48 protein-coding genes, 2 tRNA genes and 1 riboswitch (1 of these 51 running past the window's edge) are annotated in these 57,671 nt (G+C 62.3%); of the genes, 16 read left to right on the forward strand and 34 right to left on the reverse strand.

Annotated elements, in window-relative coordinates:
• Positions 1–224 precede the first annotated feature (224 nt).
• The 10 genes from RQ865_RS03190 to msrA form a co-directional block, all read right to left on the reverse strand.
• Entirely contained in the window at positions 225–902 is a 678-nt protein-coding gene (locus tag RQ865_RS03190) for an ABC transporter ATP-binding protein (protein ID WP_311477477.1), read from the reverse strand.
• Positions 899–2,551 (reverse strand): iron ABC transporter permease, encoded by a 1,653-nt coding sequence (locus tag RQ865_RS03195; protein ID WP_311477478.1) that lies wholly within the window; start codon positions 2,549–2,551, stop codon positions 899–901. The genes RQ865_RS03190 and RQ865_RS03195 overlap by 4 nt, the downstream gene beginning before the upstream one ends.
• Before the next feature lie 4 nt (positions 2,552–2,555).
• Positions 2,556–3,593, reverse strand: coding sequence for a thiamine ABC transporter substrate-binding protein (locus RQ865_RS03200; RefSeq protein WP_311477480.1), 1,038 nt, complete (start codon positions 3,591–3,593; stop codon positions 2,556–2,558).
• A gap of 43 nt (positions 3,594–3,636) precedes the next feature.
• Positions 3,637–3,744, reverse strand: a riboswitch (TPP riboswitch).
• Between the two features lie 56 nt (positions 3,745–3,800).
• Positions 3,801–5,147, reverse strand: a complete 1,347-nt coding sequence (gene gdhA / locus RQ865_RS03205; protein WP_399521797.1) for an NADP-specific glutamate dehydrogenase — start codon at positions 5,145–5,147, stop codon at positions 3,801–3,803.
• A 243-nt stretch (positions 5,148–5,390) separates the two neighbouring features.
• Positions 5,391–6,062, reverse strand: coding sequence for a hypothetical protein (locus tag RQ865_RS03210; protein ID WP_311477483.1), 672 nt, complete (start codon positions 6,060–6,062; stop codon positions 5,391–5,393).
• Entirely contained in the window at positions 6,059–6,604 is a 546-nt protein-coding gene (locus RQ865_RS03215; protein ID WP_311477485.1) for a thioesterase family protein, read from the reverse strand. The genes RQ865_RS03210 and RQ865_RS03215 overlap by 4 nt, the downstream gene beginning before the upstream one ends.
• Positions 6,604–8,286, reverse strand: a complete 1,683-nt coding sequence (gene ettA, locus RQ865_RS03220; protein WP_311477487.1) for an energy-dependent translational throttle protein EttA — start codon at positions 8,284–8,286, stop codon at positions 6,604–6,606. Before ettA ends, RQ865_RS03215 begins: the two co-directional genes overlap by 1 nt.
• 58 nt (positions 8,287–8,344) lie before the next feature.
• Positions 8,345–8,827, reverse strand: a complete 483-nt coding sequence (locus RQ865_RS03225; RefSeq protein WP_311477488.1) for a DUF6993 domain-containing protein — start codon at positions 8,825–8,827, stop codon at positions 8,345–8,347.
• A gap of 127 nt (positions 8,828–8,954) precedes the next feature.
• Positions 8,955–9,428 (reverse strand): single-stranded DNA-binding protein, encoded by a 474-nt coding sequence (locus RQ865_RS03230; protein ID WP_311477489.1) that lies wholly within the window; start codon positions 9,426–9,428, stop codon positions 8,955–8,957.
• Between the two features lie 185 nt (positions 9,429–9,613).
• A complete protein-coding gene (msrA, locus tag RQ865_RS03235) occupies positions 9,614–10,138 on the reverse strand; it encodes a peptide-methionine (S)-S-oxide reductase MsrA (RefSeq protein WP_311477490.1) in 525 nt (174 codons plus the stop codon).
• 24 nt (positions 10,139–10,162) lie between these two features.
• Here msrA and RQ865_RS03240 point away from each other — a divergent pair, with 24 nt between their 5' ends.
• Complete coding sequence (locus RQ865_RS03240) at positions 10,163–11,026, forward strand: aminotransferase class IV (RefSeq protein ID WP_311477491.1); 864 nt, start codon at positions 10,163–10,165, stop codon at positions 11,024–11,026.
• A 37-nt stretch (positions 11,027–11,063) separates the two neighbouring features.
• Here the strand turns inward: RQ865_RS03240 and nadE are convergent, their stop codons facing one another.
• The 3 genes from nadE to RQ865_RS03255 all read right to left on the reverse strand — a co-directional run bounded on the left by nadE (position 11,064) and on the right by RQ865_RS03255 (position 13,490).
• Positions 11,064–11,876: an ammonia-dependent NAD(+) synthetase gene (nadE, locus tag RQ865_RS03245; protein ID WP_311477493.1), complete on the reverse strand. Its 813-nt coding sequence runs from the start codon at positions 11,874–11,876 to the stop codon at positions 11,064–11,066.
• A gap of 44 nt (positions 11,877–11,920) precedes the next feature.
• Complete coding sequence (nhaA, locus tag RQ865_RS03250; RefSeq protein ID WP_311477495.1) at positions 11,921–13,258, reverse strand: Na+/H+ antiporter NhaA; 1,338 nt, start codon at positions 13,256–13,258, stop codon at positions 11,921–11,923.
• A 159-nt stretch (positions 13,259–13,417) separates the two neighbouring features.
• Positions 13,418–13,490, reverse strand: a tRNA-Arg gene (locus RQ865_RS03255).
• A 70-nt stretch (positions 13,491–13,560) separates the two neighbouring features.
• Between RQ865_RS03255 and orn the strand changes: the two genes are divergently transcribed.
• The 4 genes from orn to RQ865_RS03275 all read left to right on the forward strand — a co-directional run bounded on the left by orn (position 13,561) and on the right by RQ865_RS03275 (position 15,212).
• Positions 13,561–14,193 (forward strand): oligoribonuclease, encoded by a 633-nt coding sequence (gene orn, locus RQ865_RS03260; protein WP_311477497.1) that lies wholly within the window; start codon positions 13,561–13,563, stop codon positions 14,191–14,193.
• An 88-nt stretch (positions 14,194–14,281) separates the two neighbouring features.
• Positions 14,282–14,357, forward strand: a tRNA-His gene (locus RQ865_RS03265).
• A 42-nt stretch (positions 14,358–14,399) separates the two neighbouring features.
• Complete coding sequence (locus RQ865_RS03270) at positions 14,400–14,750, forward strand: metallopeptidase family protein (RefSeq protein ID WP_311477498.1); 351 nt, start codon at positions 14,400–14,402, stop codon at positions 14,748–14,750.
• A 141-nt stretch (positions 14,751–14,891) separates the two neighbouring features.
• Positions 14,892–15,212, forward strand: a complete 321-nt coding sequence (locus tag RQ865_RS03275; protein WP_311477500.1) for a hypothetical protein — start codon at positions 14,892–14,894, stop codon at positions 15,210–15,212.
• On the opposite strand, the gene RQ865_RS03280 is transcribed toward RQ865_RS03275, so the two are convergent.
• Positions 15,209–15,805, reverse strand: a complete 597-nt coding sequence (locus RQ865_RS03280; protein WP_311477502.1) for a hypothetical protein — start codon at positions 15,803–15,805, stop codon at positions 15,209–15,211. The two genes, RQ865_RS03275 and RQ865_RS03280, sit on opposite strands and share 4 nt — an antisense overlap.
• 115 nt (positions 15,806–15,920) lie before the next feature.
• Here RQ865_RS03280 and glgX (RQ865_RS03285) point away from each other — a divergent pair, with 115 nt between their 5' ends.
• The 3 genes from glgX (RQ865_RS03285) to treZ are packed head-to-tail and all read left to right on the forward strand — an operon-like array spanning position 15,921 to position 22,489.
• Positions 15,921–18,158, forward strand: a complete 2,238-nt coding sequence (glgX, locus tag RQ865_RS03285; RefSeq protein ID WP_311477504.1) for a glycogen debranching protein GlgX — start codon at positions 15,921–15,923, stop codon at positions 18,156–18,158.
• Positions 18,159–18,200: 42 nt separating this feature from the next.
• A complete protein-coding gene (treY, locus tag RQ865_RS03290; protein ID WP_311477506.1) occupies positions 18,201–20,534 on the forward strand; it encodes a malto-oligosyltrehalose synthase in 2,334 nt (777 codons plus the stop codon).
• 47 nt (positions 20,535–20,581) lie between these two features.
• On the forward strand, positions 20,582–22,489 hold the full coding sequence (gene treZ / locus RQ865_RS03295) for a malto-oligosyltrehalose trehalohydrolase (RefSeq protein WP_311477508.1): 1,908 nt from the start codon (positions 20,582–20,584) through the stop codon (positions 22,487–22,489).
• A 15-nt stretch (positions 22,490–22,504) separates the two neighbouring features.
• Here treZ and RQ865_RS03300 read toward each other — a convergent pair whose 3' ends face one another.
• Both RQ865_RS03300 and dinB read right to left on the reverse strand, forming a co-directional pair.
• The gene (locus RQ865_RS03300) at positions 22,505–23,017 is read right to left on the reverse strand and encodes a hypothetical protein (RefSeq protein ID WP_311477510.1); all 513 of its coding nucleotides are present in this window, start codon (positions 23,015–23,017) and stop codon (positions 22,505–22,507) included.
• A 190-nt stretch (positions 23,018–23,207) separates the two neighbouring features.
• Positions 23,208–24,482 (reverse strand): DNA polymerase IV, encoded by a 1,275-nt coding sequence (gene dinB / locus RQ865_RS03305; RefSeq protein WP_311477512.1) that lies wholly within the window; start codon positions 24,480–24,482, stop codon positions 23,208–23,210.
• A 118-nt stretch (positions 24,483–24,600) separates the two neighbouring features.
• Between dinB and RQ865_RS03310 the strand changes: the two genes are divergently transcribed.
• Both RQ865_RS03310 and RQ865_RS03315 read left to right on the forward strand, forming a co-directional pair.
• A complete protein-coding gene (locus RQ865_RS03310) occupies positions 24,601–26,334 on the forward strand; it encodes an AMP-binding protein (protein ID WP_311477514.1) in 1,734 nt (577 codons plus the stop codon).
• Positions 26,335–26,449: 115 nt separating this feature from the next.
• Positions 26,450–27,385, forward strand: coding sequence for an acyl-CoA thioesterase (locus RQ865_RS03315; RefSeq protein ID WP_399521798.1), 936 nt, complete (start codon positions 26,450–26,452; stop codon positions 27,383–27,385).
• Between the two features lie 191 nt (positions 27,386–27,576).
• Here the strand turns inward: RQ865_RS03315 and gatB are convergent, their stop codons facing one another.
• From gatB to RQ865_RS03335, 4 genes are all read right to left on the reverse strand, one after another.
• The gene (gatB, locus tag RQ865_RS03320; RefSeq protein WP_311477517.1) at positions 27,577–29,091 is read right to left on the reverse strand and encodes an Asp-tRNA(Asn)/Glu-tRNA(Gln) amidotransferase subunit GatB; all 1,515 of its coding nucleotides are present in this window, start codon (positions 29,089–29,091) and stop codon (positions 27,577–27,579) included.
• Complete coding sequence (gatA, locus tag RQ865_RS03325) at positions 29,091–30,611, reverse strand: Asp-tRNA(Asn)/Glu-tRNA(Gln) amidotransferase subunit GatA (RefSeq protein WP_311477519.1); 1,521 nt, start codon at positions 30,609–30,611, stop codon at positions 29,091–29,093. The genes gatB and gatA overlap by 1 nt, the downstream gene beginning before the upstream one ends.
• A gap of 13 nt (positions 30,612–30,624) precedes the next feature.
• A complete protein-coding gene (gene gatC, locus RQ865_RS03330; RefSeq protein ID WP_311477521.1) occupies positions 30,625–30,924 on the reverse strand; it encodes an Asp-tRNA(Asn)/Glu-tRNA(Gln) amidotransferase subunit GatC in 300 nt (99 codons plus the stop codon).
• Between the two features lie 65 nt (positions 30,925–30,989).
• Positions 30,990–32,711, reverse strand: coding sequence for a DUF6882 domain-containing protein (locus RQ865_RS03335; RefSeq protein WP_311477523.1), 1,722 nt, complete (start codon positions 32,709–32,711; stop codon positions 30,990–30,992).
• A gap of 144 nt (positions 32,712–32,855) precedes the next feature.
• Here RQ865_RS03335 and RQ865_RS03340 point away from each other — a divergent pair, with 144 nt between their 5' ends.
• Positions 32,856–33,800: a hotdog domain-containing protein gene (locus RQ865_RS03340; protein ID WP_311477524.1), complete on the forward strand. Its 945-nt coding sequence runs from the start codon at positions 32,856–32,858 to the stop codon at positions 33,798–33,800.
• Positions 33,801–33,835: 35 nt separating this feature from the next.
• Here RQ865_RS03340 and ligA read toward each other — a convergent pair whose 3' ends face one another.
• The 4 genes from ligA to RQ865_RS03360 form a co-directional block, all read right to left on the reverse strand.
• Positions 33,836–36,211, reverse strand: coding sequence for an NAD-dependent DNA ligase LigA (gene ligA / locus RQ865_RS03345; protein ID WP_311477525.1), 2,376 nt, complete (start codon positions 36,209–36,211; stop codon positions 33,836–33,838).
• Positions 36,208–36,693, reverse strand: a complete 486-nt coding sequence (locus tag RQ865_RS03350; protein WP_311477526.1) for a hypothetical protein — start codon at positions 36,691–36,693, stop codon at positions 36,208–36,210. Before RQ865_RS03350 ends, ligA begins: the two co-directional genes overlap by 4 nt.
• A 128-nt stretch (positions 36,694–36,821) precedes the next feature.
• Positions 36,822–37,976 (reverse strand): tRNA 2-thiouridine(34) synthase MnmA, encoded by a 1,155-nt coding sequence (gene mnmA / locus RQ865_RS03355; RefSeq protein WP_311477528.1) that lies wholly within the window; start codon positions 37,974–37,976, stop codon positions 36,822–36,824.
• A 20-nt stretch (positions 37,977–37,996) separates the two neighbouring features.
• A complete protein-coding gene (locus RQ865_RS03360; protein WP_311477529.1) occupies positions 37,997–39,205 on the reverse strand; it encodes a cysteine desulfurase family protein in 1,209 nt (402 codons plus the stop codon).
• Between the two features lie 89 nt (positions 39,206–39,294).
• Here RQ865_RS03360 and glgX (RQ865_RS03365) point away from each other — a divergent pair, with 89 nt between their 5' ends.
• The 3 genes from glgX (RQ865_RS03365) (at position 39,295) to glgB (ending at position 45,870) form a co-directional block, all read left to right on the forward strand.
• Complete coding sequence (gene glgX, locus RQ865_RS03365; RefSeq protein ID WP_311477531.1) at positions 39,295–41,388, forward strand: glycogen debranching protein GlgX; 2,094 nt, start codon at positions 39,295–39,297, stop codon at positions 41,386–41,388.
• A 180-nt stretch (positions 41,389–41,568) separates the two neighbouring features.
• Complete coding sequence (locus RQ865_RS03370; RefSeq protein ID WP_399521799.1) at positions 41,569–43,551, forward strand: alpha-1,4-glucan--maltose-1-phosphate maltosyltransferase; 1,983 nt, start codon at positions 41,569–41,571, stop codon at positions 43,549–43,551.
• A 99-nt stretch (positions 43,552–43,650) separates the two neighbouring features.
• Positions 43,651–45,870, forward strand: a complete 2,220-nt coding sequence (gene glgB / locus RQ865_RS03375; protein ID WP_311477532.1) for a 1,4-alpha-glucan branching protein GlgB — start codon at positions 43,651–43,653, stop codon at positions 45,868–45,870.
• Positions 45,871–45,961: 91 nt separating this feature from the next.
• Here the strand turns inward: glgB and RQ865_RS03380 are convergent, their stop codons facing one another.
• The gene (locus RQ865_RS03380) at positions 45,962–46,963 is read right to left on the reverse strand and encodes a tetratricopeptide repeat protein (protein ID WP_311477533.1); all 1,002 of its coding nucleotides are present in this window, start codon (positions 46,961–46,963) and stop codon (positions 45,962–45,964) included.
• Positions 46,956–49,322: a hypothetical protein gene (locus tag RQ865_RS03385; RefSeq protein WP_311477535.1), complete on the reverse strand. Its 2,367-nt coding sequence runs from the start codon at positions 49,320–49,322 to the stop codon at positions 46,956–46,958. The genes RQ865_RS03380 and RQ865_RS03385 overlap by 8 nt, the downstream gene beginning before the upstream one ends.
• Positions 49,323–49,539: 217 nt before the next feature.
• Between RQ865_RS03385 and RQ865_RS03390 the strand changes: the two genes are divergently transcribed.
• Positions 49,540–51,141 (forward strand): hypothetical protein, encoded by a 1,602-nt coding sequence (locus tag RQ865_RS03390; protein ID WP_311477536.1) that lies wholly within the window; start codon positions 49,540–49,542, stop codon positions 51,139–51,141.
• Positions 51,141–52,187, forward strand: a complete 1,047-nt coding sequence (locus tag RQ865_RS03395) for an AI-2E family transporter (RefSeq protein WP_311477538.1) — start codon at positions 51,141–51,143, stop codon at positions 52,185–52,187. Before RQ865_RS03390 ends, RQ865_RS03395 begins: the two co-directional genes overlap by 1 nt.
• Before the next feature lie 16 nt (positions 52,188–52,203).
• On the opposite strand, the gene RQ865_RS03400 is transcribed toward RQ865_RS03395, so the two are convergent.
• From RQ865_RS03400 to tsf, 8 genes are all read right to left on the reverse strand, one after another.
• Positions 52,204–52,521, reverse strand: a complete 318-nt coding sequence (locus RQ865_RS03400) for a hypothetical protein (protein WP_311477539.1) — start codon at positions 52,519–52,521, stop codon at positions 52,204–52,206.
• A gap of 101 nt (positions 52,522–52,622) precedes the next feature.
• Entirely contained in the window at positions 52,623–53,309 is a 687-nt protein-coding gene (locus RQ865_RS03405) for a transglycosylase SLT domain-containing protein (RefSeq protein WP_311477541.1), read from the reverse strand.
• Positions 53,310–53,454: 145 nt separating this feature from the next.
• Positions 53,455–54,018 carry a DivIVA domain-containing protein gene (locus RQ865_RS03410; protein ID WP_311477543.1) on the reverse strand — a complete coding sequence of 188 codons (564 nt, stop codon included), beginning with the start codon at positions 54,016–54,018 and terminating at the stop codon, positions 53,455–53,457.
• A gap of 23 nt (positions 54,019–54,041) precedes the next feature.
• Positions 54,042–54,977: a phosphatidate cytidylyltransferase gene (locus tag RQ865_RS03415; RefSeq protein WP_311477545.1), complete on the reverse strand. Its 936-nt coding sequence runs from the start codon at positions 54,975–54,977 to the stop codon at positions 54,042–54,044.
• Between the two features lie 21 nt (positions 54,978–54,998).
• Positions 54,999–55,553, reverse strand: a complete 555-nt coding sequence (gene frr, locus RQ865_RS03420; RefSeq protein WP_311477547.1) for a ribosome recycling factor — start codon at positions 55,551–55,553, stop codon at positions 54,999–55,001.
• Positions 55,554–55,594: 41 nt separating this feature from the next.
• The gene (locus RQ865_RS03425) at positions 55,595–56,095 is read right to left on the reverse strand and encodes a PACE efflux transporter (RefSeq protein WP_311477548.1); all 501 of its coding nucleotides are present in this window, start codon (positions 56,093–56,095) and stop codon (positions 55,595–55,597) included.
• Positions 56,096–56,154: 59 nt separating this feature from the next.
• Positions 56,155–56,895, reverse strand: coding sequence for a UMP kinase (gene pyrH / locus RQ865_RS03430; protein WP_311477549.1), 741 nt, complete (start codon positions 56,893–56,895; stop codon positions 56,155–56,157).
• Positions 56,896–57,081: 186 nt separating this feature from the next.
• A protein-coding gene (tsf, locus tag RQ865_RS03435) for a translation elongation factor Ts (protein WP_311477551.1) crosses the window boundary here: on the reverse strand, positions 57,082–57,671 show its 3' portion. 265 nt of this gene lie beyond the right edge of the window; the window shows 590 of its 855 coding nt (coding positions 266–855); its start codon lies off the right edge, out of view; it ends in the stop codon at positions 57,082–57,084.

Here is a 57,671-nt window from a genome sequence, read left to right on the forward strand (position 1 = left end):
GCACGCTGTTGAGTTCTCAAGGACCAAACACACCCCAACACCACCAACACAACAACTGCATCAGCTTCACCGGGAGTGGTAGTTCTGGTCGCCTACCGGTAGAATCCGGTTTCGTGACCCTCGCGCTCTGTGGCGCTCGGCATCTCGTGGCGACAAAGGATTAATTTACGCACTTCCGACCCGTTATGCAACTTGCAGCCATTTCCCGGGCGTGTCGAGCTTGTTTAGGCGGTTTGCGGGTGCAAAACGCGGTCACGAATCTCAACGATGCGGTCACCCACTGTGCGGGCTTCTTCCCAGTCGTGGGTGACGTGCACCGCGGCAGTGCCCTGGCCGCGCAGAATGTCACGCACCTCTACCGAAAGCCGCTCGCGCAGTGCGCGGTCAAGTGCCGAGAAAGGTTCGTCAAGCAGCATGATCCGCGGGCGCGGCGCCAGCGCCCGAGCCAGCGCCACTCGCTGGGCCTGACCCCCCGACAGCTGTGACACCTGTCGCTCGCCCACTTGCGGCAGCCCCACCAGCTCAAGTAGCTCTGTCACGCGTCTACGTCGTTCACACTCGGGCACCCGCTGCACCTCTAGGCCATACGCGATATTGCGCGCCACCGAACGATTCGCGAACAGTTGCGCATCCTGAAAAACCATGCCGCAACCACGGCGATGAGTGGGCACATCAGTTACGTCTTCGCCCGACATCAGGATGCGTCCCGACTGCACCGGTTCGAGACCGGCAATCGCTCGCAGCAGCGTCGACTTACCGCATCCACTGGCACCGAGCAGCACCACAATTTCACCCGCCTGCAGTTCGAAGTTAGCGTCGGCAACCACCGGCTGCCCCGGCTCGTACCCCACCGTGACCGCTGCAAGCTGGAGCGCTGGCAACGTATTTGATGAACCGGTCATACTGTGCTCGCTTTCCGAATCTGATTTGGCGCGCTCACCGCGCCACGTGCCCCAGGAAGCTGCCGCGGCCGCAATTGATCGCTCAGCAGCAGAATCACTCCGGTCAATAGCGCCAGCACCACCGCACCAGCCATGGCCATCCCGTAATTGAACTCACCTGGACGGCTCAGCAGCCGCACGATCATCACCGGCAGAGTGGGTGATTCTGGGCGCGCCAAAAAAGCGGTGGCACCAAACTCGCCGAGCGAAAGCGCGTAAGCAAACCCGGCCGCCGGCCCCAGCATGCGCGCGAGTACGGCTCCATCAATGGTCATCAATACCCGCAGCGGCGATGCACCGAGCACCGCCGCTGCTTCACGCTGTCGGTGATCGACGGCCCGCAGTGCCGGCACCAGCAGGCGCACCACAATAGGAACCGCAATCACCGCCTGGGCCGCAGGCACAAGCGCACCCGAAACAGCCAATGCCGGCCAGGCAACCTGGATCGACACCACCATGCCGAATCCCACCGTCACCGCCGAAACTCCCAACGGGAGCATGATGGCGGCATCAAGCAACCGGGTGAGTCGGGAGGCGTTGGGGCGCGAGAGCAGCAGTGCCAACGGAACCCCGATGATCAGCGATAGCACCGTCGCATCCGTGGCGATGCGCAGCGAGTTGTTGAGCGCAGCGAGCACTGTCACCCCGCCACCGAAGCCGTCTCCCGAAGTGGCGAGTTTGGTGAAGTTTGCGATGCTCAGTTCGCCGCCGACCGTGAACGCGCCGCGAAACAGGCTGAAAAGCGGCAGCGTGATCAATCCGGTGATCACCACGACCGTGACAATCACCGCGGGTAAGGTGCGGGCGGTGAGTGGCCGCAATCGCGGCTGCTGCTGTCGCAGCGGCTGTTGGTTGCGGCGAGTAAGCGCATTTGAGGCGGTGACCGTTAGCGCCACGATCACCAATTGCAGACACGACAGCACCGCCGCTGTGCGAAGATCCACCGCCATAGCCCGGCGATAGATCTCGGTTTCGAGAGTGCCAACACCGGGTGTACCCAGGGTGCGAACGATGCCAAAGGCAGTCGAACAAAACAGCAGCACAAGACTCGCCGCGGCAGCTATTGCGGGCATCAGTTGCGGCAGCGTTACCGTGACGAACACCCGCGCCGGCCCGGCACCGAGCGTGGCGGCTGCCTCGGCAGCCCGATAGTCGAGCCCTCGCCATAGCGTGCCGACTGTGCGCACCACGAGACCGTAATTGAAGAACATCATGGCCAGCACGACGGCGGTGATGCTGCCCTCAAGCCCCAGCGACCGAAACGCCATACCAACCACGACAGTGGGCAACACGAACGGCATCGTTGCGGCCATGCGCAGGGCGGTTTGACCGCGGAACCGCACCCGATACAGTGCCCAGGCGCCCGGCACTCCCAGCAGCACGCAGCCGATGGTCGCGGCCGCCGCCATTCCCAGCGTTTGCGCGACGATACGCCAGGTGCGCCCGTCGGTGAGCACGGCGCCCGCCACCGACAAATCAATCCCGTCCCCGTCGCTGAGGCCGCGGGCGAACATGGCGGCGACCGGCCACACAAACAGCACCGCAAGCAGTGCTGCCGGAATGAGGCCGGCCGCCAGCCACAGGGGCCACAGCCCGTCGCGGCGCTTCATTTCGCTATTCGCTCAGCTTCGCGAAATCGTTCAGCCAGCTCTCGCGCTCGGCAGCAACCCGGGCGGGGTCTACTTCGATCGGGGTGCTCGACGGCTGGGCGTGCTTTGCCCACTGTTCGGGCAGCGCCACCTGGTCGCTGACCGGGTACATGTACATCTGCTCGGGGATAGTGGCCTGATAGTCGTCACTGAGCAGGTAGTCGATGAATGCTTGCGCACCCTCGGGGTTTTTCGCGTCGGCAACCACACCGGCGTACTCGATCTGGTCGACGCAGCTCGCCTCGAGGTTGCTGGTCTTGCCGTCCTCGGCGGCCGGCGATGAGGCGTAGCTCAGCACCAGCGGGTAATCGCCCTTGCCTTCTGACCCCGAAAAGTCGCTGTAGTACGCATCCGACCAGCCGGCTGCCACGCGGGTGCCACCCTCAAGCAGGTTCGAGATGTAATCCTGCCAGCCATCGCCGTATTTGGTCACAACTCCGGCGAGGAATGCGAGACCGGGTGATGAAGAGCTCGGGTCGGTGATCACCAGCAGCTTCGCGTATTCGGGGTCGGTGAGTTGGTCGAGGCTCGTGGGCTCGTCGACACCGTGTTCGGCGAACCAGTCACGGTCGATGTTGATGCACACCTGACCGTGGTCGATCGGGATGAGGGCATCTCCTACCGCGTAGTCGGCGGCACTTTCGGGCAACCCGGCCGGTTGATAGTCGCTCAACACGTCGGCGTCAGCGATGGTGGTTGCCGAGAAGTTGTCGATGCCAAACACTCCGTCAACAGTCGGTGCATCCTTGCCCAGCAGCAGCTGGTTCACCACGAAGCCGGCGTCTCCGGGGGCGGTGGTTACCAGTTTGTAGCCGGTTTTCGTTTCGAAATCGGCAATCTGTTCTTCGGTGATCTGGAACGAGTCGTGCGTCAGGATGGTGACAGTGCTGCCGGTGCCATCGGTACCGGTTGCTTCGCTGTTTGGCGAAACGTTGATGCTGCAACCGCTGAGCGCGAGCGCGACTGTGGCAGCGGCCGTGATGAATCGGATTTGACGACGCATATGTACCTCCACTGTGCATGGAGGGCTCGCATCGAGATGCGAGGAGAGGTAAAGCTCGACTTCCTCCGCCGGTGCTAACCGGTTCAGGTTCGAGGGTCAGCGGCCCGTACCGCACTCTCAGCGCCCCGGTGGCGCTCCCCTGTCGTGCCTTTGATGTTAATAGATTCTGTCGCGGCGCTGCTTGTTAGCTGCGACGACGGCGGTGGTTCAAACGAGCCCCTGGGCGATCATGGCGTCAACCACCTTGGTGAACCCGGCGATATTCGAGCCGAGCACATAGTCGTTCGGGTCGCCGTAGCGGCTGGCGGTTTCGCGTACTCGCTCGTGCACCGACACCATGATTTCTTCGAGCCGCGACTCGGTGTAGGCAAAGTCCCAGCTATCGCGGGACGCGTTCTGCTGCATCTCGAGCGCAGAGGTGGCAACACCACCCGAGTTCACCGCTTTGGCGGGGCCGAACAGCACCCCGGTTGTTGCCCGCAGCAACTGTGCCGCTTCAGCAGTGCACGGCATATTCGCGCCCTCGGCGACCACCTTCACACCGTTATCGATCAGCGCGCGTGCCGATGACCCATCAAGTTCGTTCTCGGTGGCGCAGGGCAGGGCGATATCCACCGGTACTTTCCATACATCCGCGATGCGCGAGTGAAACTCGTCCCGCGCCCCGCGTCGGTCGGCATAGTCAAGGATGCGGCCACGCTCAATTTCTTTCACCTGTTTGAGCAGGTCGAGATCGATGCCGTCGGGGTCGTGAATGCATCCCGATGAGTCGGATGCGGTCACCACCTTGGCGCCGAGCGCCTGTGCCTTTTCGATGGCGTAGAGGGCGACATTACCCGCGCCAGAAACCGAAACGCGTTTGCCGTCGAGAGTTTCACCCATTGTGGCGAGCTGTTCGCGAGCGAAGTAGATCGTGCCGTAGCCGGTAGCCTCGGTGCGCACGAGTGAACCGCCCCAACTGAGCCCTTTACCGGTGAAGGTTCCCGCTTCAAATCGGTTGGTGATTCGCTTGTACTGGCCAAATAAGTAGCCAATCTCGCGGGTCCCCACACCAATATCACCCGCGGGCACGTCGGTGTAGACCCCGATGTGTCGGTAGAGCTCGGTCATGAATGACTGGCAAAACGCCATGATTTCAGCGTCGCTGCGGCCACGGGGATCGAAGTTTGCGCCGCCTTTACCGCCGCCGTTGGGTAGCCCGGTGAGCGCGTTCTTAAAGATCTGTTCAAAGCCAAGAAATTTGACGATGCCGAGGTTCACCGACGGGTGAAAACGCAGCCCTCCCTTGTAGGGCCCTAGTGCTGAGTTGAACTCAACCCGGTATCCGCGGTTGATGTGCACCTGCCCGCGCTCATCACGCCACGGCACGCGGAAGATGATCTGACGCTCGGGTTCGCACAATCGGTTGATGATGTCTTGGTCGAGATATTCCGGGTGCTGTTCGAGCACCGGCCCGAGCGAGTCGAGCACCTCAGCGACGGCCTGGTGGAACTCGGGCTCATTGAGGTTGCGCTCGAATACCTCTTGTTTGAGCGCCTCGATTGTCGAATCGATCTGCGCCATTCCACTCCTCGCTAAGTCGGTTTGCGTTGCACTGTAACGCGGATAGGTCAATTGCAACGGCATCATTTTTGCCTGAACCAGCAGCAATAAACGAATGCCATTAACCATTCACGTGGCTAATGGCATCCGCATCGGGTACAACCCCTGCGCACTAATGACATTTAAAGAATGAAATTAGTTTATTCCCAACTCGCCATTGAGATTGGTCGCCGAAAGAGTAGCACGACAAATTACTCATCGCTGCGCCAACACCTGACCGGCACGGCTTGCGAGGCGCCACCAGCCATCAGTGCTGTGCACCGCAATGGGCTCGCCCGCGCGCCAAAACCCGAGCGCATGCCCGGCAAAAGCCACACCTGCCGGCGGCCTCGTGTCGCAGGCCAGCACCCCACAGCTTTCGGGAAGCGCGCGCGTCCAAGTATCGGTGCGTCCCGCCTCCTGGTCGTCGCTGGCTGCTACTGCGGCGATTCCGGCTTCGGCTGCGGCAATCACCTGCGCACCATCCAGTTCACCAGCGAGTGTCCAGCCACGCAGTGGCGGGCGGCGCCCCGTCCACGACTCCAACCGTCGCTCGGGCGGAATCGAAAGCTCCAGTGCCGCATCCCCCGACGCCTCGCGAGCGAGCCGATCAAGAAATCCGCGCAGCGGCACCACCGCTTCAAACCGACCCGAACTACAGTCACCGACCGCGGCGTCCAGCACCTCAGCGGCAATAGCACGTACACCGATGATGAGCGGTGAGCGGTCGAGAATGCTTCCGGAGCGCAGCACCGGCACCCAAAACGCCACCGCCGAACCGATCTGCTCAACCAGCACCGCCCCGTCTTCGATGCGCCCTGCCCGCCCAAAATAGGTGGCAAGATCATCCCGCACGCGCGGGTCATGAAAACGAATACGGGCGCTCATTTGACGGCTGCTTCGCCACCGGAGCGGCCGCCCCGATCAACACGCAACTTCGGCGGCTCTCCCCTGAACGGTTGCCAGGCTGAGCGCTCGGCCTCGTTGAGACGGCGCGGGCGCTGGGTTTCGGCATCGATAAACACGATCGATGAGCGGGCCACAGTGTGCAGGATGCGCGGCCCATGCGCAACCGGGCTCCACACCTCATAGGCGATCTCGGCCGATGCCGCACCGAGCTGGCTCACCCAGATCTGCACATCCAATGGTTCGGGATAGTGCGGGATGGGCGCCCGATAATCAATTGCATGCCCGGCAATCAGGGTGAGGGTGTCGCCACCGTTACCAGCATCCACGATGCCCATCGGGCGGTTCGTCTTAGCGCCAGGCTGTGGTTTCCAAAACGCTGCAATACGTGCTTCTTCAAGCAGCGTGAACAGCGTGGCGTTATTGACGTGACCGTATGCATCCAGGTCGCGCCACCGAACTGGCACGGCCACGTGGAATCGGCGTTCGCCGTCCACGTGGCCGCTTTCGAATGTCTCCAGCATTAGTCGCGGGTGAGCTTTCGGTAGGTGACTCGCGACGGCTTCGCTGCTTCGGGGCCGAGGCGCTCAATCTTGTTCGCCTCGTAGCCCTCGAAATTGCCCTCAAACCAGTACCAGTTCGACGGGTTCTCGTCGGTGCCCTCATAGGCGAGGATGTGCGTGGCCACGCGGTCGAGGAACCACCGGTCGTGGGTGATCACCACAGCACAGCCGGGGAACTCGAGCAGCGCGTTCTCAAGACTCGACAGCGTTTCAACGTCGAGGTCGTTTGTGGGCTCGTCAAGCAGCAGCAGGTTACCGCCCTGTTTGAGCGTGAGCGCGAGGTTTAGACGGTTGCGCTCACCACCCGACAGCACACCCGACTTCTTCTGCTGATCGGGGCCCTTGAACCCGAACGACGACACATACGCGCGCGAGGGAATTTCTACCTGGCCCACCTGGATGAAGTCGAGGCCATCGCTCACAACCTCCCAGACCGACTTTTCAGGGTCAATACCGGCGCGGTTCTGGTCGACATACGAGAGCTTGACTGTCTCGCCAATCTTCAACTCACCCGAGTCGAGCGGCTCAATACCAACGATGGTCTTGAACAGCGTTGACTTACCAACACCGTTTGGGCCGATGATGCCGACGATGCCGTTTCGCGGCAGCGAGAAACTGAGGTTGTCGAACAGCACGCGGTCACCGAAGCTCTTTTTGAGGTCGGTGGCTTCGAGCACAATATTTCCCAGGCGCGGCCCCGGCGGAATCTGAATCTCTTCAAAGTCGAGCTTCCGAGTGCGCTCGGCCTCAGCTGCCATCTCTTCGTAGCGAGCCAGACGGGCTTTCGACTTGGCCTGACGGCCCCTGGTGTTCGAGCGCACCCACTCGAGTTCTTCGGCAAGACGTTTTGCGAGCTTCGCGTCTTTCTTGCCCTGGATCTGCAAGCGTTCTTTCTTCTTCTCGAGGTACGTCGAGTAGTTACCCTCGTAGGGATAGAGACGACCGCGGTCGACCTCAGCAATCCACTGGGCAACGTGGTCGAGGAAGTACCGGTCGTGGGTGATCGCAATGACGGCACCGGGGTACTTCTGCAAGTGCTGCTCAAGCCACAGCACACTCTCGGCGTCGAGGTGGTTCGTGGGTTCGTCGAGCAGCAGCAGATCCGGCTTTTCAAGCAAAAGCTTGCACAGTGCCACGCGACGACGCTCACCACCCGAAAGGTTCGTCACGGGTTCGTCAGCGGGCGGGCAGCGCAGCGCATCCATCGCTTGTTCAAGCTGCGAGTCAAGGTCCCAGGCGTCGAGCTGGTCGATCTCGGTCTGCAGTGTGCCCATTTCTTCCATGAGCGCGTCGAAGTCAGCGTCGGGCTGGGCCATCTCTTCGGAGATCTGGTTGAAGCGGTCGAGCTTGCCCTTGATGTCGGCCACGCCCTCCTCGACGTTCTCGCGAACGGTCTTCGACTCGTCCAGCGGCGGTTCCTGCAACAGGATGCCGACGCTGAAGCCCGGGGTGAGCTTTGCCTCACCGTTCGACGGCTCGTCGAGACCGGCCATGATCTTGAGGATGGTCGATTTACCGGCACCGTTCGGGCCGACCATACCGATCTTGGCGCCGGGGAAGAACGACATTGTCACGTCGTCGAGAATCAGCTTGTCGCCCACCTTTTTGCGGGCTCGAACCATTTGATAGATGTACTCGGCCATGTTGTCCAGTCTATGAATTGCGGTTATCGGTTGTGGTCAAGTAGCTGCACGGCTGGGGCTACCAGTCAATATCGATCGACTTGGCAAGCTGACACTTGCCGCTGCTGATCGGTTTGGTGACCAGCGATGCATAGCTGCCGTCGGGGCCACGCTCACCCAAAAGGCACATATTGTCGGGCATGTGCACCGACACGATCACGAACGTGGTGTCGAGACCGATCGGAGTGGTGTCGCTGGTCACTTCCATTTTTGACTTGTCGAAGCCGGCTTCAACGAGAGTGTTGACCAGATCTTTCGATCCTGCACCCGGCTTCTTCTCGAGCAGTTGCTTGAGTGTCGCATCAAAATAGGCGTGGTTTGCCTCGGCCCCGCCATCAGGCACAAACTCGGGAGCTTTGGTGGGCGTGGCTTCGGCCGCAGTGGTGGCATTAACCGGGCCAGCATCGCGGTCGCCGGTGCAACCAACCAACAACGCGCTCACTACCAGGAGCGCTGACGTCGGCAACAGCACTAAGCGCGGAAAATTCTTGAAGCGACTCATCGAGTTGGCATTCTACGTGGCGAATCCCGCGAGATCGCCATCGACCACTCAGCTTTCACTCACAGCGAAGCAGTCCCGAGCAGTAACGCTCGGGACTGCTACACCCCACTGACTCGAACGGTACTTACTAGAACGGTTTACCCTCATACGTCGACGCAGCCGCCTGACTACCGGCGCCGACGAACACGGGTTGGTTTTCGCTCGCTGAATCGGCAGTGTGAGTGTCTGCCTCTTCACGCTGCCGCGCGCTGCTACTGACAGTGGCGGTGGCAAACGAAAGATCGGGGCCGATGTGGTTCGCGAGAATATCGATGTGTTTGCCGTTGCTGTTGTCATCGCGCTGAAATTCGCGAATCTGCAGCCTCCCCTGCACCATCACCCGGTGCCCTTTAGCGAGGCTCGCTTTGACGTTGGTGGCAAGGTTACGGAAGCAGGTGACGGTGTACCAGTTGGTGTGCAGGTCTTCCCACTTCCCCTCTTCGTTGCGCCGACGCCGCGAGGAGGCGAGTCGAAAGGTGGTGATGGTGAGATCACCACTATCGCTGTGCTTGTGTTCTGGGTCGGTGCCGATAACTCCGACCACCGTGATCTGATCTGACATGCAGGCTCCAATCGTGTTGTGTATTGAGGCGGCCGGCGAGCCCGTGCCGTGTCGAAGGTTACGTAGCTCACCGACCGCGCCCGCAGTCTCTCGCGATCACTCTCGCTCAGATTGACAGTCAGGGGGTCGCTGTGGATAACCGGCTATCAACAGCCTGGCCGGTTTCGCGGTGCCACAGCGGGCAGCTACCCCATCCAGTCGGCAAACCCGGCACGCACTTTGCGCACTTTGGGCACCGCGACGGCATTGCAATATCCATTACCGGGGTTCTTCGCGAAAAAGTCTTGATGGTAATCTTCAGCCGGCCAGAACTCGGTGGCGTCCTCGATCGCGGTGACCACGCCACCACCCCACATGTTGTTGGCGCGGTCGATGGCGGCGGCAAATTGTTCGCGCTGCTTCGCATCGGCCGGGAACATTGCCGAGCGGTACTGGGTGCCGATATCTGCGCCCTGCCGGTTGAGCTGTCGGGGATCGTGCAGGGTGAAGAAGATGTCGAGCACGATATCGGCGGGGATGGTTGCCTCGTCAAACTCGATCTTGATGGCTTCAGCGTGGCCGGTGGTGCCTGTGCATACCTGCTCGTAACTCGGCTCGGAAACCGTGCCGCCAATGTAGCCGGCAGTGATGGCGGTCACGCCGCGAACATTGCGGTAGACGGCATCGAGGCACCAGAAGCAGCCACCGGCGAGAACAAATGTCGTAGTCATGCGCGCAAGAGTACGCTCATTTACATGACACCTGATCCATTGGTAGCTCTTCTCGACGGTTCGCTGCACGATGTCACCAGCTTGTTGGTGCGCCCCGATGACCTCGGCATCGTGCGCGGTGACGGAGTTTTTGATGTTGCGCACGGTTACGCCGGCAGGTTCGCCAACCTGGATGCGAACCTCGAGCGGCTCGCCAACTCGGCCCGCATCCTGTCACTACCAGAACCGGATGCGGCCGGGTACCGCCGCGCGGTCGCTGCGCTCACCGACGCCTGGGATTGGGATGCAGCTCCCGAAACGACACTGCGCATGGTGCTCACTCGCGGACCGGAAACTGAGAGCCCTGAAACTCGCCAGCCGAGCGCCTGGGCGATGATCTCGGCAATCAGCAAGCGGGTGGTGCAAGAACGCGAGGGCGTACGAGTGCTGGTGCTCGACCGCGGAATTGAGGCCGAAGAAACGAGCGAGCTGCCCTGGCTGCTGCCGGGTGCCAAGAGCCTGTCTTACGGCATCAATATGGCAGCAAAGCGCTGGGCGGCGGCCCACGGTGCCGATGATGCGCTGTTCGTGTCGCCCAGTGGCCGATTGCTCGAAGGGCCGACCTCTTCGCTCGTGCTCGACATCGACGGCGAGCTGGTTACCCCCACACAAGATGGGCTGCTTCGCTCGCTCACCATTCAGGCCATGATCGACGGCGCGCCACCCGCCGGCCTCACCGCCCGATTCGATGTGCTCAACCTCGCCGACCTTGACCGGGCTCGGGGCGGCTGGCTGGTTTCTACCGGCCGCATCCTGGCACCGATTATTGAACTCGATGGCAAGCCGTTCCCGATCTCGCCGCTGCACGACCGGCTCGCGCAGCTGCTCGAAGTACCGGGCCGCGGCTAGTTCGCCGATCGGCAGGCTGCGGCAGCCCGGCTTGCCGCTAGCGCCACCACTGGTCCGTGGGGGTCACCGGTAGCTGCCGCTTGTGTCGAGTGCGCAGATAGTAGCCCTCGATTTTTGCGGCGATCTCGTCGGCGACTTCACCACCGGTGAGATAGGTGTCGATATCGCGGTAGCTGAGCCCGAGCTCGGTTTCATCCGGCCGGCCGGGCACACCATCAAGCAGGTCGGCCGTGGGCACTTTTTCGTAGAGCCGTGCATCCGCACCGAGGTGCTGCAGCAGTTCGCGGCCCTGCTGTTTTGTCAGTCCGCTCAGTGGCATCACATCCGCCGCACCATCACCAAACTTCGTGAAGAACCCGGTGACGGCCTCAGCCGCGTGATCACTTCCGACCACCAGCAGCCCGTGTTCACCACCGAGCGCAAATTGCGCCACCATGCGAATGCGGGCCTTGATATTGCCGCGGTTAAAGTCGTTCAGCTGCACTGGCGCGAAGGCCTCACTCAGCCCGTCGACAGCGGCCTTAATGTTGACCGTCACTGTTTCATCGGGCTGGATGAATTGGAGCGCCAGCTGCGCATCCGCCTCATCAATTTGTGTACCGTGAGGCAGCCGCATCGCCACAAAGCGTGCATCCCCGCCATGGGTGCGCACCCGCTCAACCGCAAGCTGTGCCAGCCTTCCCGCCAGCGTCGAGTCTTGTCCGCCCGAGATTCCGAGCACGAACCCACGCGCACCGGTTTTTTCGAGATAGTCGACCAAGAACTCGACGCGACGCTCAACCTCATCGGCCGGATCAATAGTTGCCTGCACCGCGAGCGCGGAAATGATCTCTTGCTGTAGGGGACGCATAGCCGGATTCTGTCATGTTCGGCTGACCGGTTCGTCGAGAACCACTACTGCGAGGCTTGCTGATCTTTCGTGGCCTTTTCGGCGGCGGTTTGCGCGGCTGCCGATCGTTCATGGGCACGGCCGCGGAGCCAGAGGAAGATACCGCCGCAAATAGCAGCGAACGTGGAAGCGATCAAAATTGCCGACTTCGACAGTTCGTGTTCGGGGACGCCGATCGGGAAAGCAAGTTCTGAAATGAGCAGCGAAACCGTGAACCCGATACCCGCGATCATCGACACCGCCACGACATCGAGCCACTTAATGGCCGGGTCGAGGTTGATGCGCCGCACGCGCGTGGTGAGGAAAACCGCCAGCGTGATACCGATGGGCTTACCGACGATGAGACCAAGCGCGATGCCCAGCACCAGCGGCGAAGTGAGGGCGGCGAAGTCCATCCCGGCAAACGAAACCCCGGCCGAAAAAAACGCGAACAGGGGCACACAAATACCGGCTGAAAGCGGACGGAAGCGGTGTTCGAAAGTTTCGGCGAGGCTCATTTCATCGCCGGTTTCACCCCTGGCCGGGCGCACCGGCACCGAGAAGCCCAGCAGCACACCAGCGATGGTGGCGTGGATGCCCGACAGGTAGAACAGCGTCCACACGATGATGCCCAGCGGCAGCAGCAGGAACCAGGCCGCGCCCTTGTCTTTCCGGAAGAGGTTGCGGCCGTAGTGCGCGAGCAACCAGTAGCCCGCAAGCGGTACGAGCGCCGCCAAGAGGTGGCCGAGTGATAGCGCCGAAGTGTAGGCGATCGCGATGATGACGATCGCGATGAGGTCGTCGACAACGGCGAGGGTGAGCAAGAAGGTGCGCAGCGCGAGCGGCAGTTTCGAACCGACAACCGCAAGCACTGCCACGGCGAAGGCGATATCGGTGGCGGTGGGAATTGCCCAGCCATGCGCTAATTGCGGATCGTTACCGGCGAAGAGAATGTAGATGAGGGCGGGCACAATCACACCGCCGGCGGCCGCCGCGATTGGCACTACGGCACGGCTGGGTTTGCGCAGGTCGCCCTCGATAAATTCGCGTTTGAGTTCGAGGCCCGCCAAAAAGAAAAACACGGCAAGCAGCCCGTCGGCGGCCCAGTGCCCCACCGTCATCTCGAACGACCAGTCGCCAAACTGAAAACCGGCCTTGGTGTCGCGAAGCCCCTCATACCATCCCGAAAGCGGACTGTTGGCCAGCACAATCGCGATCACAGCGGCCACGATGAGCAGCCCACCACCGATGGTTTCTTTGCTGACGATCTGCGCGATACGCTGCAGCTCGCTCGGCGAGGAGGGCGCAAAAGCGGTTTCTTCTTGCCGGGCCGTATCGGTTTGGGAGGCGGGTGCGTTGGTCATCGAGATCCTCAGAGCGTTTCGCGAACAATGCCATCCATTCCGGCAGTCACGCCGATGAATGCGCCGACCAGACTTCCCGGCTCACCGCGAATCACCTTAACGGCTGGAGGCTTGCGACCGCCACACCCGGCGCGTTTACCCCAGCACCGCCACTGACAGCGCCCCCAGCAGGACTCGAACCTGCAACCTACGGATTAGAAGGCCGTTGCTCTATCCATTGAGCTATGGAGGCGAATGCTTCCAGCGTACCGGCACCAGCAACACCGTGAGGATGCACTTTGGCGGTGGCTACCATTGGATGCATGAGCAATGCGAATGACCGGCTGGTGTGGATTGACTGCGAAATGACCGGGCTCGACCCGCAAATCGACGAGCTGGTTGAGGTTGCGGTATTCGTCACCGACTTCGAACTCAATGTGCTCGATACCGAGGGGCTCAGCGTGGTCATTAAGCCATCACAGGCGGCCCTCGGCCATATGAACGATTTTGTCACCGAAATGCACCGCACCTCGGGGCTGTCCGAAGAAATCCCGCACGGCATTTCGCTGGCCGATGCGCAACAGCAGGTGCTCGACTATGTGAAGCGGTTTGTGCCCGCAGCCAAGCAGGCACCACTTGCCGGCAACACAATCGGCACCGACCGCATGTTCCTCGCCCGCTACATGCCCGAGCTGGATGAGTTCCTGCACTACCGAAATATCGACGTGTCAACGTTCAAAGAGCTCGCCCGCCGCTGGTACCCGCGCATCTACTTCCAGTCGCCCGAAAAACACGGCGGGCACCGCGCCGCCGCCGACATCCTCGAATCGATTCGTGAGCTGCGCTACTACCGCGCAGCGATGTGCATCCCCCAGCCCGGCCCCAGCAGCACCGAATTGAAGGAAACCTCCAAGCAGGTTGCGGATGAGTTCGCACCGCTGCTCGAACGCGATTAGCTTGTCGCGCAACCAGCCGCGCAGCCGGGTCGATATGTGCCGAGAATTGGGCTATCATGGCCAAGTTGCCGCGTGAGCAGGCAACATGGCGGACGTAGCTCAGTTGGTAGAGCGCTTGGTTGTGGTCCAGGAGGTCGCGGGTTCAAAACCCGTCGTTCGCCCCAATACTACTTCTGTGTTCGCACGGCCCCGTGCCTGGAGTCAACATGATCGAGCTCAGCGCTGAAGATTTCGAACAGCTTGTCACTGCCGAACTCGATGCGCTACCCGACCGCGTGGTTGATGGCCTCGACAATGTGGTGTTTCTCATCGAAGACCGCCCGCCCGACGGGTCGCTCGACATGCTTGGGGTCTACGAGGGGTTCGACCTCACCGAACGCGGCGCATACGGCTACGGCGAACTGCCCGACCGCATCATCCTGTTTCGAGAACCGCTACTGGCGATCTGCGAAACCATCGAAGAGCTCCGAGACGAGGTGCACATCACTCTCGTCCACGAGATCGCGCACTATTACGGCATCGATGACGAACAGCTCCACGAACTCGACTGGGCCTAACCCGACCGGGAACTTTCCGCCGTTCCTGCTACTCAGAGTTAGGTGGCGCTGGTTCAGCACACACTGGCGCCTACGCGCTAGATTTGGCCCGTAACCGAATTGGTCACCTAAACCCGATTCTGACACCAGAAAGAGTGTTCGATGTCGTATCCCCACCAGCAGTATCAGCCCGCATACCAGGCCGTTCCACCGTATGGCTACAACGCACAGCCGCCGGAAGACCCCGAGGGACTCGGCAGCTGGGTTCTCACACTTTTTGTTGCCGGCCTTCCGCTCATCGGGTTCATCTACCTGCTCGTGCTGGCTTTCGGGTCTGATAACTCCAAGGCAAAGAAAAACTTTGCTCGAGCCTCGCTCATCCTCGGGCTCGTGGCGTTCGTCATCATGATCCTCGCCATGATTCTGATCAGCGTGACGGTTGGGTTCGCCGCGTTTTCGATTGTTGACATCAGCAACTACTAGCTCTGGGCACCCGCACGACCGGGCGGTGCCGCAAATCCCCGTTGCTCGAGCAGCCGGTGCACCGCATCGGTGCCGCCCGGTTCAACCGGCACGACGAGTGTCAGCTCCGCCAGCTGTGCCGACCCCTCCAGCGCATACAGGGCATCTTCCTGCGCGCGCCACCGTTCCCACCAGTCGTCGTAACCGTCACGCTGGCGGGCACGGTCGCGTCGCAACGGTTCGGATGCATCCAGCCACAGCGACATATCGGCATATGGCACCGATGCGCGAGTAATCGCCCCGCATCCCTCCACAATGAGATCGGCTTCGGGATTAAGCAGCTCGCCATCGTGAAAACCGCCCCGGTGCCAATCCCACTCGCGCAGCCGCACCCGCTCACCACGCGACCGCGGCGCCAGCACCGCATCCACCAGCCACCGTGCCCCGACAGCTAGCCCCTCCCAGCCGGGATAAAAATGCTCAACATGCACCAGCTCACAACCGTACTCACGGGCTAGGGTGCGAGCCAGCTCGGTCTTACCGGCACCAGATCGGCCATCAATAAGTAGCGTGCGGCCACAGGCGCGACGGGATGCACGGGGTGCGGCGGTCATAGCAGCGAACCTACCCCGAATTGCTTGCCAGCCAGCAACCCGCCGGTCGTTGATGCTCAGCGATACTGTCAGGGCAGCGCTCTAAGGTTAGGGGCCTAAGAAAGGAACCGCGTTCATGTCGCAGACCGAAGCTCCGCACAGTTGGCCCGGCCAACCCTACCCACTGGGTGCCACATTCGATGGCACCGGCACCAACTTCGCAATCTACTCGGGTGGGGCAGAAAAGGTTGAGCTGTGCTTGTTTGACCAGGACGGCACCGAAACCCGGGTTCGACTGTTCGAACAGGATGCCTACGTGTGGCACTGCTACCTACCGCAGGTGCAGCCCGGGCAGCTCTACGGATACCGGATTCACGGCCCCTACGACCCCGCAACCGGTCACCGATTCAATCCGAACAAGCTGGTGCTCGACCCCTATGCCAAGGCAATCACCGGCAATATCGAGTGGAACCAGGCGGTTTTTTCTTATAACTTCGGCGATCCCGACTCGCGCAACGACGAAGACTCAGCCAAATTCATGCCCAAGGGCGTGGTGATTAATCCATTTTTCGACTGGGACGGTGACCGTCTCCCGCGCATCCCCTACGCCGACTCGCTTATCTACGAGGCGCATGTTAAGGGGCTCACACAGCTGCACCCTGACATTCCCGAATCGATGCGCGGCACCTATGCCGGTGTGGCACACCCCGCAGTAATCGAACACCTCAAGCGCCTCGGAGTCACCGCGCTCGAGCTCATGCCGGTGCACGAGTTCGTGCACGACTCAACGCTCGTCGAAAAAGGGCTGCGCAACTACTGGGGGTACAACACCCTCAACTTTTTCGCCCCGCACGGCGACTACTCCTCCACCGGTGACAATGGCCAGCAGGTGCAAGAGTTCAAGAGCATGGTGAAAACCCTGCACGCCAACGGCATCGAGGTCATCCTCGACGTGGTCTACAACCACACAGCCGAAGGTAACCACTTGGGCCCCACCCTCAGCTGGCGCGGCATCGACAACGCCGCCTACTACCGTCTCGAACCCGACGCCCGCTACTACACCGACTACACTGGCACCGGCAACTCGCTCAATATGCGTCACCCGCACTCGCTGCAGCTGATCATGGACTCGCTGCGCTACTGGGTCACCGAGATGCACGTCGATGGTTTCCGCTTCGACCTCGCCTCAACCCTCGCGCGTGAACTGCACGATGTCGACAAGCTTTCGTCGTTCTTTGACCTCGTGCAGCAAGACCCGATCGTTTCGCAAGCGAAACTCATCGCCGAGCCGTGGGATGTGGGCCCCGGCGGCTACCAAGTGGGAAACTTCCCGCCGCTGTGGACCGAATGGAACGGCAAATACCGTGACACCGTGCGCGACTTCTGGCGCGGCGAACCCTCAACCCTCGGTGAATTCGCCACCCGCGTTACCGGCTCTGCCGACCTGTATGAGAAGTCGGGCCGCCGCCCGGTGGCGTCGATTAACTTCGTCACCGCCCACGACGGGTTCACGCTGCGCGACCTCGTGTCATACAACGAGAAGCACAACAGCGCCAACGGTGAAGACAACCGCGACGGTGAATCACACAACCGCTCATGGAACTGTGGCGCCGAGGGCCAAACTGACGACCCGGCAATCAACGAGCTGCGCGCCCGTCAGCAACGCAACTTCATCGCTACGCTGCTGCTCTCGCAGGGCGTCCCCATGCTCAGCCACGGCGATGAACTTGGCCGCACCCAGCAGGGCAACAACAACACCTACGCGCAAGACAGCGAACTGTCGTGGATCAATTGGGAACACGCCGATAAGCCACTCATGGAGTTCACGCGTGCACTCGCGGCGCTGCGCCACGAGCATCCAACCTTCCGTCGCCACCACTTCTTTAACGGCCGCGTCGCCAATCGCGGCGAGGGTGAGGGGCTACCGGATGTGATCTGGCTGTCAACCGACGGCAGCCAAATGTCGGATGAGGCCTGGAACGAAGCGTTCGTGCGCGCTGTCGGCCTATTCCTCAACGGCGACGCGATTGCCGGGCGGGATGCGCGCGGCGGCCGCATCCGAGACAAGAGCTTCATCATCTATTTCAATGCGTCAGAAAACGATGTTGAAACGCGCATCCCCAATGCCGATCTCAATTTTCAGTGGGAACCGGTGATCGACACCGCCGGTCACGCAACCAGGCTCGGAACGCTCGACCCCGGTGATGCGCTCACTCTCGTTTCACGTTCGCTGGTGGTGCTGCGCGAGTTCAGTGAGCCCGAACCCGAGCCCGACCACTCGGTTGCGGCTTCGGTTGCCACCACCACGCAGGCAATTCCGATCATCACGCAAGCCAACGAGCAGGCATCGATGTCAGACCCCACCGGCCAGTAACCGCCGACCGTCAACCACGAAACCGCAAAGGAGCGAGCAAGCATGTCGGATTCGCAATCATCGACCGTTAACCCTCGCGTGCCGAAAAGCACCTATCGGCTTCAACTGACCCCCGAGTTTGGTTTCGCGGCGGCCACCGCGCAGCTGCCCTATCTCGCCCAGCTCGGTGCCGATTGGATCTATCTGTCGCCCGTGCTGCAATCCACCAGTGGTTCGCAGCACGGCTACGACGTGGTTGACCCCACCCGCGTTGACGAGGCCCGCGGTGGCCGCGAACAGTTCGTGCGGCTGTGCGAGACGGCGCACGAACTCGGCCTGGGTGTGCTGGTCGATATCGTGCCCAACCACATGGGAATCAGCGTGCCGCGAGAAAATCCCTGGTGGTGGGATGTGCTGCAGCACGGCCGCGAATCGGCCTACGCCGAGTTTTTCGACATTGATTGGGATGCTGGCGACGGAAAGCTGCTCATCCCCATCGTCGGAGATGACGATATGCCCGACCAGCCCGGCGACCCCATCAAGCATGTCACCGTCGATGTCGAGGCCGGAGTGCTGCGGTACTGGGATCTCGAGTTTCCGTTGGCTTCCCGAACGAACACCGGGGATGTCCGCGCCGCGCATGCCGACCAGCACTATCGGCTGGTGCACTGGCGGCTGGGCGACCACTCGCTCAACTACCGCCGGTTTTTCACGGTCACCACGCTTGCCGGGTTGCGCGTCGAATGTGACGAGGTGTGGGATGCGGCGCACGCCGAGATCCTCTCGTGGGTGAGCGAGGGGCTCGTCGATGGGCTGCGCATCGACCACCCCGACGGGCTACGTGACCCGGCCGGATACCTCGCGAAGCTGCGCGAGCGCACCGGCGGCATCTATGTGGTCGTCGAGAAGATTCTCGAACCCGGTGAGCATCTGCCCGACTGGGCGTGTGAGGGCACCACCGGGTATGACGCGCTGGCGGCCACCGAACGGCTCTTTGTGGATGCCGACGGGGTGGCAGATCTTGAACAGGCAGCCGCAGCGCTGTCGGCTCGTGATCTTGATGATTGGGGTACGCTCGTCCACCATTGCAAGCGTGCCGTCGCCGATGATGCATTGCAGGCTGAGCTGCGCCGGGTGGCCCGTGAACTAGGCGACACGAACCCCCAGACGCTGGATGCGTTGAGCGAAATCGCTGCGAATTTCAGCGTCTACCGCACCTACCTGCCGCACGGTGGCGGCCTGCTCGAGCAGGCCGCGCGCAATGCCGCCGATTGGCGCGCGGATCTGGCAGGTGAGATCGAACGGTTGCTGCAGCTGTTGCGCGACCCGGCGCATCCGGCCGCGCTGCGTTGGCAGCAAACCACGGGCATGATCATGGCTAAAGCGGTAGAAGATCGGGCGTTTTACCGGTTCTCGCGTCTCACCTCGCTCAACGAGGTGGGTGGCGACCCAAACTATTTGGCGACTACCGTGGCCGAGTTTCACGCCGCCCAACTGGCACGGCTTGAGCGCTGGCCACACACACAAACCACCCTCACCACGCACGACACCAAACGCTCGGAAGACACTCGGGCGCGAATCGATGTGCTCAGCGAAATGCCCGATGATTGGGCTGAGGCGCTGCACGAGCTGCTTGAGATTCAACCGATTGAAAACCCCGCCTTCGCCAACCTGATTTGGCAGGCCGTTGTGGGTGCGTGGCCGGCGTCGCGCGAGCGGTTGCACGATTACGCCACTAAGGCGGCTCGCGAATCGGCTGAAGTCACCACCTGGACTGCGGTAGATGAGGAATACGAAGCCACCGTGCACGCGGCGGTGGATGCGGCCTTCGATCATCCGGCTGCCCGCGCCATTATTACCCGACTGCACGAAGAAATCACCCCGCACGGTTACCGCAATTCACTGGTGATGAAGGCGGTGCAGCTGCTGTCGCCGGGGGTGCCGGATGTGTATCAGGGCACCGAGCTGTGGGATCGTTCGCTCGTCGACCCCGACAATCGCCGCCCGGTAGATTGGGTGGCTCGCCAGGCGGCACTCGATGCGATTGGGCAGGGTGCCCGCCCGGCACTCGATGAGACCGGCGCCACCAAGCTCATGATCGTTACCGCCGCGCTGCGGCTGCGTCGCAAACTGCCCGAACGGTTCACGCAGTACACGCCGCTGACAGTTGCCGGCGCGGCCCAAGACCACGCGGTGGCGTTTGATCGCGGCGGGGTCGCGCTTGTTGGCGCCATTCGCCCGGTGGGCCTCGCCGAGGGTGGTGGTTGGCACGACACGGCCGTTTCGCTTCCCGAGGGTCGCTGGGTGGATCAGCTCACCGGCCGCGAGTTCAGTGGCCAGGCGTTGCTTACCAGCATGCTTGACGAACTGCCGGTGGCGATCCTGGTGCGGTTTTAACGGTCTGTGAGTTTGTAAACTTCGATCGATTTTGAAGGAGACCCGCCATGCGTGATGCCCGCTTCGATGTCTGGGCACCGAACGCCAAGCGAATGCGAGTCGTCATCGACGGCACGATCTACGAGATGGCACGTTCGGATGAAAACTGGTGGCGCCCCATTGGGCTACCTGAGCTGCCGGATGAACCGATCGCGCTGGCGGCCGCGGTTGCCGACGGTGATCTCACGCTCACCGGGCCGATCAGTGTGCTCGCTGCTGAGCAGGCGGTGCCGGCACCGGCGGTTAGAGAGCACGACTACGGCTATCTGATTGACGACGATGACACTCCCCGACCCGATCCGCGTTCGCGTCGCCAACCTGCCGGCGTGCACGCACTTTCGCGCATTTTCGATGCCAACCGGTACCGCTGGTCGGATGCGGCGTGGACCGGCAGGCAGCTTGCCGGCGGCATCATTTATGAGCTGCATCTGGGAACTTTCACACCCGAAGGCACGCTCGACGCTGCAATCGGCAAGCTCGATCACCTGGCCGATCTCGGTGTTGATTTTGTCGAGTTGATGCCGGTGAATGCGTTTAATGGGCCGCGTGGCTGGGGTTATGACGGGGTGCTCTGGTATGCGGTGCACGAGCAGTACGGTGGCCCGGAGGCGTATCAGCGATTTGTTGATGCCTGTCACCAGCGGGGCTTGGGCGTGATTCAGGATGTGGTGTACAACCATCTCGGCCCGTCCGGAAACTATCTGGGCTTGTATGGCCCGTATCTGGCGGGCCAACACACCACCGCGTGGGGGGACGCGGTGAACCTTGACGGGTTCGACTCGGATCAGGTGCGCCGCTACATCATCGATAACGCGCTCATGTGGTTCCGTGACTTTCACGTTGACGGGTTGCGGCTGGATGCGGTGCACGCGCTGGTCGACACCCGCGCCACTCACGTGCTGGAAGAGCTGGCTGATGAGGTGGATGCGTGTTCGGCACAGCTGCGCAAACCGCTTTCGCTGATTGCCGAGTCGGATCTCAACGCACCGCGAATGATTGCGAATCGCTCGGCGGGCGGGTACGGGCTCACCGGCCAGTGGTCGGATGATTTCCATCACTCGGCACATGTGGCGCTCACCGGCGAGGCTGGTGGCTATTACGCTGATTTTGCCGCCGACGGCGGTGGTTTGGGTGCGCTCGCGAAGGTGCTGTGCAAGGGCTTTTATCATGACGGGTCGCTGTCGAGCTTCCGCAACCGGCACCACGGGCGGGCGCTGCCCGAGGGGATGCGTGCTTGGCGGCTGGTCGTGTCGATTCAAAACCACGACCAGATCGGAAACCGCGCCACCGGCGATCGGTTGAGCGAGTCACTCACGATCGACCAGCTTGCGGTGGGGGCGACGCTCATGCTTTGTGCACCGTTCACGCCGATGCTGTTTATGGGTGAGGAGTGGGGCGCGACCAGTCCGTTCCAGTTCTTTTCTTCGCATCCCGAACCAGACCTCGCGAGAATGACAACCGAGGGACGCATCGACGAGTTTTCGCGCATGGACTGGGCCGATGTGGAAGTTCCCGACCCGCAGGCGCTGGCGACGTTTGAGCGGTCAAAGCTCGATTGGCACGAGCTCGCTCAACCCGAACACGAGCGGCTTTTTGCGGTCTACCGAGAGCTGATCGCGCTGCGGCGCACGCTCCCCGAACTTTCATCACCGTGGCTGCGGGATGTGACGGTGAGCTATGACGAGGATGAGCGCACACTGTCGTTCTGGCGCGGAAATGTTCAGGTGGTGCTCAATTTTGCCGGTGAGATGCGCCGGGTGGAAGTTGACGTGGATGTGCGCTGGACGCGGGTTGTTGAGCAGCCGCTGCTCGAGTATGCCACCAGTGCCGAGGTCAGGCTCGAACATGTCAGCGGCCGTAATTACGCGATAATGCCCCCACATTCGGCAGCGGTGTTTTCACCGGCAGCGCCATAGCGTCGGCCTGGTAACCTACAGCCGATTGGCACTTGGCCGGAATCCGTTCGGGAGCTTAACGCACGGAGAAAATGCCATTATATTAACGAGATAACGTGAGTTCACACTTTCACCCGTCACAAGTACACTGATGCCCTTTTCTGTGAAGAATTTGCTTTCTACTCGATTCGTAATAGTGATCTTTCGCTCCTCCCAACGCTTTTCTTCCCGCATATATTCGTGTAGGTTTTGTACAACCTGCATGGATGTTTCCATATCACGAACCTCTATGGCATAGCTAGCCGGATACTGATACTCACCCTCCCTACCGCACGGCAACATTGTCCGTTTTAACTCACCCGGCTGAACACTTTGCCCGGGAACCAGGCTTTCAACCGACACCTGAGCAACCAAATCATTAATAACCGCAACACTCATATCTTTTGCTTCATGAATGATCTGAGGCGAGTCAGTTCGAGCACCACTCGCGCACCCTGTCAAGCTCAGTGTGGCAGCAACCGTAACAACCAAGAAAGCCTGCTTGAACATTTCTCTTCCTCCACAGCTCTCAGCGAACCATGCCCACTAGTTCTGACCATTCAACGGGCGAATATACGGACAGGGAACATACCATCCCCCGGAGTAGCAAATCCTCGTGCGGTGTTTACCCTGGCAAGTCAAACGTATCTAGTTGCTGAGCAAGACCTCAATAAGAAAGGCAAGGTTCAGGAAAGTTGGCCTAGTTGCTCGGACGATTCGGGCGCTCGGTGAGACCCGTGCCGCGGTCACGGCGTTCGTGGCGGCCGAGTAGCGACGCCGGACGCAGAGCATCCCGACCAAACTTCGCCGTGGCCACGTCCACGGCCCGTTCGGCCGCATCCCACTCGTCATCGTGCTGTTCGTCCCAGAGCGTGAGCGCCGTCGCTTCACCCGCCGGGGCCAGCTGATCGGCACGCACCCCAATCAGCCGCACCGCCTGGCCCTCGTGATGCATCCCGGCCAGCAATCGCGCGGCAGCCCGAAACAGCACCAGTCCCGTGCTCGACGGACGTTCGAGCCGTTCCTGCCGCGTGATCGTCTCAAAATTAGCCCAGCGCAATTTCACCGCAACCGTGCCCGCAACCAAATCTGCTTTCCGCAGCCGCTGTGCCACCGCATCCGCCTGCGCCCGCACCTCGCGTTCGAGCTCGGCATGTGAGGTGACATCCGCCGAAAAAGTCTGCTCGTGCGACACCGACTTTTCTTGATGCTCGATCACCACCGCCCGATCATCCCGGCCCCACGCGAGTGCCGACAGCCGCTGTGCCATCGCTTTACCAGCGAGCCGTTCGAGCACCGGCACGGGGGTGTGTGCCAGGTCGAACACCGTGTTGATGCCGCGACCGTGCAATTTCTCAGCGAGTTTGCCGCCCACTCCCCACAGTGCACCCACCGGCAGCGCGTGCAAAAAGGGAAGCGTCTCATCGGGCGAGATCACGAGCATCCCGTCGGGTTTGCATTTGCCGCTCGCGAGCTTCGCCACAAACTTGCTGCTCGCCGCCCCCACCGAACAGGTCAGCCCGGTTTCGGCAAGCACGCGGCGACGAATGAGCCGGGCGATTTCACTTGGTGACCCAAACAGTTTGGTCGCCCCCGACACATCCAAAAATGCCTCGTCGATCGACAGCGGCTCGACCAGCGGCGTGATGTCGTGAAATACGCGCATCACCTCAGCACTGGCGGCACGATACTTGTGCATCTGCCCCGGAATCACCACCGCCTGCGGGCAAAGCTGCAGCGCACGGCCAATCGGCATGGCGGCGTGCACCCCGTATGCGCGCGCCTCATAGCTCGCCGACGAAACCACTCCCCGGCTGCCGTTACCACCAACGATTACCGGTTTGCGGCGCAGCTCGGGGCGCTCGAGCTGCTCTACCGAGACGAAAAACGCGTCCATATCGACATGCAGGATCGTGGCACCGGTATCGTCGCCGCCGGTGCCGGTGATGCGGCCACCGAGATCCTTCTTCGTCACCCCTCCAGATTGGCATGAGCCACCGACGTTTGGTAGCAGCTGCCGCGGGGCGAGCAAGTGGCTGTGCTCCGGCACGGGCTGCGGCGAGCGGGCGCAGATGTCTCGTAGGATTTACCCCATGCGTGCACAAGAGTTCAATGCCAAGCGCGGCTGGCTGGCCAGCTATGCCGAAAATGTTCCCGCCGATATCGAGCCGGTAACCGGGTCGCTCTACGACGAACTCGCATCGCGGGCCGCCGACTATGGTGACTCGCCAGCGCTCGAGTTTTTTGGCCGCGAACTCACTTTCGCCCAGTTCCACAAACAGGTGCTGCGCGCAGCCAAGGGCCTACGCCGCCTCGGCGTAGGCAAGGGCGACCGGGTGGCGCTCATTATGCCCAACTGTCCGCAGCACCTGATCGCCTACTATGCGGTGCTGCGGCTGGGCGCGGTCGCTGTTGAGCACAATGCGCTCTACACCCGCGACGAGTTTTACACCCAGTTTGCTGACCACCGTGCCGAATACGTCATCGCGTGGGACAAGGTCGCGCCGGTCATTCAAGGCTTTGCCGAAGAGCTCAGTATCAAGCACATCATTTCGATGAACATGACTCGCGCCATGCCGCTGAAAATGCAGCTCTTGCTGCGTCTGCCGGTGGCAAAAGCCCGCGAGAGTCGTGAAAAGCTCACCGCACCGGCACCCGGGACCATCCCCTTTGAACAGCTGCTGAAGCACGGCGAACTGCCCGAAACCTTCCCGAAGCCCGGCACCGATGACATCGCCTCGCTCGCCTACACCTCGGGCACCACCGGTGCACCGAAGGGCGCCATGCTCTCGCACAGCAACCTGGTTTCAAACGGCCGCCAGGGCGCGGCATGGATGCCCGAGTTCACCCCCGGTGAAGAAACTATCTACCTGTTCCTGCCGCTATTCCACACGTTCGGGATGCTGCTCGGTGGCTTGTACGGTGTGGTTTCGGCATCGCGCGTGGTACTTTTCCCGACGTTCGACCCCGACATGGTGGTCGAGGCATCGAAGCGTCACCCGGCAACTTTCGTTCCGGGGGTGCCGCCCATGTACGACCGGCTCGCGCGCGTGGCCCGCGACAACCCCGAACTCGATCTCTCGCACGCCCGCTACGCCATGAGCGGTGCCATGACGCTCACCAATGCCATCGTTGACCGCTGGGAGGCGGTTGCCGGCGGCAAGCTCAACGAGGGTTACGGTCTCACCGAAGCCTCGCCGTTTGCGATGGTGAACCCGTTTGGCCCCACCCGCAAGGTCGGCACCATCGGTGTTCCGGCGCCTTCCACACTGATGCGCGTGGTCGACCCGAACAATCTTGAAAAAGAAGTTGAGTTCGGCGAGGTCGGTGAGCTCGTCATCAAGGGCCCGCAGGTGTTCCAGGGCTATTGGAACAACGAAGCCGAAACCAAGCAGGTCATGCTGCCGGACGGTTGGCTGCGCACCGGCGATCTGGTCACCCAGGATGAAGACGGTTTCGTTACCGTCGTCGACCGCAAGAAAGAAATCATCATCACCGGTGGATTTAACGTGTCGCCCTCCGAGGTCGAGCAGGTGCTGCTGCAGGCACCGGGTGTGCTCGAGGTCACGGTGGTCGGTATCGCCCGTGGCAGCAATAAGGCCGAGTCGATCACCGCGGTGGTTGTGCCCGACCCCGAGGTGGGGTTTGACGAGCAGGCGGTGCGTGCCCACGCCCGTGAGCACCTGGCAGAGTACAAGCGTCCGCGCAGCTATGTGATCTGGGATGAACTGCCGAAGTCGATGCTCGGTAAGGTGTTGCGCCGCAGCGTAAAAGAAACGCTCACCGCCAATCCGAAGGCCACCCGCGTCGCCAGCGACGACGAATAGCGCACAGCTGATAGCGGCGACAGCCGGCACGGTTACACTGTAGCCCGTGACCGAATCCGCGAATCTTGCCCCCACGCACGGCATGATGCCCGAGATGCCGCCGCTACCGAAGACGATGGCCGAGCTTGAGGCAATGCCTCCCCTGGATGCGTTCCTCGCCACGCTCAACCTCATCGATACCGGCGCGCGCACCACCGAAGACATCTTCACCGGCGCCAGCCAGTGGATGCCCGGCGGGAGCGTCTTCGGCGGTCAGGTGGCCGCCCAGTCGATCGTGGCGGCCACTCGCACGGTGCCCGATGACCGCAAAATTCACTCGATGCGTGGCTACTTTCTGCGCCCGGGCGATATTCAAAAACCCATCACCTTCTCGGTCAATCGGATTCATGACGGCAAGTCGTTCTCGACCCGTCACGTGGAGGCGTTCCAAGACGGGCTACCAATCTGGTCGATGATCTCGTCATTCCAGGTGGAAGAAGCAAGCGCAGTCGACCACGGGTTCCCGATGCCCGAAAACCTGCCGATGCCCGAATCACTGCCGAGCGAAGCCGAACTCGTTGAGAAGGCCGGGGTGAAGCTCGCGAACTTCTGGGTGCATCGCCGCCCGTTCGTGATGCGCCACGTCGACGGCCCGATCTACCTGCAGCCGAGCGCCTCCCGTGAACCTTTCGACCATGTGTGGGTGAAATCGGCCGCGCCGCTGCCCGACGACCCCATCGTGCACGCCGCGGCGATCGCCTATCTGAGCGACTATGTGATGCTTGAGCCGACGCTGCGCCGCCACGGCCTCACCTGGATCGATCCGCGCCTGCGGGTGGCAAGCCTCGACCACGGCGTGTGGTGGCACCGCTTTGCCCGCGCCGATGAGTGGATGCTGCTGCGCATCAAATCACCAAATGCGCACGGCGGCCGCACGCTCGCACAGGGCTACCTCTATACGCGAGATGGCAAGCTCATCGCATCTATCTCGCAGGAAGCGATGCTGCGACTTAAAGAGGGCGCACCCTCACGCCTTGCCGGCGCTACCGTACCCGAGACGCCCGCAACCTAACGATCCGGCGCCCCGAGATCGCGGAAATAGCACCCGGACCGCCGACCAATTGGAGGCTGTCGGTAGCCGAAAGCATGGTGCGGGCGAACCATGCGCACCGGCAAGCGTTAGATTCGTAGCAAAGTTCGCCCGAAAACAGTGTGGGCCGGTGCCCTATCAGCACCGGCCCACACGTGCCACAGTTGGCGGGGTTATTGCGCGGCGCGTTCGAGAATGATCTCGCGCACGCGGCCGGCATCGGCCTTACCCTGCATGGCCTTCATCACGGCGCCAATGATCGCACCGGCGGCCTGCACCTTGCCGTCGCGGATCTTTTGCAGCACATCGGGCTGGGCAGCGAGCGCATCATCCACGGCGGCGATCAGTGCACCGTCGTCTGACACCACGGCGAGGCCACGGCTGTCGACCACCTCACGCGGCGAGCCCTCACCGGCAAGCACACCCTCAAGCACTTGGCGGGCGAGTTTGTCGTTCACAACGCCCTCGCTGATGAGCGCTTCGATTTCGGCAACCTGCGCGGCAGTTGCGAGTTCGGTGGGGTGCACCTGGCGCTCGTTGGCGACGCGGCTGAGCTCACCCATCCACCATTTTTTGGCACCCGCTGCCGAGGCACCCGCGGCGACGGTTTCGGCAACCGCGTCGAGCAGCCCAGCGTTGACGATATCCATGAACTCTTGGTCACCAAAGCTCCATTCACCCTTGAGCCGGCGGCGGCGCAGCACTGGCTGCTCGGGAAGCTCGGCACGCAACTGCTCAACCCAGGTGCGGTCGGGGCGCAGCGGCATCAGGTCGGGTTCGGGGAAGTAACGGTAGTCGTCGGCGTCTGACTTGGGTCGGCCCGGCGAGGTGCGCCCGGTGTCTTCGTGCCAGTGGCGGGTTTCTTGTGTCACCGTACCGCCGGCTTCAAGGATGGCGGCCTGGCGCTGAATCTCGTAGCGCACTGCCCGCTCGATCGAGCGGAACGAGTTCACGTTCTTCGTTTCGGTGCGGATGCCGAGTTTTTCGGCGCCGCGCGGCCGCAACGACACGTTGGCATCGCAGCGGAGGTTACCGCGCTCCATTCGCGCTTCTGATACACCCAGCGCACGCACAATGTCACGGATGGTTGAGACATAGGCGGCGGCGAGTTCGGGGGTGCGGGCCTCGCCACCGAAGACCGGCTTGGTCACGATCTCAACGAGGGGCACACCGGCGCGGTTGTAGTCGACCAGCGAGTGATCGGCACCCTGGATGCGGCCGGTTGCGCCACCGACGTGGGTGAGTTTGCCGGCGTCTTCTTCCATGTGGGCACGCTCGATCGGCACCGAAAACACCGTGCCGTCTTCGAGCTCAACCTCGACCTCACCATTGAACGCGATCGGGTCGTCGTACTGCGAGATCTGGTAGTTCTTCGGATTGTCGGGATAGAAGTAGTTCTTCCGCGCGAACCCCGACTCTTCAGCGATTTCGCAGCCGAGGGCGAGCCCCAGGCGAATCGAGTGCTCAACCGCCTGCTGGTTTACCACCGGTAGCGTGCCCGGCAGGCCGAGGTCGACCGGGCCAACGAGCGTGTTGGGCTCGGCATCGTCGTACTTGCCATTGGCCGGGTTGGGCGTGGGCGAAAACATCTTGGTGTCGGTGTTGAGTTCAACATGCACCTCGAGGCCGATGACCGGCTCGTATTTTTCGAGCGCTGCCTCGTAGTCCATTAGATCGGGACGAGCCATTATCGTGCGCCTTCCTTGAGCTCGGGAGCGGCGGCCAGCAGCGTGCTACCGCGCTCGGTGTCGAGCGCGCGTTCGATCGCAGCGCCCACAGTGTAGAGTCGGGCATCTTCGCGGGCCGGGGCCATCAGCTGTAGCCCCACCGGCAGCCCGTCAGCAAGCCCCGAGGGCAGCGACAGGGCTGGCACGCCCGAGAGATTTGCCGGGATGGTGGTGAAGTCGGCGTAGTACATGGCGGTGAGGTCTTCCACACGCTCGCCGAAACGGAACGCCACCGAGGGCGAGGTGGGCGCGGCCAGCACATCCACCTCGCTGAACGCACGCTCAAATTCGCGCTGCACCAGCGTGCGCACCTTCTGAGCTGAGCCGTAATAGGCGTCGTAGTATCCGGCCGACAGCGCGTAGGTGCCGAGCAGGACGCGGCGCTTGACCTCGTCTCCGAACCCGGCCGCGCGGGTTGCCGACATGACGGCTTCGACATTGGCGGCGCCGGCGTCGTCGACGCGCAGACCGTACCGCACCGAGTCGTAGCGAGCGAGGTTGCTCGATACTTCGGCGGGCATCAGCAGGTAGTAGGCGGCGACGGCATACTCAAACGTGGCGGTGTCGATCCAGCTGATTTCGGCGCCAAGTTCACGCAGCGTCTCGAGTGCTTTTTCGAAGCTCTCGCGCACGCCCGGCTCGCAGCTTTCAGCATCGGCCAGTTGTTTGGGTACGCCCACACGCAGCCCCTTGACTGCGCCCGGCTCGTGTCCGGCGCGGGCAGCGTCGGCAAATGACGGCCACTCTGTGTTGAGCGAGGTCTGGTCTCGCTGGTCGCGACCGCCGATGATGTCGTGCAGCAGCGCGGCATCGAGCACGGTGCGCGCGGCGGGGCCGATCTGGTCGAGCGACGAGCCCATCGCGAGCGCACCGTATCGGCTTACGCTGCCGTAGGTGGGTTTCATACCGACGGTGCCGGTCACCGATGCGGGCTGACGAATCGAACCGCCGGTGTCGGTGCCAAGCGCGATCGGTGCCTCGAATGCGGCCACAGCTGCGGCTGAACCACCGCCCGAACCGCCGGGGGCGCGGTCGAGATCCCAGGGGTTGTGGGTGGGGCCGTAGGCCGAGAACTCGGTTGAACCACCCATCGCGAACTCGTCGAGGTTGGTTTTACCGATGATTGGGGTGCCTGCGGCACGCAGCTGCTCAACCACATGCGCGTCGTACGGTGGCTTCCAGCCCTCGAGGATGCGGCTGGCAGCGGTGGTTTCGAGGCCGCGGGTGGCGATATTGTCTTTCACCGCCACGGGCACACCTGCTAGCGGTGAAAGCGTTTCACCGGCTGCCAGACGACGGTCAACTTCGGCGGCCTGTTCGAGCGCGCCCTCGGCGTCGACTTTGAGAAATGCGTGCACCGCACCGTCGACCGCGTCGATGCGGTCGAGGTGCGCCTGGGTAACCGCAACCGAGGTGGTGTCGCCGGCGCGGATAGCGGCTGCAAGCTCAGCGGCACAGCTACGAGTGAGTTGTTCAGTCATGCGCTCTACTCCCCTACTGTTCTTCGCCAAGGATTGCGGTGACCCGGAAGCGGGTGTCGTCGTGGTCGGGGGCTCCCGCGAGCGCGTCATCACGGTCGAGGACCTGGCCCACTTCATCGGGCCGAGTGACGTTGTATTCCACCAGCGGGTGGCTAGCCGGGGGCACCTCGGGGGTGGCTACTTCTTGCACTTTTTCGATGATGTGCTGCAGGTCGACGAGCTGTTCGGTCATGCGCGCTACCTCTTCATCGGTGAGGTTGATTCGGGCTAGGCCAGCCAGGTGCTCGACGTCGGCCGCGGTGATCTCAGACATTGCGCTCCGTAATCGATGTCGGATGGGAACTGGTCAAGTCTAGTTCGCCATCGTGGCGGTGGAGCTTAATGCTGTTGATACGGCGGCGGGGGCTGCTGTCCGTAGGGGGGCTGCTGCGGGGGCTGCGGCCTTGGGCCCTGCCACGGCTGCGGCCCTGGGCCCTGCCACGGCTGCGATCCTTGCCCCTGCCACGGCTGTGCCCCGGGGCTCTGCCGCTGCTGTTGTGGCCACTGCGGTGGCTGGGGCTGGTTGGGTCGCTGCGGCGGCGCCTGCCACTGCTGTTGCGGCGGCCACTGCTGTTGCGGTTGTTGCGCCGGTGCTGGTTGAGCCGGCGTTGGGTGAGCTGGCGTCTGTCGCGGGGGCTGCGACCACTGCTGCTGCGGGAGTGGAGGCTGGTGTTGCCCGGGTGCTTGCGATTGCATGCCGAACGGCTGTTGCTCACCAAATTGTGGCTGCTGCTGCGGGCTCAGCATCTGTTGTTGGTTCGGCATCTGCTGCGGGCGCTGCGGCAACCGGCCCGGCGGTGTCCATGAGGGCTGCTGTGGCCCCTGTGGCCGAGACGATTGTGGCGTCGGTGGCGGTGACACCGGTGCCTGTGAACCCTGCCCCGGCCACATAGGCGGCTGCCCCTGCGGTGGATGAAATTGTTGCGGTTGCAGAAGTTGCTGCGGCTGCCACGGCTGTTGCGGCCCGGGTGAGGGGCGCTGAGGCGCAGGCGATTGGTGTTGCGAATGCTGCAATCCTGATGCCGGCTGTTGCGGTAACGGTGGCAGCTTTGGAAGGGATGGCGCGGTATGCGGATGCCCGGCATCGGCGCCGGAGGCTGACGGTCTCGGCACTGCGGGCCCAGGCACAGAGGGCCCGGGAAATGAGGGCCCGGGCACCGAGGGCTCAGGTGAGCTTGCAACCGCAGGTTCCGATTCGACCGCGCCAAATAGGCCGGCTGCAGTGAACGCCGGGGCATCAGCGTCTTGCTCGGCAGCCGCATCCAGCTGCGGCGCATTGATCGGCGTCGCGGCGAAAACAAATGGTGAAGGGCCGAATGGCGATTCATCGTCGAACTCAAACTCGGCAACCATTCGTTCCGACGATTCCCGCGCCGAACGCCTGCTGGCTTCATCTCGTTCTGGATTGATCGAAAGGATGCGACCTTCAGCGTCGAAAGTGGCGGTGACCTTGCCATCCGCAGCTAAGACGCGCATCCCGTTTTCATCGATCGTTTCGCGCTCAGCTCCAAGTAGTTTGAGGTATGCCTCGAACGCGGTGCGGTGCTGGTCGATGGTTTGCAGCGCAATGCCGCTCATCACGATGTCAACCAGTGCGTTTGCGGCGGGAACCTCAAGCCGACCCGCATCGACGCTCAACACCGCCAATTTGCCGGGTGCGGTTTCAATGCGCAGCCAGTGGGATGCATCACTCAGGTGTTCTGCTGCCAGTTGCAGCGGCAGAGACGCCGTCTCGTGCAGCTGCACCCGAGGGTTCACCAGCGCTGCAATTGCGCGGTGTTCACCCACCTCGTGCACCAAATGTGCGAGCTTCAGCACCGAGTCGGGAACGCCGATGGCCTCTTGCCAGGCCCAGGTCCAGGTTCCCGCGGTCTTATCAATGGTGGCGATGAACTGTGCCGGTAGATCGCGTGAGCTGTCGCCAACGTGTGCGGTCACGGATGCCTGCGCCGGATTGAAGGTCCAGCTTGCGCCAGGGAACTGTTCGGCAAGCTCGCGTTCAGCCTGGACATGCGCGAATAGGGCGCCGGCAGCCAGGTCGATCAACGACTCGTCTTGCACGTTGTGTTTCCTCCTTGTACGGGCGCGTGCGCGCTCCAACTCGGCAAGGGTACCCAATATCCGCAACACTAGGTTTGCCAGTAGTCGATAACTGCCGGTGAAAGAATTGACTCACTCCACTCTCGCTGTTGAAAGAGCCCAGCCATGCACGATCGCATCACACTTCGGTTTCTCGCCGCTCCCACCGATGAGACCCGTGATGGATTGAGCATCCAGGCCGGAAGAGTTCTCGAATGGATTGATAAGGCGGGTTACGCCTGCGCCGCCGGATACAGCGGGCACTATTGCGTGACCGCCTACGTTGGCAACGTGCACTTTTCTCGACCGATTCGCCCTGGCGAGCTCGTTGAGGCAACCGCCCAGATCATCTACACGGGCCGCACGAGCATGCACGTGCTGGTCACCGTTGAGTCGGCCAGCCCATGCACGGGCGAGTTTTCGCTTGCCACGCGGTGTTTGCTCGTGTTCGTCGCCATGGATGATGATCGCAGGCCCGTCGAGGTGCCGAAATGGCGGCCGCGCACGAGTGAAGATGAGCGGCTCTCGGCGGATGCTGTCGAACGGCTTGAGGCCCGTAAACAGATCCACCAAATCACCCTTGCCCAAGAGTTCAGCCACAAGGGCACGACACCGGCGCTGACGCTGCGGTTTTTGGCGAACCCAACGGATGTGAACTGGGGCGGGAATGCGCACGGTGGCATTGTGATGCGTTGGCTAACCGAATGCGCGCAGACACTTTCGACCAGCTTTGTCGGTGAGCAGACGGTGTGCGTGTATACCGGCGGTATTCATTTTCATGCACCGGTACACATTGGTGATGTCGTGGAGGTTGATGGTCGGATCATTCACACCGGCCCGCACTCGGTACACATTTCGCTGCGCGTGCGCTCGACCGATCCGCGCGATATGCAGTTCAAGCTCACCACCCGCTGCACCATGGTGTTTGTGCACGTGGGCGACGACGGCAAAGCCGCCGAAGTGCCGCAACTGGAGCTCAAAACCGAAGAAGACCGTCGCCTCGATGCGCACGCGCTCGACCTCATCGCCCGCCGCAAGCGACTGCATCCGCTACCGACGCCGCGCCGCTGAGCCGCACTCGACGCGGCTACCCATAACTGACGCGGTTATTCGCTATTGATGAGGTGCGCAACCGCATCCGGACCGCCCGCAACCAGCAGCGCAAAACCGGCCGCATCCAGCACCGGGATGCCGAGTTCTTCTGCCTTCGCGAGCTTCGAGCCAGCCCCCGGCCCGGCAGCCACATAGTCGGTTTTCTTCGACACGCTCGATGCCGCCTTACCGCCGGCCTGAATAATCGCTTCTTTCGCCGATTCGCGCGAATAGCCCTCGAGTGTGCCGGTGGCCACCACCGTCAGACCGCTCAGTGGGCCACCAACCTCCGCCGCAGCGCCAGGCCCCGGATGCCTAGGAATCTCCCACCGCACCCCGGCAGCAGTCCAGCGCTCGATAATCTCGATATGCCAGTCGACCGCGAGCCACTCGATGATCGACTCGGCAATAATCGGCCCCACACCCTCAACCGAGCTCAACTCATCAACACTCGCCGCACGAATCGCCGCCAGCGAACCAAACCAGTCGGCCAGCGCCCGGGCCGCAACCGGGCCCACGTGGCGAATATTCATCGCCACCAGCAGCCGCCACAGCTCTTTGGTCTTCGCTTTCTCGAGCTCAGCAATCAGTTTGGTTGCCTGCGCCGAGGGTTCAATAACCCGATAATCCTTTTTGAAACCAGCCTGACGACGCTGCGCTGCCGTCATCTCGGCGGCCGCAGGCGGATACTCCAACCGCGAACGCTGGAACGGCGCACGACGCACCGGCTCACCGTGATCGTCGACACGCTCCTCACCAGTTTCGCCATCTCGCACCACCACCACGATCGGCACAAGCTGGTCGACCGTGAGATCAAATAGCCCCGCCTCGGTGGTCAGCGGTGGTTCAGCAGGATGCTCGGGCTGGGTCAGCGCGGCCGCGGTCACCTCGCCGAGCACCTCCACATCGAGTGCTCCACGCGAGCCGATGTGTTCGATTCGGCCGCGCACCTGCGCGGGGCACGAACGCGCATTCGGGCAGCGCAGGTCGACATCGCCCTCCTTCATGGGGCGCAGCTCGGCACCGCACTCGGGGCAGTTCTTCGGCATCACAAACTCGACTTCGCTGCCGTCACGGGCTGACATCACCGGGCCCAAGATCTCGGGGATCACATCGCCCGCCTTGCGCAACACCACGGTGTCGCCGATCTTCACACCCTTGGCGCGCACCACATCCTGATTGTGTAGGGTCGCCTGCCTCACCACCGAACCGGCAACGAGCACCGGGGTCATTACGGCATACGGGGTGGCGCGTCCGGTGCGGCCCACTCCGATGCGGATCGCCTCAAGTTTCGTGTGCACCTCTTCGGGCGGGTATTTGTAGGCGATCGCCCAGCGCGGCGCCCGCGAGGTGGCCCCGAGCTTGCGGTGTGCCGCCAGCTCATCGACCTTGACGACAATGCCATCAATTTCATGTTCGATACTCGCGCGCTGTTCGCGATACTGCGCAACAAAATCGATCACCGCATCGGTGGTCGGCAGCACCCGCACATGCGGACTGGTGGGGAGCCCCCAGCCTGCAAGCAGCTCATAAATCTGCGATTGCCGCTGCTTTGGCGGATTGGGCCAGTCGCCGATGCCGTGCACGTATAGCTGCAGCGAACGAAGTCGCGCCATACCCGACTCGTGTTCGAGACCGGTTTTCTTGTCGATCTGCTGCCGCAGACCGCCACTGGCCGCATTGCGCGGGTTTGCGAACGCGGGGAAGCGATTTTCGGCGCGGCGCTGCGCCTGTTTCTGGGCGGTTGCATCCCACTGGCCGCGATGCTGCGAGCGCAGCTGCGCCACCACGCGTTCGCGCAGATCAAGCTGCAGTTGGTTCAGCTTTTCGAAGGCGGCCACCGGGATGAATACCTCGCCACGCACCTCGAACGCATCCGGGTGCCCCTCACCTTCGAGCAGCTGCGGAATAGCCGGAATATGCTGCACATTCGCGGTGACATCTTCACCCGTGACGCCGTCGCCGCGAGTGGCTGCGCGCACGAGTCTGCCATGCTCGTAGCGCAAATTAATTGCCAGACCGTCAATTTTGAGTTCGCTCAACCACTCGACTTCGCCACCAACAGCCGCCCGGGTTTTCGCCAGCCACTCACGCAGCTCGGCAACCGAGAACACATTGTCGAGCGAGAGCATCCGCTCGCCATGCACCACCGGGGCGAACAATTCTGCCACGCCACCGCCCACACGCTGAGTTGGCGACTCGGGATCAACCAGCTCTGGATACTGCACCTCAAGTTCACGCAGCTCGGCCATTCGTGCGTCATACTCCGAGTCGGGTACGAGCTGCTCATCACGCTCGTAGTAGGCCGCCGACCACTCGTCGAGCTGGGCACGCAACTGGCTTGCGCGAGCCGAGGCTACCGCGCGTTCATCCCGCAGCTGACCGCTCATGCTTCGGTTCGTTCGTCAAGAAAGAGCTGCAGCTGCTTACGACCCGCGCCAAGCAGCCATTTTGCTTTCTGCTCGGTTTTCTTTTCGGCGTGCGCAGCACTGGTGGTGTCGAAGTAGACATAGCCCACCCCGATACCAAAAATCGCCACGGCCACCCCAACAAAAATCCAGAACCAGAGCATGTCGGGCTGCATCAGCAAAATCGACAGTGCCAGCACGATGCCCGCAACGATCAACCACATCAAGATGGCGGCGATCCAGTCGACGACCGCGAACTTACGCGCCTTCGGCGTACATTTGGCCGCGAGTTCGGCGGCGGTGTCGGTGAACTTCGACTCGTAGTCGGCACCGGCACGCTCGCGGTCGTGGGGGTGCGGGTACCGCTTTGCCCAGCGTTCAACCTGCGTCAAAAACTCGTCGAGTGCCTCACCGTCACGCAATTGTGGGGCGCCATCGCGCGCTCCCCCGGTGCTCATTGACACGGTCGCAAACCCATCCCTTCCCGGTCGGCCCGGTGACGAACAGCTGTCGCCACGCTCGGCCAGTCTAGTCGGGCTGGCGGCGAGTTGCCGCTGCCCGGCACCGGATAAAAGCCGGCCAGAGGGCCCGGTTAGGCAGCCGGCGCCGACTCGCCGGTTTCGACGGCCGACCCGGTGCGGTCGATGGTGAAGGCCCCCACCACTCGTTCGCCGTCGTACACCACGGCGGTCTGCCCCGGAGCTACCCCGTGAATTGGTTCGGTCAGCCGCACTGCCACCTCGACTCCGGGTTCGGTGGCGTCGGGGCGGGTGAAGATCTCGGCGACACGGCGAACGAACATTCCCGGCACCGGCTCACCGTGCGCGCGCACCTGCACGAGGCAGTCAAAACGATCACTCTGCGGCGTGGGGCCAGCCCAGTTGAACCGCTGCCCAGAAACCTCGCCGATCGCGAGCGCGGCCCTCGATCCCACCGTCACCTCGTTGCGTTCGGTGTCGATGCCGAGCACGAAGCGCGGCGAACCATCGGGGGCAGGTCGACCGATATTGAGCCCCTTGCGCTGGCCGATGGTGTAGGCCGCGGCACCGGCATGTTCACCGATTTGGTTGCCAGCCGTGTCGACGATGGCGCCGGGGCGCATCGGGATGTGATCACCCAGCCACGTGCGGGTGTCGCCATCGGGAATGAAACAGATGTCGTAGCTATCGGGTTTGTTGGCGGTGACGAATCCGCGCCGCTCGGCTTCTGCCCGCACCTGCGCTTTCGATTCGTCGTCTCCAAGGGGGAACCAGCAGTGCTGCAGCTGCTGCTCATTCAGCACCGCCAGCACATACGACTGGTCTTTGTCGTGTTCGGCGGCGCGGCGCAGCTCGCGAGTGCCGTCGGGATGCTCGACCAGCCGCGCATAGTGCCCGGTCACCACACAGTCGAAACCGAGATCGAGCGCTTTTTCAAGCAGTGCCGCGAACTTGATCTTCTCATTGCAGCGCAGGCACGGGTTTGGGGTGCGGCCCTGGGCATATTCTGAAATGAAGTCGTCAACCACGTCTTCGCGGAATCGCTCCGAAAAGTCCCACACATAGAAGGGGATGTCGAGCTCGTCAGCCACGCGGCGCGCATCCACCGCATCTTCGATGGTGCAGCAGCCGCGCGACCCGGCACGCATAGTGCCACCGGCGCGCGAGAGTGCCAGATGCACACCAACCACGTCGTGTCCCGCGTCGACGGCGCGCGCAGCTGCCACCGACGAGTCGACCCCACCGCTCATTGCCGCCAGTACCTTCATGGGTACCAGTGTAAGAGCCGCTACACCTCGCGGTGCGAGAACCCGGCTTTGCGGGCGCGCTCATACGCCTCGGGCAGCACTTTGGCGAGCGCCTCGAGTTCGTCGTCGCTGGTCTGCGCACCCACGGTCATCCGCAGCGCGCCCAGCGCCTGCTCGTTCTGGTAGCCGCAGCCAATGACCGCGTGGCTGGCCTCGGGAATACCGGCATGACAGGCCGAACCGGTCGATACCGAAACACCCGCCACATCCAGCAGGTACACGAGCGAATCACCCTGACAGCCGGGGAAAAGAAAGTGGGCGTTACCGGGCACCCGAGCCGCCACCTCGACACCGCCGTCGTTGAGCGTCGCATCGGGGTCGGCACCGGTGAGGATCGCGTCGGGCACGGCCTCACGCACAATCTCAATCACCCGATCGCGCCGCTCACGCAACTTGGCGGCATGCTCAGCCAGCCACTGCTCATCAGCAATGAGCTCGGCAACGGCACCAAACGCGACCGCACCCGCCATGTTCTGGGTGCCCGATCGCAGCCCGTACTGCTGTCCGCCGCCATGGATGAGCGGGTCGAGTTTGGTGCCGCGGCGCAGCGCCAGCGCACCGATGCCCACCGGGCCACCAGCCTTGTGCGCCGAAACCGCAATCGAGGTCACACCCCACTCGTGCAGCGACACCGGCAGCGAGCCGTAGCTCGCCACCGCGTCGATGTGCACCGGCACTCCGGCCGCGTTCGCAAGTTTGGCGACCGAGCGCACCGGCTGCACCGTGCCAATCTCATTGTTGACGTGCAGCATGGCCACCAGTGCCGTGCGATCGTCGAGTTCGCGCTCCAGCGCATCCAGATCAATCACACCCGTCGTGTCAACCGGCACGATCACCACTTCGGCACCGTAATGGTCACGCATCCAGGCCACCGTATCGAGCACCGCATTGTGTTCGATCGCGGTGGTGATGATGCGTGGTCGCTCAGCATCGCGGTTACGCGCATGCCACAGTCCCTGAATGGCCGTGTTGTCGCTTTCGGTGCCACCCGAGGTGAGTACGGTCTCAACCGGCTCGGCGCCAAGCGAAGCCGCTATCGCTGCCCGGGCACGTTCGAGCGCGCGGCGGGCATGTTGGCCGTGCGTGTGAATCGAGCCCGGGTTTCCGATCTGGTCAACCGCTGCCACCAGCGCCGCCTTGGCGGCCGGATGCATGGGTGCGGTCGCGGCATAGTCAAGATAAGCAACCATGCATGACATTCTGACATCTGCAGCCGGTTAAACTCTTGCGGTGTCCGCTGACGGCCGAGCAGTTTGGCCGTGACCTGCTGAGGATTTTCATGACCACACCAGACTTTGCCGATCTTGGCGTAACACTCACCGAATCCGGCGGCCGCTTGCGAGTGTGGAGCCGTCACGCCACCGCCATGGATCTCGTGCTCTTCGAAGGCGGTGCCGAACAGTTTTCACTGCCCATGCACCGCATGGGTGAAACCTGGGAGGTCACCACCGCCGAACTGCGCCCCGGCCGCCGCTATGCGCTGCGGGTTGACGGCCCCCAGGGAACGGCCCACCGCTTCGACCGGTTCACCACGAGTCTCGACCCCTACGCTCGCCACGTCGAAAACATCGGTAGCGACACCACGCCCCGCTGGGTTGCCGTGGTGGTGGCCGACGACGAGTTCGATTGGGGTGCAACATCTCGCCCCAACACGCCCATGCGAGACACCGTCATCTACGAACTGCATGTGCGCGGGTACACGCAACTTGCGCAATTCGTGCCCGAACCACTGCGCGGCACCTATGCGGGGCTCGCCAACGCAGACATCATCGCCTATCTCAAACAGCTCGGCGTCACCGCGGTTGAATTCCTTCCGGTGCAGGCATTCGGTAGCGAACAGCATCTGCGCCAGCAGCAGCTCACGAACTACTGGGGTTACAACACGCTCGGTTTCTTCGCCCCACACGCGCCCTATGCATCCGAAGCCGCCCGCCAGGCCGGGCCCGAGGCAATTGCCCGCGAGTTTAAAGAAATGGTGCGCACGTTCCACGACGCCGGGCTCGAGGTCATCCTGGATGTGGTGTACAACCACACCGCCGACGAACACGACAATGCCCCGCAGGTGCTTTTTCGCGGCATCGACAATGCCGTCTACTACCGGCTCGGCGACAACGGTCGACTCAACGATGTCACCGGATGCGGCAACTCGGTCGACACCTCACAGCCGGTGGTGCAGCAGCTCGTGCTCGACTCGCTGCGGTACTGGCATGAAGAGTTCGGCGTCGACGGTTTCCGTTTCGACCTCGCCCCGACACTTGGCCGCAACGAACACCACGAATATCACCGCGACCACCCACTGCTGCAGGCAATCGTTTCTGATCCGCGGCTGGCCAACGCCAAAATCATCGCCGAGCCGTGGGATGTGGGGCTCGGCGGCTGGCAGACCGGTAATTTCCCGCTGGGATGGTCGGAGTGGAACGACCAATACCGCAACCGAGTGCGCCGCTTCTGGGTTTCGAGCTTCGCACAGGCCCGCATCACCGGCCACCACCGCGAAGGGGTGGGCAAGCTGGCAACCGCGCTCGCGGGTTCATCCAATCGCTTTGCCGACGAACGCGGCCCGGTGGCGAGCATTAACTTCGTGACCGCGCACGACGGGTTCACCATGCAAGATCTGGTGAGCTACAACACCAAACACAATCTGCTCAACGGCGAACTGGGCCGCGACGGCAGCAACGACAACCACTCGTACAACTTCGGTTATGAGGGCGACACCACCGACGAACAGACACTCTTTCTGCGCCGCCTGGCAGCGCGCAACCTCTTCGGCACACTGCTCATCTCGGCCGGGGTGCCGATGATCACTGCCGGTGACGAGTTCGGCCGCTCGCAGCAGGGCAACAACAACCCCTACAACCAAGACAATGAAATGTCGTGGGTGCACTGGAACTGGAACAAGCAGGCACGCGACCGCATTAATCACGTGCAGCTGCTGCTGAAGATTCGTGCCGAACACCCCGTGCTGCGCCCCACCCACTACAACCACGGCCGTGAACTGAGCGAACATTCCACCACGCTCGAATGGTTCGACGCGCTCGGCGAGCCCATGCCTGAGTGGGAGTGGAACTCGCCACAAACCCGGTCGGTGCAGTATCTGGCTTCGATGAAGCTCACCGAAGGAGTCGACCGGCTGCTCGTGGTGGTGCACGGCGTCAACGATCCCGCTCCGTTCCGGCTGCCGAGCGTTGATGGCGTTGCCGAATACCGACTGCTGTGGGACTCAGCCATCGATGATGTGCAGCATCTGCGCACCGATTCGATGGCGATCGCCGCGCCCGGCCAGCGACTGCATGTCACCGGCCCGTCGATGCGGGTATACGCCGTCAATCACCGCGCCATCACCGGGAACACCGCGCCGATCCCGCTGCCGTAGCGGCGGCACGGCGGGCGTTCAGCTAGTGCCCATGCGCGGTTACCCGAACTTGCTAGCGTCGAAACCGTGGCTGAAAAACCTGCATCGAACCAGTTCCCTCCCCGCCTTCCGCTGCGCCGCCCCGAAACTGGCGCAGCCCCCGAGCGCGCACAAGCCTTCCCCGGTAGCGGTTACGAACCCGTGATCGGCCGCATCCCGATTCTCGACCTGCGCCCACAGATCACCGACAATCTTTTCCCCGCCAAGGCTTACCAGGGCGAAGTGGTGCCGTTCTCATGTGTCGCTTTCCGCGAGGGGCACGACGTGATCGGCACGCAGCTGGTGCTCACCGACCCGCAGGGGCAGTCGCGCCGCATTCGGATGCACGCAGGTCGCCCCGGCCTTGACGAATGGGTGACCACCGTACAAGTGCAGGCAACCGGCGACCACCGCTGGTATGTGGAGGCGTTCGGCGACGACTACGCCACCTGGATGCACAACGCCACGATCAAAGTGCCCGCCGGCATCGATGTTGAGCTGATGCTCGAAGAGGGAGCCCGAGTGGTTGAGCGAGCCGCCGCCAACCGCGAAGCACTCGCCACAGCACCGGCCGTCGGCAACCAGCTGCGCGCCGCTATCAAGCAGGCACGCGACACCTCGATTCCCGCAAACACGCGCCTGGCGACGCTCACCACGGCCGCAATCCAGCGCCACCTGCACGAACACCCGGTGCGGTCGCTGGTCACCAAATCGGCCGAGCGTGTGCTCAAGGTAGAACGGCTCCGCGCCGGGTTCGGTGCCTGGTACGAGTTCTTCCCGCGCTCTGAGGGTGCCCGCCCCAACGGTGACGGTTCGTGGACTTCCGGCACCTTCGCCACGGCTAGCGAACGCCTCGACGGTGTCGCCGAAATGGGGTTTGACGTGGTTTATCTGCCCCCGATTCACCCCATCGGGCTCACCAACCGCAAGGGACCAAACAACACGCTCACCGCCGGCCCCAACGACCCCGGTTCGCCCTGGGCAATTGGCGCCGCAGCCGGCGGACACCGGGATGTGCATCCCGACCTTGGCACCGTTGACGATTTTGTTGCCTTCCGCCGCCGCGCCGAAGCACTCGGCCTCGAGGTCGCACTCGATCTCGCGCTGCAGGCAACCCCCGACCATCCGTGGGTGAGTGAACACCCCGAATGGTTCACCACTCTCGCCGACGGCAGCATCGCCTACGCCGAAAACCCGCCGAAAAAGTATCAAGACATTTATCCGCTCAACTTCGACAACGACCGCAACGGTCTCTACACCGAAGTGCTCGAAACGGTACAGTTCTGGATCGCGCAGGGCGTAAAAATCTTCCGTGTCGACAATCCACACACTAAGCCGCTGCAGTTTTGGGAGTGGCTCATCCACGAAATCAATGCCGAACACCCCGAGGTGATCTTCCTCGCCGAAGCTTTCACCCGGCCGGCCGTGATGACCGCGCTCGCCAAGGCCGGATTCCAGCAGTCGTACTCATACTTCACCTGGCGTAACAGCCGTGACGAACTGCACGAGTTCATGAACTGGATCTCACACGAGACCAGCTCATTCATGCGCCCCAACCTCTTCGTGAACACTCCCGACATTCTCACCGAATACCTGCAGCAGGGAGGTCGCCCCGCCTACGAAGCTCGCGCCGTGATCGGCGCGATGGCCGGCACCAACTGGGGGGTGTACTCGGGGTATGAGCTCATCGAAAACGTTGCCCGTCCAGGTTCCGAAGAAAACATCGACAACGAGAAATACGAGTACAAACAGCGCGATTGGGACACCGCCGAAGCCACCGGGCAATCAATTGCGCCGCTGATTCGTCGGCTCAACGAGATCCGCCACAGCCAGCCTGCACTCGCGCAACTGCGCAACTATGTGGCGCACTACGCCGACACCGACCAGCTCTACGCTTTCTCGAAGCACCTCGACGGTGCCCACACCGAATCGGGCGCCCCGAACTCGATCATCGTGGTCGTCAACCTCAACTTCCACGACACGGTCGAGTCGACCCTGCACCTCGACCCCACAAGCTTCGGCAAGCTACCCGGCAGCCGGTTCCTGGTAGAAGACCTGCTGTCGGGTGCGGTGTGGGAGTGGGCCGACGCCAACTACATTCGTCTCGGCCCCGGCCAGGCCCACATTCTGCGCGTGCAGCACTAGCACGCATCCTTCTCGAAGCACCGGTCGGCTGCAGCTGCAGTCGGCCGGCGCTCATCTGTAAACGCTAGCCTGAATACAGTTGCTGACGAGAGGACTCCCATGAGCACACTGCCGAACCTCAACCCGCCCGTCATCCCCGATGCCGAGCTCCTCGCTCTCGCCGAAGGGCGGCACAACGGCCCGCACGGCGTGCTCGGCCAGCACCTGCTCGACCCCACCGATGCGGTGGGTGATACCGAAGCCCCAGTAGTCATTCGAGTGCGCCGCCCGCTGGCCGAGTCGGTCACCGTCGTGCTCGCCACCAGCGGTGAACGCGTGGCACTCACCCACCTTGCACATGGCATCTGGCAGGGCACCCACACCCGCGGCCTCGACGACTACCAGATCGCCACCGAGTACGCCGACGGTGTCGAACACCTCGAAGACGACCCCTACCGTTTCTTGCCCAGCATCGGCGACCTCGATCTTTTTCTCATCGGCGAGGGGCGGCACGAGCGGCTCTGGGAAGTGATGGGTGCACATGTGCGTGAGCACTGGGGCACCCACGCCGCCGTCGCCGGCACCTCGTTCACCGTGTGGGCACCGCACGCCACCGCCGTGCGAGTAGTCGGTTCGTTCAACGACTGGGACGGCGCCAAGCACGCGCTACGCCGACTCAACGAGGGCGGCATTTGGGAGCTGTTCATCCCCGGTGTGAGCGCCTACGCCACCTACAAGTTTCAGATCCTCACCGCCGAGGGCAACTGGATCGACAAGGCCGACCCAATGGCCCGCCACACCGAACGCCCGCCACACACCGCATCCGTGATCGCATCCACCAACACATACGAGTGGAATGACAGCGCCTGGATGGAGCGTCGCGCTGCCACCGACCCCCACAACTCGCCCATGAGCGTGTACGAGGTGCACGCCATGTCGTGGCGACCGGGGCTCAGCTATGTCGAGCTGGCTGATGAACTCATCGACTACCTCGACCAGACCGGCTTCACACACGTCGAGTTCATGCCGCTAGCAGAGCACCCCTTCGGTGGTTCGTGGGGCTACCAGGTCACCGGGTATTTCGCCCCCACCTCACGGCTCGGCTCACCCGACGAACTGCGCTACCTGATCGACCGGCTGCATCAGGCCGGCTATGGCGTGCTGATGGACTGGGTGCCGGGGCACTTCCCGAAAGACTCATTCGGGCTGGCCCGCTTTGATGGGCAGGCGCTCTACGAGCATCCCGACCCGCGCCTTGGCGAACAGCTCGACTGGGGCACGCTGGTGTTCGACTACGGCAATTCGCAGGTGCGCAACTTCCTCGTCGCCAACGCGCTGTACTGGCTCGAGGAGTTTCACATCGACGGGCTGCGCGTCGACGCTGTCGCCTCGATGATCTACCGCGACTACTCGCGTGACAATTGGCTACCCAATGCCGATGGCGGCCGCGAATACTACGAGGCGATCGACTTCTTGAAAGAGGTCAACGCCACCGCCTACAAGCTCTACCCCGGCATCGTCATGATCGCCGAAGAATCAACCAGCTTTCCGGGCATCACCCGGCCCACCGATTGGGGCGGCGTCGGGTTCGGTCTCAAGTGGAACATGGGCTGGATGAACGACAACCTGCGCTATATCTCGCGTGACCCCATCCACCGCAGCTATCACCAGGGCGATCTCAGCTTCTCGTTCGTGTATGCCTGGAGCGAGCAATACATGCTGCCGATCTCGCACGATGAGGTGGTGCACGGCAAGGGCTCGATGTGGACGAAGATGCCCGGTGACGATTGGCAGAAGGCCGCAAATATGCGCGTGTTTTACGGCTACCAGTGGGGCCACCCCGGTAAGCAACTGCTGTTCATGGGGCAGGAAATCGGCCAACCCAACGAATGGAGTGAACAGCGTGGCATCGACTGGTGGCTGCTCGATAACCCCACCTTCGCCGGTATTCAGCGCTGGGTGAGCGATCTCAACCAGCTCTACCGTGACACCCCGGCTCTGTGGGAGCTCGACAACGACCCGGCGGGGCTGCAGTGGGGGTCGGCTGACGACGCCACGCACAGTGTCATCACCTTCATTCGTCGCGACCGCGGCGGCGGCGAACTGCTGTGTGTTTACAACTTCTCGAACAGCGTGCTCGACGACTACCGCGTCGGTGTGCCCACTGTTGGTGCGTGGCACGAGGTGCTCAACTCGGATGATCTGCGTTACGGCGGCTCGGGAGTCGTCAACCCGAGCGACCTACTGGCCGACCCGGCGGCGCCGCTGCAGGGACACGCACAGTCGCTGACACTGCGTATCCCACCACTGGGCGCCACGTTCTTGAAACCGGTCGACTAGCTGTAGCAACCGGCCGGCAGCTGACCGCACAAACAACGGGGCCGGTTACGCATCTGGATGCGTAACCGGCCCCGCGACGTTCGGTAACGAACTACGCAAACAGCAGGTTCGTCAGTTGCTGGCGTGCCCGCTGCACACGTGCATCCTCGTTACCAACCACTTCGAAGTATTCGAGCAACCGCTCGCGAATCGCCGTCTTACCTTCGGCAGCCACGCTGTTAAACAGCGCCAGCAACCGGTTGCAGGCGTCATCGACATGCCCTCCCGACAGATCGAGATCGGCAACCTCAAGCTGCGATGCAAGGTCGTTCGGGTTCTCGGCGGCACGCTCACGAATCTCGGCGAGCGTCTTCCCCTGCAATCGTCCCAGTAGTCGCACCTGCGCGAGGCCGGTGCGGGCAGCATTGTCGCCGGGCTGTTCGGCGAGAGCCTGCTCATACGCCTGCTGGGCGGCGGCAATGTCGCCACGCTCAAGCGCGTCGCGGGCAGCCTGGTGCAGCGGTGGCAGCTCGGGTTCGGCAGCCGGCGCAGCCGGTGAGGCACCGGCCGCAATAGTTGCGGTCATTCCGCGCTGGGTGGCCGCTTGAATCAGCTCAGCCACGAGCTGCTCGATCTGCTCGCGTGGCGGGTTGCCGTTAAACAGCGGCATGGGCTGACCGGCAAAAAGCGCGAGAGTTTGCGGCTGCCGACCCAGATGCGGATGCTCGTCGAGGTCGATGCGCAGCAGCGCAATGCGGCCGTTCGCGGCGCGAACCACCTGCTCGAGCACGGGCACGAGTTCGCTCGACTCGTGCGACCAGCTGGCGTGCATCTGCACCAGCACTGGCAGCACGGTCGACAGCTGTGCAAACTGTTCGAGTTCGGTGTCGGAGCCCTCGATAACAACATCGGGCAGCGGAATCTGCTGCGGGGCACCGGGTTGACCTACCGACGGGGCGGCGTCAGCCGGCTGCGGCTCGGATGTGTGAGAAGATCCGGCCCGGGCGGGCTGAGGTTGCTGTGCCCCGGCAGCGCCAGCGAGTGTGCTCAGATCGACCGCTCCCCCGCTGCCTGCAATCGGAGTTGAACCGTCGTTTGCCTGGTCGTCAGCCATTGGTATTTACCTCATCCTTTGTAAGTTCACGGGCACCGGTCATCGCCTGCGAGGCACCAAGGAACATCACCTTGCCACCAGATTTTTCCGAGGGGATGTAGAACAGAAGCTGATCGGTATAAACCCGCTCGAAACCAAACTCTGAATTGTCTTTGCCAGCAAGGGCAGCGGTGCGGCCGGCTACCGAGATACGCGAGCGGTCGTTGACGGCGCTGAGCCTTTCGGATTCGCGAATTGAGACGGCAACAATTGCGCCACCGTCAAGTGTGGTCACTCCGACCGGCTTTGTGTCGCTTGCCGAATAGCTGAAGTCGAGTTTGGCGACCTGTGCGTCGACGCCGTCACGCTCGCTCTTGCGATAGGCATCGTTTACCTGTTTGCGGAGCGAATCGTTGTCGGCAGCGAACTTCTCGGCGTGCTCCGACTTGTCGCCCTTGCTGATGATGTCGGCGTATTCTGCAGCAATCTGGTCGGGTTTGTGGGCGAGCCCGTCAACCAGTTGCGATAGCGGTGTGGCACCGATCTCAACGGGTGCCGCTTCGGGCAGTTCAACACCGGGCTCGAGCTGCACCAGCGAGGTGATGCGATATCCCTCGCGCGCAGTCTGCTGCACCAGCACCGCACCGAACGGTACGGCATCGGCCAGGCCATCAGAGGTGGCGTTAATCACAGCAAAAGCCGTGCGCGGCCAATCCTGTTTCGCATCCGGCACCAGATACGCGACCTTGCCGGTTGGGAACGGCACCGGCCCGGGTAGCTCACCGTCGGCGCGCTGTGCCTTATACAGTGCCTGGCGCTCGGCGAGCGCGTCGCCGGCAAAGCGCGATTCGAGCAGTTTGGCGTCGAGCTGCTTATCGGCTTCTTTAGCGAGTGCGCCGGCATCGGCAATGATCTTGTCGGCACGTTCAACCGAGAGCACCGGATAGTGAGCGCCCTCGTCCATGATGGCCGCATCCGCCTCGGATGTGGGGGTGCCGGTGGGGGCGATTTCGGTGCCTGTCCAGGTCTGCGGCCAGTATTGCGGCGCGCAGCCGGCCAGCGCGAGGGCGCCCGCCAGCAGCACGGGCGCGACGAAGAACACCTGTTTGGGTGCGTGCGAGCGATTGCGACCGCGGGGACGCTTCCACTTCGAGTCTTCATCGTCGGGCGTCGGTTCGGCGGGCTTATCAACAACCGGTTCTGGTGCGAAGGTAGGCTGAGGCTGAGCGGGCGGCTCCGGTTGAGCGGGCGGCTGCGGCTCAGTGTTGGCCTCGGGTATGGTCGGCAGTGCCACTCCAGCCACGGGGGATGCGGTGTGACCAAACAACTCGTCGGCTCGCTGCCACTGCGGCGTATCCGGTTCGTCAACCACGACCGGTTCGGATACCGACGCGACCGGCTCGTCGACCACGACCGGATCGGATACCGACGCGACCGGCTCGGCATCGTGGTGCTGCGATGCCTCGTGCCAGTCATGAGCTACCGGCTCAGTATCGCGAATGATCGGGATTTCTGAAGTCGGCAGCGGCTCTTCGGCAGCATCGCGTGGCTGGAAGGGTGTGGACAGATCGAGGTCGGGGGTTGACTCAAGTTCGATATCGATCTCGTGATCGCGCCGCGCGGTCTCGGCTTCGGCGATTTCGCTGGCCGCCACCTGTTCGTCCCAGTGCACGGCCGACCATTCGTCGCCCTCACCAGCAGCCTCTGCCTGCTCCGCTACTTCGGCCTTTTCGACCGGCACCACCGGCGCAACCACCTGGCGGCGTTGCGCGCGTCGACGCGCGGCCAGCGCCCACCACAGCAGCAGCCCAGCCACCACCAGCAGCACCGCGCCCGAGACAATCAGCGGCCCCGACAGCGGAGCGTACCCTCCGAACGGCCAAGTGATTGCCACTTTCGACGGTGCCGGATGCGCACCATCGCTCGCAATCAGCATCGAGTAGCCGGGTGCGACAACGGTGTTAATCGTCAGTTCACCATCACCCTCGATGGTTTCGATCCACAGATCGCTATTGAGAGGATTCGGCACCTTGGTTTCGGAACCGGCGGAGGTAAACTCCAAAGCTTCTTGGTCGGCATGGCCATCAGCGCTCGGGCCGAGGCTGATGACATCGTGTTTGGCCTCGCCAACCCAACCGCGCACATCACTGGTGCGACCGATGGCTACAGCAATCTTGCCGTCACCGGAAATCTTGATCGACTGGGCGCCGGCGTGTGACGACAGCACCTTTTCATCAAGTACCAGCACCGGCGCATCAGACTGCGATTCGCCACTGGCAGTAATCGAATCAATAGCGGCTGCCTCCGAGAACTGCATCAGACCAATCGTCAACAGCACGGCACCGGCCACCGCCGCAAGCGCAGACAGAATAAATCGCACCAGTTCTCCTCCGTATCCGACCGATTGCCCAACTCTTGGTTACCGAACGGGTGCTCAATTTTAAACCAGCACCCTGTTTTCACCTGGGCAGAAGGTCAATACGGCCGGCCACGGCCACTTTTTTCGATATGTAAATTTCGGGTTACGGGGGCACACTAGGCTCTTGCCCGAGCGTAGACGCACGGCGTCGGCAACTTTACCGGGAGGTTTGATTCGAGTGGATGACTTCAATTTCACCATTGCGATGCGCGGGTACATCCGTGAAGAGGTAGACGAGGCAATCGCGCAGCTCAAGCAGCGCATTAAACAGCTTGAAAACGAGTCACAGCAGGCTTCCCGCATGCTGCGGGATCGCGAGAACGAACTCCAGCGACTCACCAAGCGCAACTCCGAACTACAGCAGGCACTCAAAGAGAACGATGCTCCCACCTATGCGGGCCTTGGCACCCGACTTGCCGGTACGCTCGCCACGGCTGAAGAGCAGGCGGCCCGACTCATCGCAGATGCCAACCGTGAAGCCGATCGCCTGCTGAGCGAGGCACGCCAGAACGCACTCAAAGTGCAGCAAGACGCCAACGACTATTCCGAACGTGTGACCGGCGAGGCTGACGCATCCGCCCGTCGCATTCAGGCCGAGGCACAGTCGACCGCCGACCAGCTCGTCGAAAACGCCACCCAGGAAGCCGAACTCACCCGCCAAAACCAAGAGAGCGAAATTGAGTCGGTCAAAAACCAGATCACCGCTGAACTGCGCGAGCGTCGGCACTCAACCGACCGCGAAATCGCTGCCGCCCGTGCCGCCGTCAACGAAGAAATCGCCCGGCAGCGTCAGAAGCACGAAACCGAGCTGGCCGAATCGCTCGCCAAGCTCGCCGAACAGCAGCGCACATTCGAAGAGTTTCGCCTCACCGGCACCGCCGAAGTTGAGCAGGGCCGCGAAGCCCTCAAGCGCGACCTCATTGAACGCCGCGCCGAGCTTGAGAACGAGCTGGCGCAGCGTCGCCACCAGCAAGAGAAAGAGCTCAGCGAAGCCCAAACTCGTTTCGACCGCGAAACCAGCACCGCTCGCGAAACGCTCAACGCCGAGCTGACCCGCCTGCGCACCGAGGCAGAGTCGGAAGCGCAGTCGCTGCGCGAACAGGCCGAGCGTGAAACCGCCGCGCTGCGTGAGATCGCCGAACGAGAGGCAGCCGATCTGCGTGCCCAGGCCGAACTCGAAAGCGACGAAGTGCACCACGCCCTCGAACGCGAACAGAACGAACTGCGCACCCGACTCAACGCCGAGCTGAGTGAACAGCGCGAAACGGTCATGCGCGAGCTGGCAGAGGCACGCTCGAAGCAAGAAGTTGAGCTAACCACCAAGCGAAACGAACTTGAGAAGCAACTGGTCGCTGCCGGACGCAACGCCGAGGCTGCAGCTAAGCGCATGATTGACGAGGCCACCGAACAGCTGGCCGATCTCAACCAGCGCAGCGAACAGGTGCGACGCGAATCGAACAAAGTCTCAGCCGACGCTCGCGCCCGAGCGCAAGAAACAATCGAGTCGGCCGAACGTCGCGCCGCAACCCTGCTCGAGCAGGCAAACCGCCAGGCACGCGAGCGCGCCCGCGAGTTCGAAGAGCGCAGCCGCGCCCAAACTGCCGACGCCGAACGTCGTCTTCGCGAGTTGCAAGATGAACGCGACGAGGTTATCGGCTATCTTGACCAGATGCGCGCAGTTTTCCAACAGCTCAATATTCCAACCCCACAGCAGTCAGCCAAACCTTCCGAGCCGGCAGCTCAAAACGACTCCGAACCCACCAAGACTAAAAAGTCATAATGCAGATCGAGAACCCCGTCCGCGTCGGATTTTTCGGTGCGATCGGTGTGCTGCTGGCGGTCTTTCTCGCCGGCATGCTCTCGTCGCTATCGACTGTGCTCACCTATATCGGTGCTGCACTGTTTCTGGCGCTGGGGTTTGAACCGCTGATCGCATGGCTCGAGCGCCGCCGCTGGCCGCGACCGCTGGCAATGCTGGCAACAATTGTGTTCGTCGCGGGAGCGGTGGCGCTCGTGGTGTGGGCCATCGTGCCCTCGGTATCAGAACAGGTGAATGAGATCGGTGTGCGCTACGGCGCCATCCTGAACGACCTCATCAACTCGAATATCGCTGAGTGGGCGCGCAACACTTTCCCACTGCTCGATATCAACAAGGTGATTGCCGAGGGCACCGCCTGGCTGCAGAAAAATGCCGGGGCCATCACCGGCGGTGTGCTGCAGGTGGGCGTGGGCATCGTTAACGGCTTGTTCGGCGCAATGATCGTGTTCATTCTGATGACCTACTTCATCACCAGCATGAACTCGCTCAAGCGGGCGTTTTACCGGCTCACGCCAGGCTCAAAACGAGCCACCGTGGCACGCATCACCGAAAAGGTTACTGGTTCGGTTGGTAAGTATGTGATGGGCCAGATCGGGCTCGCTGCAGTCAACGGTGTGCTGTCGTTCATCTTCCTGACCATCATTGATGCATCCATGCCGATGGTGTTCGCGGTGCTGGCATTTCTCGGGTCTCTCATTCCGATGGTCGGTACGATCTCTGCCTCCGCGCTCATCGTCATCGCACAGCTGCTGCTAGCCACACCCGAATCTTCGGTGTGGTGGATCTGTGCGATTTACTACCTCGTGTATATGCAGATCGAAGCGTATGTGCTGTCGCCGCGCATCATGTCTTCAGCGGTGAAGGTGCCCGGATCTATCGTGGTGATTGCGGCGCTCACCGGCGGTACGCTGCTGGGTCTGCTCGGCGCTCTCATCGCTATCCCGGTGGCGGCGAGCATCATGATCATCGTCGAAGAGGTCATCATCCCGGTACAGGACGAACGCTAGCGTCGCACCGGTCGCACTACCAGCGCTGCCAGCACGGAGTGTGCCAGTGCCGGCGATCGGCCAGTGCCGATTCATCTCCCATGATGCTGTCGGCACGCCACACGGCCACATGTGCCACCCCAATACCCACTTCACGCCCGCAGCCCGGGCACCGGTAGGGCTTTTGTGCACGCTCAGCGCGGATTGGTTGCACCGTCCATTCGGCCCCGTGACGTGCCTCGGTGCGCCGCATTGCGCCCCGGATGCGGCCAATGTCGAGGGGTTCGGGTTCGGTGTGCCACTTATTGTGGCGTCGCCGGCTGCCGCGGCCCGACCGGTTACGCTGCGCTGACATAGCTTCCAGTGTAATGGGGCGGTAGCACAAGCATTCGGGCATACAAAAGAGGTTCGGGCACAGCATTGCTGTGCCCGAACCAACACTTCTTAGGTTACGGCTTAGTACCAGCCGTTGGCGTTACTGTGGGCAAGCGCGGCATTCCAGCTGCCGTAGCGCGAATTCACATAGCCGTTACCCCAGCGCAGAGCGTCAACCGGGTTGTTCCATTGGCCCGGAATCTTGCTGCAGGGTAGCGCCTGCACCAGACCGCAGGCACCGCTGTATGGGTTCACGGCGTCTGGGTTCCAGCCCGACTCGCGTGAGATGAGCGCGTCGGCGGCACCCCACTGATCTTCGGGAATACCCGCGGCGGCCATCCACTCGCTCTTCGATCCGCCGCCACTGTAGGGAACATGCGACGGTTCAGCCGGCTCCTGACTCGAGTTGCCGCTGTCTGCGGTCGACTCACCCGAGTCGGACGCTACCGGCTCAGGCTCGGGTTCGGGCTCGGGAGTGGGCTCAGGTTCAAGCTCGGTGCTGACCTTTTCTTTGCGCTCAACCGGCACCACCGCGCCGAGGTTCGACTGGTACGACTGCGAGTTCGCCGCAGAAATCTCTGCTACCGAAGGCAGCTCAACTGCCTGTGCGGTGGGGGCGGGCGCGTTGGTGTGGAAAATCGCCGTCAGGGCGATACCGGCAGTCACGCAAGCACCAATCGAGCCTGCAATCATGCGGTTGCGGCGGGCCGCAGTGAGAGCAGCAGGACGCGCAGCTCGGGTGGCACCGGTACGCTGCAGCTGGCTCATTTTGGTCACCTTCCGTTTGGGAGCAATAGCATCAACGGTAACGGAAAGGTCACGAAATAACAACGGAACGGTAGCGGCCGGAGGGAAACTCCCAGGATGCAGTGCCGCGGATGCACCCTGTCGACACAAATACCGCTCGGCCGCGTTAGCGAATCGCGAGCATCACATCGACGAGTGCGTCAATCAACAGATCAACCTGACCCTCGTCGTAACCGCGACGCTTCGAAGTGAACGCCACCCCGCGCGCCTGGCGCAGCGTCATAGGTTGTTTGCCGCGCAGAAACTGGTCGATCTGATCACAAAACTCGTCAACCTCATCCACCGAGTAGCCACGCTGCAGCACCGACACTCGACGGAACCGCTCTCCCTTTTCGCGCTGCACACGCTTCAGCACTGCGCGAGCGGCTTCCTTCACCTCAGAGTCAAACTGTTGGCGTCCAAGCTGGGCGACACGTTCTTCGCGTTCGCGCACCGCTACCGCATCCTCGAGCCGCTCGAGCGCCGCATCCACGTGCGGAGCTGAATAGCCACGCTTGCGCATGGTAAAAGCTGTGTGACGGATACTCTTCGCGGTCAGGCGCTTACCGCCCGAGCCGTTGTCAAAATTCTCATAGCGTTCGCGAGCCACTCGCAGCGCCCGGTCGACCTCTTCACGGTCGTAACCGAGCTCACCACGGGGCGCGGTGGGAAACGGGGTTTGATTCGTCACGGTTCCTATTGTGCCATTCCTCGCTAGGCGTTCACTTGCATCAGCGGTGCCGACCAAAAATACAGCGCAAAAGCCATCGCCCCCGACGGCAACATCGAGTCGAAACGGTCAAAGAATCCACCGTGGCCCGGCAGCCAATTCGAAATATCCTTAATCCCCAGGTCGCGCTTTACCATCGACTCGGTGAGATCGCCCGCCACCGCCGTGATCGTCAGCATCGGCCCCATGATGAGACCAAACCACCACGGCAGATCGAGGATGAACGCGCAGGCGATCACCGCGACCACCATGGCCGCGATCCCACCGCCGATAATTCCTTCCCAGGTTTTACTTGGGCTGATGCGCGGCGCCAGCGGCGTGCGCCCGAAGCGCATCCCGAACATATAGGCCCCGGTATCCACGCACACGACCACAGCCCCGAAGGTCAACACCCACAGCTCACCACGCGGTTGCGCCGCCAGCAGCACGGTAAACGACCCCAAAAAGGTCAGGTACAGCTGCACGAATGCGCTCGAAGACAGATCGCGCCCGAGGCCTCGCCCCCTGGGTAGCGACGAGTCAAACCAACTTGCAGCCAGCCGCCACACGCTCACCAGCAGCAGCCCGAGCAGCAGTCCAGCCCACTGCCATGACGGCCCATAAAAATAACCCAGCGGCACCACACCAATAGGTACCAGCGCCGACGGAACACGCGGCACGTACAGCCCGGCGCTACGCATCGCGGTAATAAGCTCTACCACCAGTGCGAGCACAAACCCGGTTCCCACCAGCACAAACCAGCGCTTATCAAACACCAGACTGACGGTCATCAACCCAATCAGTCCCACTCCCACCGCGGTGGCCTTGAACAGATCACGACCACTGCGCTCGTTAACGCGCGAATTAAACGAGCGCACCCGAGCAGCGATTCGCTGCCGCTCGCCCGAAAACGGGCTGCGGTTCATCTCGGGTGCGCTCACGAAAACCGTCCAGTTCGGTGACTAAACCTCAAGCAGGTCGGCTTCTTTAGCCTTCAACGCATCGTCAATCCGGTCGACGTACTGTTTGGTGATCTTGTCGAGTTCTTTCTCGGCGCGGGCGATTTCGTCGTCGCTGATCTCACCCTCGAGCGCCTCAAGATCGGTCTTTGCCTTGCGTCGCACGTTGCGGGCGGCGATGCGCGCCTCTTCAGCACGGTCGCGCGCGAGCTTCACGTACTCTTGGCGACGCTCCTTGGTGAGTTCGGGCATCACCACGCGGATCAAATTGCCGTCGTTGGTGGGGTTCACGCCCAGGTTCGGCTGCGCAACAATTGCCTTCTCGATCTCTTTAATCACCGACTTGTCGTAGGGAGTGATAACGAGCATCCGGGCTTCGGGAACTTGCAGCGAGGCGAGCTGACCGATCGGGGTCGGGGTGCCGTAATAGTCGACCGGAATCTTGTCGAACAGGCCGGGGTTGGCGCGGCCAGTGCGGATGTTGCCAAATTCATCCATGGCGTGCTGAACGGCACCTTCAAGCTTGTCTTTAGCCTCGGCAAGAATGTCGGAGATCACTGATTTTCCTTTCGCTGCAGCGGATGAAGCCATCCTAGTCATTACGAACACCGCGCCGAGTCATTGGCCGGCTCGGCAGCGTCATTTGGCGATACCGAACCGACATTCGGATGCGGCTGGGCCGACGCGGGCAGGCCAAAAAGCTGATCAAACGCCCACGCAAACATATAGGTGTAGATGAGGAAGAAGACGAGCACGCCCGCTTCCAGCACCAGCGCTTCCCAGAGCGAAATGCCGAACCACAGCGCAAAAAACGGCACGATAATCAGGGCCAGGCCGCCTTCGAAACCCACCGCGTGCAGAACGCGTCGCCCCATGCTGCGACCGCGCCGCGATTGCCGCGCTTCCCCGCGCTCAAACAGCCAGTTGAACACGAGATTCCAGATCACCGCGGTGAGTGAAACAGCGGCACTGGCAATTGCTGAGGCTGCCAGGTCTTGGCCCATCAGCATCATGTAACCGGTGGTGAGCGTGAGCGCGATCAGCTCGTACGCCGCCACATAGACGATGCGGCGGGTTACCCCCTGCAGTGAATAGATCATGGCTCGATCGCACCCCGAGGCCAGCAGTTGCACAGAATCGCCGACCTCGGTGCGCCAACTTAGAGCGTCTCGGTTGCCGTGACCGAGTTCGACACCAGCGTGCCGATATCGGCACCGCGAATCGCCTGATCGATATTGCCCTCAGGCTGCATCCCAAACACTCGCATTGACATGTTGTTGTCTTTGCAGAGACTGAACGCGGTTGAATCAACCACTTTCAGGCCGCGCTGCAGCGCATCCTGGTATGAGATCTTGCGGATGAGTTTTGCGTCGGCATCTGCGCGAGGATCGGCGGTGTAGACACCGTCGACACCATTTTTGGCGACGAGCATGACATCGGCATGGATTTCCAGTGCCCGCTGCGCCGCGACAGTGTCGGTCGAGAAGTATGGCAACCCAGCGCCGGCACCGAACACCACCACGCGACCCTTTTGCATGTGTCGCTCGGCCCGCAACGGAATATACGGCTCGGCCACCTGCCGCATCTCGATGGCCGACTGCACGCGCGTGGGAGCTCCCGCCTGCTCAAGGAAGTCTTGCAGCGCAAGCGCGTTCATGACGGTGCCGAGCATCCCCATGTAGTCAGCGCGACTGCGATCCATCCCGGCATCGGCCAGCTGCGCGCCACGGAAGAAGTTACCACCGCCAACCACAATCGCGACCTCCACTTCCTGCACCGCGCTCGCGATCTCCTGGGCGATCGCACGCAATGTGGTCGGATCAACACCGAGTTTCCCACCACCGAACGCTTCGCCCGAGAGCTTCAACATGACGCGCCGACGTTTGCCATTGATCGACATAGATCTCCTTTGTTGCGCCGCGGGTTCGTGCTGCCGGTAAAGACACGCTCCGCAGGGGTTCTTTTTTTGAGCCTACCCAGTAGTTCCGAGCCGCTTGTTCAGCTAGCGGTAGGCAATGTGTTCGCACTCCTAACGGCGGAAGGGGATGTTCTGCAGAACATCCCCTTCCGGCCGGTAGTGACAGATTTACGCTTCGTCGGCGGTCTCGACGCCAGCGCCAACTTTGAGGCGTGCGAAGTCGATGACCTTGATACCGGCGTTGTCGGCAACCTGAGCAATCGTGAACTTCGGGTCACGAGCATATTCCTGCTCGTTCAGCACGATCTGCTTGAAGAAGGCACCGAGGCGACCCTCGACAATCTTCGGCAGTGCAGCTTCGGGTTTACCCTCGGCACGGGTGATCTCTTCAACAACGCGACGCTCGCTGTCGATCGCGTCCTGCGGCACGTCGTCACGGTTGAGATACGAGGGGTTTGCGAAGGCGATGTGTTGCGCGATACCGTGTGCGGTTTCGGTGTCGTCACCCTCGTAACCAACAACCACACCAACCTGCGGGGGCAGGTCTTTCGAGGTGTAGTGCAGGTAGATGTCGAACTTGTCGCCCTTAACGAGGCGGACGTTGCGAAGTTCGAACTTCTCGCCGATAACCGCAGCAACCTCGTCGATCAGCTCGGCAACGGTCTTGTCACCGGCCGGCGCGGCAAGCGCGGCCTGAGCGTCAGCGGCGCCGGCAGCGGCAGCGGCTTCAAGCACCTGGTTAGCCAGTTCGATGAACT

This window comes from uncultured Gulosibacter sp. (genome assembly GCF_963509965.1).
Classification (GTDB): Bacteria; Actinomycetota; Actinomycetes; order Actinomycetales; family Microbacteriaceae; genus Gulosibacter.

Coding starts and splice junctions, on each gene's coding strand:
- RQ865_RS03300 (WP_311477510.1), bottom strand. CDS start 23,017: ATGTTCAAGCAGGCTTTCTTGGTTGTTACGGTTGCTGCCACACTGAGC.
- glgB (WP_311477532.1), top strand. CDS start 43,651: ATGAGCACACTGCCGAACCTCAACCCGCCCGTCATCCCCGATGCCGAG.
- RQ865_RS03405 (WP_311477541.1), bottom strand. CDS start 53,309: ATGAGCCAGCTGCAGCGTACCGGTGCCACCCGAGCTGCGCGTCCTGCT.
- treZ (WP_311477508.1), top strand. CDS start 20,582: ATGCGTGATGCCCGCTTCGATGTCTGGGCACCGAACGCCAAGCGAATG.
- RQ865_RS03270 (WP_311477498.1), top strand. CDS start 14,400: ATGATCGAGCTCAGCGCTGAAGATTTCGAACAGCTTGTCACTGCCGAA.
- RQ865_RS03425 (WP_311477548.1), bottom strand. CDS start 56,095: ATGATCTATTCACTGCAGGGGGTAACCCGCCGCATCGTCTATGTGGCG.
- orn (WP_311477497.1), top strand. CDS start 13,561: ATGAGCAATGCGAATGACCGGCTGGTGTGGATTGACTGCGAAATGACC.
- RQ865_RS03395 (WP_311477538.1), top strand. CDS start 51,141: ATGCAGATCGAGAACCCCGTCCGCGTCGGATTTTTCGGTGCGATCGGT.
- glgX (WP_311477531.1), top strand. CDS start 39,295: ATGACCACACCAGACTTTGCCGATCTTGGCGTAACACTCACCGAATCC.
- ettA (WP_311477487.1), bottom strand. CDS start 8,286: ATGGCCGAGTACATCTATCAAATGGTTCGAGCCCGCAAAAAGGTGGGC.
- mnmA (WP_311477528.1), bottom strand. CDS start 37,976: ATGAAGGTACTGGCGGCAATGAGCGGTGGGGTCGACTCGTCGGTGGCA.
- RQ865_RS03360 (WP_311477529.1), bottom strand. CDS start 39,205: ATGGTTGCTTATCTTGACTATGCCGCGACCGCACCCATGCATCCGGCC.
- gatB (WP_311477517.1), bottom strand. CDS start 29,091: ATGGCTCGTCCCGATCTAATGGACTACGAGGCAGCGCTCGAAAAATAC.
- ligA (WP_311477525.1), bottom strand. CDS start 36,211: ATGAGCGGTCAGCTGCGGGATGAACGCGCGGTAGCCTCGGCTCGCGCA.
- RQ865_RS03275 (WP_311477500.1), top strand. CDS start 14,892: ATGTCGTATCCCCACCAGCAGTATCAGCCCGCATACCAGGCCGTTCCA.
- RQ865_RS03400 (WP_311477539.1), bottom strand. CDS start 52,521: ATGTCAGCGCAGCGTAACCGGTCGGGCCGCGGCAGCCGGCGACGCCAC.
- gatC (WP_311477521.1), bottom strand. CDS start 30,924: ATGTCTGAGATCACCGCGGCCGACGTCGAGCACCTGGCTGGCCTAGCC.
- RQ865_RS03190 (WP_311477477.1), bottom strand. CDS start 902: ATGACCGGTTCATCAAATACGTTGCCAGCGCTCCAGCTTGCAGCGGTC.
- RQ865_RS03340 (WP_311477524.1), top strand. CDS start 32,856: ATGCACGATCGCATCACACTTCGGTTTCTCGCCGCTCCCACCGATGAG.
- gatA (WP_311477519.1), bottom strand. CDS start 30,611: ATGACTGAACAACTCACTCGTAGCTGTGCCGCTGAGCTTGCAGCCGCT.
- RQ865_RS03195 (WP_311477478.1), bottom strand. CDS start 2,551: ATGAAGCGCCGCGACGGGCTGTGGCCCCTGTGGCTGGCGGCCGGCCTC.
- RQ865_RS03310 (WP_311477514.1), top strand. CDS start 24,601: ATGCGTGCACAAGAGTTCAATGCCAAGCGCGGCTGGCTGGCCAGCTAT.
- pyrH (WP_311477549.1), bottom strand. CDS start 56,895: ATGTCGATCAATGGCAAACGTCGGCGCGTCATGTTGAAGCTCTCGGGC.
- RQ865_RS03240 (WP_311477491.1), top strand. CDS start 10,163: ATGACACCTGATCCATTGGTAGCTCTTCTCGACGGTTCGCTGCACGAT.
- RQ865_RS03225 (WP_311477488.1), bottom strand. CDS start 8,827: ATGAGTCGCTTCAAGAATTTTCCGCGCTTAGTGCTGTTGCCGACGTCA.
- RQ865_RS03215 (WP_311477485.1), bottom strand. CDS start 6,604: ATGCTGGAGACATTCGAAAGCGGCCACGTGGACGGCGAACGCCGATTC.
- treY (WP_311477506.1), top strand. CDS start 18,201: ATGTCGGATTCGCAATCATCGACCGTTAACCCTCGCGTGCCGAAAAGC.
- RQ865_RS03230 (WP_311477489.1), bottom strand. CDS start 9,428: ATGTCAGATCAGATCACGGTGGTCGGAGTTATCGGCACCGACCCAGAA.
- RQ865_RS03280 (WP_311477502.1), bottom strand. CDS start 15,805: ATGACCGCCGCACCCCGTGCATCCCGTCGCGCCTGTGGCCGCACGCTA.
- RQ865_RS03210 (WP_311477483.1), bottom strand. CDS start 6,062: ATGAGCGCCCGTATTCGTTTTCATGACCCGCGCGTGCGGGATGATCTT.
- RQ865_RS03380 (WP_311477533.1), bottom strand. CDS start 46,963: ATGGCTGACGACCAGGCAAACGACGGTTCAACTCCGATTGCAGGCAGC.
- msrA (WP_311477490.1), bottom strand. CDS start 10,138: ATGACTACGACATTTGTTCTCGCCGGTGGCTGCTTCTGGTGCCTCGAT.
- RQ865_RS03315 (WP_399521798.1), top strand. CDS start 26,450: ATGGCCGAGCTTGAGGCAATGCCTCCCCTGGATGCGTTCCTCGCCACG.
- glgX (WP_311477504.1), top strand. CDS start 15,921: ATGTCGCAGACCGAAGCTCCGCACAGTTGGCCCGGCCAACCCTACCCA.
- nadE (WP_311477493.1), bottom strand. CDS start 11,876: ATGCGTCCCCTACAGCAAGAGATCATTTCCGCGCTCGCGGTGCAGGCA.
- RQ865_RS03200 (WP_311477480.1), bottom strand. CDS start 3,593: ATGCGTCGTCAAATCCGATTCATCACGGCCGCTGCCACAGTCGCGCTC.
- nhaA (WP_311477495.1), bottom strand. CDS start 13,258: ATGACCAACGCACCCGCCTCCCAAACCGATACGGCCCGGCAAGAAGAA.